This is a genomic window from Glycomyces sp. YM15, from assembly GCF_016918015.1.
In the GTDB taxonomy this organism is placed as follows: domain Bacteria; phylum Actinomycetota; class Actinomycetes; order Mycobacteriales; family Micromonosporaceae; genus Glycomyces.
Window position 1 is genome coordinate 55246 of record NZ_JAERMK010000005.1, and the last position, 49505, is coordinate 104750.

Annotated in this window: 44 protein-coding genes and 1 tRNA gene (1 of these 45 running past the window's edge); 19 read left to right on the forward strand and 26 right to left on the reverse strand. The window is 70.3% G+C overall.

Translation table 11 applies throughout. From position 1 onward, the window contains the following. The 3 genes from JHY01_RS07245 to JHY01_RS07255 form a co-directional block, all read left to right on the forward strand. Positions 1 to 636, forward strand: the 3' portion of a protein-coding gene (locus JHY01_RS07245; RefSeq protein WP_205324948.1) for a carbohydrate ABC transporter permease. It extends 243 nt beyond the left edge of the window; only the last 636 of its 879 coding nucleotides appear in the window; its start codon lies beyond the left edge, outside the window; its stop codon occupies positions 634 to 636. Further along, complete coding sequence (locus JHY01_RS07250; protein ID WP_205324949.1) at positions 617 to 2308, forward strand: hypothetical protein; 1692 nt, start codon at positions 617 to 619, stop codon at positions 2306 to 2308. Before JHY01_RS07245 ends, JHY01_RS07250 begins: the two co-directional genes overlap by 20 nt. Before the next feature lie 320 nt (positions 2309 to 2628). Next, a complete protein-coding gene (locus JHY01_RS07255; RefSeq protein WP_205324950.1) occupies positions 2629 to 3423 on the forward strand; it encodes a carboxymuconolactone decarboxylase family protein in 795 nt (264 codons plus the stop codon). A gap of 46 nt (positions 3424 to 3469) precedes the next feature. Here JHY01_RS07255 and JHY01_RS07260 read toward each other — a convergent pair whose 3' ends face one another. Further along, positions 3470 to 3847: a DUF4267 domain-containing protein gene (locus JHY01_RS07260; RefSeq protein WP_205324951.1), complete on the reverse strand. Its 378-nt coding sequence runs from the start codon at positions 3845 to 3847 to the stop codon at positions 3470 to 3472. Positions 3848 to 3955: 108 nt separating this feature from the next. Between JHY01_RS07260 and JHY01_RS07265 the strand changes: the two genes are divergently transcribed. The 3 genes from JHY01_RS07265 (at position 3956) to JHY01_RS07275 (ending at position 7400) form a co-directional block, all read left to right on the forward strand. Beyond that, positions 3956 to 4528: a TetR/AcrR family transcriptional regulator gene (locus tag JHY01_RS07265; protein WP_205324952.1), complete on the forward strand. Its 573-nt coding sequence runs from the start codon at positions 3956 to 3958 to the stop codon at positions 4526 to 4528. Between the two features lie 43 nt (positions 4529 to 4571). Then, positions 4572 to 4955, forward strand: a complete 384-nt coding sequence (locus tag JHY01_RS07270; protein WP_205324953.1) for a VOC family protein — start codon at positions 4572 to 4574, stop codon at positions 4953 to 4955. Positions 4956 to 6911: 1956 nt separating this feature from the next. Next, a complete protein-coding gene (locus tag JHY01_RS07275) occupies positions 6912 to 7400 on the forward strand; it encodes a GNAT family N-acetyltransferase (RefSeq protein ID WP_205324954.1) in 489 nt (162 codons plus the stop codon). Positions 7401 to 7404: 4 nt separating this feature from the next. Here JHY01_RS07275 and JHY01_RS07280 read toward each other — a convergent pair whose 3' ends face one another. The 8 genes from JHY01_RS07280 to tig form a co-directional block, all read right to left on the reverse strand. Next, on the reverse strand, positions 7405 to 8235 hold the full coding sequence (locus JHY01_RS07280; RefSeq protein WP_205324955.1) for an NAD(P)H-binding protein: 831 nt from the start codon (positions 8233 to 8235) through the stop codon (positions 7405 to 7407). Between the two features lie 36 nt (positions 8236 to 8271). Continuing rightward, positions 8272 to 8979 (reverse strand): ABC transporter ATP-binding protein, encoded by a 708-nt coding sequence (locus tag JHY01_RS07285; protein WP_240192505.1) that lies wholly within the window; start codon positions 8977 to 8979, stop codon positions 8272 to 8274. Next, the gene (locus JHY01_RS07290) at positions 8966 to 9799 is read right to left on the reverse strand and encodes an ABC transporter ATP-binding protein (protein WP_205324956.1); all 834 of its coding nucleotides are present in this window, start codon (positions 9797 to 9799) and stop codon (positions 8966 to 8968) included. Before JHY01_RS07290 ends, JHY01_RS07285 begins: the two co-directional genes overlap by 14 nt. Then, a complete protein-coding gene (locus tag JHY01_RS07295) occupies positions 9796 to 10827 on the reverse strand; it encodes a branched-chain amino acid ABC transporter permease (protein ID WP_205324957.1) in 1032 nt (343 codons plus the stop codon). The genes JHY01_RS07290 and JHY01_RS07295 overlap by 4 nt, the downstream gene beginning before the upstream one ends. Then, entirely contained in the window at positions 10828 to 11697 is an 870-nt protein-coding gene (locus JHY01_RS07300) for a branched-chain amino acid ABC transporter permease (protein WP_205324958.1), read from the reverse strand. It lies immediately after the preceding gene. Positions 11698 to 11700: 3 nt separating this feature from the next. Next, positions 11701 to 13101: an ABC transporter substrate-binding protein gene (locus tag JHY01_RS07305; protein ID WP_205324959.1), complete on the reverse strand. Its 1401-nt coding sequence runs from the start codon at positions 13099 to 13101 to the stop codon at positions 11701 to 11703. Beyond that, entirely contained in the window at positions 13098 to 14276 is a 1179-nt protein-coding gene (locus JHY01_RS07310) for a hypothetical protein (protein ID WP_205324960.1), read from the reverse strand. Before JHY01_RS07310 ends, JHY01_RS07305 begins: the two co-directional genes overlap by 4 nt. 266 nt (positions 14277 to 14542) lie before the next feature. Beyond that, a complete protein-coding gene (tig, locus tag JHY01_RS07315; RefSeq protein WP_205324961.1) occupies positions 14543 to 15937 on the reverse strand; it encodes a trigger factor in 1395 nt (464 codons plus the stop codon). 321 nt (positions 15938 to 16258) lie between these two features. Between tig and JHY01_RS07320 the strand changes: the two genes are divergently transcribed. The 6 genes from JHY01_RS07320 to JHY01_RS07345 all read left to right on the forward strand — a co-directional run bounded on the left by JHY01_RS07320 (position 16259) and on the right by JHY01_RS07345 (position 21467). Next, the gene (locus tag JHY01_RS07320) at positions 16259 to 16927 is read left to right on the forward strand and encodes a ThuA domain-containing protein (protein WP_205324962.1); all 669 of its coding nucleotides are present in this window, start codon (positions 16259 to 16261) and stop codon (positions 16925 to 16927) included. A 44-nt stretch (positions 16928 to 16971) separates the two neighbouring features. Further along, the gene (locus JHY01_RS07325) at positions 16972 to 17580 is read left to right on the forward strand and encodes a hypothetical protein (protein ID WP_205324963.1); all 609 of its coding nucleotides are present in this window, start codon (positions 16972 to 16974) and stop codon (positions 17578 to 17580) included. A 43-nt stretch (positions 17581 to 17623) separates the two neighbouring features. Beyond that, positions 17624 to 17694: transfer RNA gene (locus JHY01_RS07330), tRNA-Gly, on the forward strand. Between the two features lie 183 nt (positions 17695 to 17877). Beyond that, on the forward strand, positions 17878 to 19086 hold the full coding sequence (locus JHY01_RS07335; RefSeq protein WP_205324964.1) for an MFS transporter: 1209 nt from the start codon (positions 17878 to 17880) through the stop codon (positions 19084 to 19086). A gap of 107 nt (positions 19087 to 19193) precedes the next feature. Further along, on the forward strand, positions 19194 to 19841 hold the full coding sequence (locus JHY01_RS07340; RefSeq protein ID WP_205324965.1) for a TetR family transcriptional regulator: 648 nt from the start codon (positions 19194 to 19196) through the stop codon (positions 19839 to 19841). Between the two features lie 210 nt (positions 19842 to 20051). Beyond that, a complete protein-coding gene (locus tag JHY01_RS07345) occupies positions 20052 to 21467 on the forward strand; it encodes an FAD-dependent monooxygenase (RefSeq protein ID WP_205324966.1) in 1416 nt (471 codons plus the stop codon). Positions 21468 to 21533: 66 nt separating this feature from the next. Here JHY01_RS07345 and JHY01_RS07350 read toward each other — a convergent pair whose 3' ends face one another. Next, a complete protein-coding gene (locus JHY01_RS07350; RefSeq protein WP_205324967.1) occupies positions 21534 to 22733 on the reverse strand; it encodes an ROK family protein in 1200 nt (399 codons plus the stop codon). A gap of 59 nt (positions 22734 to 22792) precedes the next feature. Between JHY01_RS07350 and JHY01_RS07355 the strand changes: the two genes are divergently transcribed. After that, positions 22793 to 23452 carry an HAD-IA family hydrolase gene (locus tag JHY01_RS07355; protein WP_205324968.1) on the forward strand — a complete coding sequence of 220 codons (660 nt, stop codon included), beginning with the start codon at positions 22793 to 22795 and terminating at the stop codon, positions 23450 to 23452. Then, positions 23442 to 24560, forward strand: a complete 1119-nt coding sequence (locus JHY01_RS07360) for a sugar MFS transporter (protein ID WP_205324969.1) — start codon at positions 23442 to 23444, stop codon at positions 24558 to 24560. The genes JHY01_RS07355 and JHY01_RS07360 overlap by 11 nt, the downstream gene beginning before the upstream one ends. A gap of 44 nt (positions 24561 to 24604) precedes the next feature. Here JHY01_RS07360 and JHY01_RS07365 read toward each other — a convergent pair whose 3' ends face one another. From JHY01_RS07365 to JHY01_RS07395, 7 genes are all read right to left on the reverse strand, one after another. After that, on the reverse strand, positions 24605 to 25609 hold the full coding sequence (locus JHY01_RS07365; protein WP_205324970.1) for a TerC family protein: 1005 nt from the start codon (positions 25607 to 25609) through the stop codon (positions 24605 to 24607). Positions 25610 to 25676: 67 nt separating this feature from the next. Next, positions 25677 to 26348, reverse strand: a complete 672-nt coding sequence (locus tag JHY01_RS07370; RefSeq protein ID WP_205324971.1) for a hypothetical protein — start codon at positions 26346 to 26348, stop codon at positions 25677 to 25679. A gap of 15 nt (positions 26349 to 26363) precedes the next feature. Further along, positions 26364 to 26531, reverse strand: coding sequence for a hypothetical protein (locus JHY01_RS07375; protein WP_205324972.1), 168 nt, complete (start codon positions 26529 to 26531; stop codon positions 26364 to 26366). A gap of 3 nt (positions 26532 to 26534) precedes the next feature. After that, entirely contained in the window at positions 26535 to 27092 is a 558-nt protein-coding gene (locus JHY01_RS07380) for a TetR/AcrR family transcriptional regulator (RefSeq protein WP_205324973.1), read from the reverse strand. A gap of 94 nt (positions 27093 to 27186) precedes the next feature. Continuing rightward, entirely contained in the window at positions 27187 to 27591 is a 405-nt protein-coding gene (locus JHY01_RS07385) for a YchJ family protein (RefSeq protein ID WP_205324974.1), read from the reverse strand. Positions 27592 to 27644: 53 nt separating this feature from the next. Next, entirely contained in the window at positions 27645 to 28466 is an 822-nt protein-coding gene (locus tag JHY01_RS07390; RefSeq protein WP_205324975.1) for an SGNH/GDSL hydrolase family protein, read from the reverse strand. A gap of 173 nt (positions 28467 to 28639) precedes the next feature. Next, complete coding sequence (locus JHY01_RS07395) at positions 28640 to 29461, reverse strand: SGNH/GDSL hydrolase family protein (RefSeq protein WP_205324976.1); 822 nt, start codon at positions 29459 to 29461, stop codon at positions 28640 to 28642. A gap of 255 nt (positions 29462 to 29716) precedes the next feature. On the opposite strand from JHY01_RS07395, the gene JHY01_RS07400 reads away from it, so the two are divergent. Next, on the forward strand, positions 29717 to 30748 hold the full coding sequence (locus JHY01_RS07400; protein ID WP_205324977.1) for a LacI family DNA-binding transcriptional regulator: 1032 nt from the start codon (positions 29717 to 29719) through the stop codon (positions 30746 to 30748). An 83-nt stretch (positions 30749 to 30831) separates the two neighbouring features. After that, positions 30832 to 32244 (forward strand): ATP-binding protein, encoded by a 1413-nt coding sequence (locus JHY01_RS27650; protein WP_205324978.1) that lies wholly within the window; start codon positions 30832 to 30834, stop codon positions 32242 to 32244. 7 nt (positions 32245 to 32251) lie between these two features. Here the strand turns inward: JHY01_RS27650 and JHY01_RS07410 are convergent, their stop codons facing one another. Then, the gene (locus JHY01_RS07410; RefSeq protein WP_205324979.1) at positions 32252 to 32413 is read right to left on the reverse strand and encodes a hypothetical protein; all 162 of its coding nucleotides are present in this window, start codon (positions 32411 to 32413) and stop codon (positions 32252 to 32254) included. A gap of 102 nt (positions 32414 to 32515) precedes the next feature. Further along, a complete protein-coding gene (locus JHY01_RS07415; protein ID WP_205324980.1) occupies positions 32516 to 33676 on the reverse strand; it encodes an MFS transporter in 1161 nt (386 codons plus the stop codon). Between the two features lie 76 nt (positions 33677 to 33752). On the opposite strand from JHY01_RS07415, the gene JHY01_RS07420 reads away from it, so the two are divergent. After that, a complete protein-coding gene (locus JHY01_RS07420) occupies positions 33753 to 34523 on the forward strand; it encodes a helix-turn-helix transcriptional regulator (protein ID WP_205324981.1) in 771 nt (256 codons plus the stop codon). A 241-nt stretch (positions 34524 to 34764) separates the two neighbouring features. Further along, on the forward strand, positions 34765 to 37005 hold the full coding sequence (locus JHY01_RS07425; RefSeq protein WP_205324982.1) for a carbohydrate-binding protein: 2241 nt from the start codon (positions 34765 to 34767) through the stop codon (positions 37003 to 37005). Positions 37006 to 37067: 62 nt separating this feature from the next. Here JHY01_RS07425 and JHY01_RS07430 read toward each other — a convergent pair whose 3' ends face one another. Then, on the reverse strand, positions 37068 to 37787 hold the full coding sequence (locus JHY01_RS07430) for a hypothetical protein (RefSeq protein WP_205324983.1): 720 nt from the start codon (positions 37785 to 37787) through the stop codon (positions 37068 to 37070). Between the two features lie 147 nt (positions 37788 to 37934). Here JHY01_RS07430 and JHY01_RS07435 point away from each other — a divergent pair, with 147 nt between their 5' ends. Beyond that, positions 37935 to 38510, forward strand: a complete 576-nt coding sequence (locus tag JHY01_RS07435) for a TIGR03086 family metal-binding protein (protein ID WP_205324984.1) — start codon at positions 37935 to 37937, stop codon at positions 38508 to 38510. Positions 38511 to 38580: 70 nt separating this feature from the next. On the opposite strand, the gene JHY01_RS07440 is transcribed toward JHY01_RS07435, so the two are convergent. The 6 genes from JHY01_RS07440 to JHY01_RS07465 all read right to left on the reverse strand — a co-directional run bounded on the left by JHY01_RS07440 (position 38581) and on the right by JHY01_RS07465 (position 49364). Then, positions 38581 to 40335, reverse strand: coding sequence for a DUF262 domain-containing protein (locus JHY01_RS07440; protein WP_205324985.1), 1755 nt, complete (start codon positions 40333 to 40335; stop codon positions 38581 to 38583). A gap of 25 nt (positions 40336 to 40360) precedes the next feature. Beyond that, the gene (locus JHY01_RS07445; protein WP_205324986.1) at positions 40361 to 42517 is read right to left on the reverse strand and encodes a UvrD-helicase domain-containing protein; all 2157 of its coding nucleotides are present in this window, start codon (positions 42515 to 42517) and stop codon (positions 40361 to 40363) included. 127 nt (positions 42518 to 42644) lie between these two features. Then, positions 42645 to 43391 (reverse strand): DISARM system phospholipase D-like protein DrmC, encoded by a 747-nt coding sequence (drmC, locus tag JHY01_RS07450; RefSeq protein ID WP_205324987.1) that lies wholly within the window; start codon positions 43389 to 43391, stop codon positions 42645 to 42647. Continuing rightward, positions 43388 to 45250, reverse strand: a complete 1863-nt coding sequence (gene drmB / locus JHY01_RS07455) for a DUF1998 domain-containing protein (RefSeq protein WP_205324988.1) — start codon at positions 45248 to 45250, stop codon at positions 43388 to 43390. Before drmB ends, drmC begins: the two co-directional genes overlap by 4 nt. Further along, a complete protein-coding gene (drmA, locus tag JHY01_RS07460; RefSeq protein WP_205324989.1) occupies positions 45247 to 48957 on the reverse strand; it encodes a DISARM system helicase DrmA in 3711 nt (1236 codons plus the stop codon). Before drmA ends, drmB begins: the two co-directional genes overlap by 4 nt. A gap of 116 nt (positions 48958 to 49073) precedes the next feature. Beyond that, positions 49074 to 49364 carry a DUF4190 domain-containing protein gene (locus JHY01_RS07465; RefSeq protein WP_205324990.1) on the reverse strand — a complete coding sequence of 97 codons (291 nt, stop codon included), beginning with the start codon at positions 49362 to 49364 and terminating at the stop codon, positions 49074 to 49076. Between the last annotated feature and the right edge of the window lie 141 nt (positions 49365 to 49505).

Here is a 49505-nt window from a genome sequence, read left to right on the forward strand (position 1 = left end):
GACTTCATGCTGTACTTCTCGAACACGCTCGCCGTGGCGCTCACGACCACCGTGCTGACGGTGTTCGCCAGCGCGATGACCGGGTACGCGCTCGCGAAGTACCAGGACAAGGCGTGGATCCGGATCTTCTTCGTGTGCCTCCTGGCCACGACGATGCTGCCGACCGAGGTCATCCTCTCGCCCACGTTCCTGGTCATCCGCGACCTCGGCATGTACGACTCGATGGCGGGCCTGGTGGTCCCGTCGATCCTCACGGCCACCGGCGTGTTCATGTTCCGGCAGTACTTCGTGTCCATTCCCGACGACATCATCGAGGCGGCCCGGATCGACGGGGCGCGCGAGACGGGGATCTTCTTCCGGATCATGCTGCCGATGTCGCGGCCGATCATCATGACGCTGGCGATCTTCTCATTCCAGTGGCGTTGGAACGACTACATCTGGCCGCTGATCGTGGTGGGCGACGAGCGGAAGTTCACGCTCCAGATCGCGCTGCGGTCCATTGTGGGGGCCGAGAACATCGACTGGCCGCTGCTGCTGGCGGCCTCGGTCATGTCGATCCTGCCGCTGGTGCTCATCTTCATCGTGTTCCAGAAGTACGTCATGAACGAGGACATCAATGCGGGACTCAAGGACTGACCGGGACTTCGTGGACGCGGTCACCGCGGCGGCCGACGAGCGGGCGCGGGAGGTGCTCGCGGGGTTCGACGACCTGCTCGCGGGCGCGCCGCACCACCGGGCGGTCATGTCCGCCGTGAAGGCGCTCGTCGCCTGCGGGGTACATCGGTCTTCGGCGTACTTCGGCTCGGCGGAGGCGGCTCGCACGGCCGAGCGGCTGGTGGCGTTCCTGGCCGGGATGCAGGGCGAGAACGGCCTGTTCGACGCCGAGAACCTCGCCTCGCCGCCGGACACGGCGTTCACGATCAACGACCTGTGCGACACGTACGCGCTGCTGCGGGACGCACCGGCGCCGTTGCGGCCCTTGGCCGGAGCGCTGGAGACGATCGCGCTGAAGGCGGCCGCGCCGCTGCGGCTCGGCGGCGTCCACACGCCGAACCACCGGTGGGAGCTGAGCGCGGCCCTGGCGCGGCTCAACGCGCACTGGCCCGACGAGCGCCTGGTGGCGCGGGTCGACGAGTGGCTGGCCGAGGGCATCGACATCGCGCCGGACGGCATGTACTCGGAGCGGAGCGCGAACTACTCGCTGCACGTCTCGAATCCGTCGTTGACGGCGATCGCGAGGTTGCTCGACCGGCCGGCCCTGCTCGACGCGGTGTGCCGGAACCTCGAGGCGATCGCGGCCACCGCGCTGCCCGACGGCACCGTGGAGACCGTGCATTCGCGGCGGCAGGACCAGCGCGGCTCGATGCCCTTGGCGCCGTTCATGATGCAGTTCCGGCGGTTCGCGATCGAGCGGGGGCGCGGGGACTTCGCGGCGATCGTGCGGGAGATCCTCACCGCGCCGGCGGGGGTGCCGATCGCGTATCCGAGCGATGCGCTGGCCGAGATGCTGCTGGAGCCGGCGCTGGCCGGGCCGCTGCCCGAGCCCGAGGCGGCGAAGCCGGTGAACGCGGTGTTCGATTCGGCCGGCTTGGCGGTGGTGCGGGACGGCGGTTTCGCGGTCACGGTGTTCGGCGGCACGGATTACGCCGAGCACGGCTGGATCCGTTCGGGGCTGTCGAGCAATCCGACGTTCCTGCGGGTGTTCGCGGGCGGGGCCGTGCTGGATTCGGTGCGGCTCTCGCGGGACTTCTTCGGCATGGGGCCCTTCAGGGCCGATGATTTCGAATCGGAGGGCGGCGCGTTCGTCCTGACCGAGCGGGTCGCGGCGGCCTACTACCAGCCGCTGCCGGCCGGGTTCCGACGCGCCGACGGCGAATACGACCTCGGCGACGACGGCCGCTTCTCGGCCTCGATGGACTTCGCGAACCGGCCCAGGGACGTGGTCGCGCTCGAGACGGAGGTCCGGGTTCGGATCGGCGAAGGCGAAGTGCGGCTAGAGGTCGCGGCGGATCCGGGCCGGGTGCGGCAGGTCTTGGAGCTGGCGTTCCGCGAGGGCGGTGAGCTGGTGGGCGTGCGGCCCTCGGCATCCGCCGGGTTCGAGCCGGTCGGCGGCGAGTTCGCCTACCGGGTGGGCGGGGACCGGATCTCGATCAGTGTGGACGGTTCGCGGCCGATGCCCGCCGGGCCGGGATACCACCCCGGGGAGGACTACACGCATCTGTCGGGTACCGATGCGGCCCAAGGCCTCCGGGTGTACGTGCCGCTCCCCGTGAGCGGCCGGGCCGAGGTGGCTTTCAGGGTATCCTGATGTTGGCGCTTGGCGACCGAGCTTTGAGACCAGAAGTATTACTGCACACCTCCGAGCATCAGCCCCGCGGGGATCACCCGTTCGGGTCAGGAACGGGCATTCTTGTCGCACACGTGACAGTTGTCGTGGGCAAGCAGGTCGTGCGGGTGAAGTTGCTGCCGACGCTCACCGCGACCACGCACGAGGTCACGGGGCCGTTGGACAAGATCACCGCGGTGGTCCAGGAGGTCCCGCAGGCGCGAGGCCCGGATCATGGCCGCGAATCCGGACTTTCCCGAGCTCGGTCGCCGTCGCCGACCAATCTGAAGGGACTGTACCTAATGGACAATCAAGCTGAAGTCGGTCGCTACGACCGGGGCCTGGAGATCCTGCGGCGCCTGGCGGGTGAGGACGAGCCCGCCGTGACGCGGGACTTCAACGACGTCGCGCCCGATTTGGGCCGCCTCACCGTGGAGTTCCCGTACGGGGACGTGTACCACCGCTCCGAGCTGGACCTGCGCGAGCGCCAGCTGGCGACGATCGGCGGCCTGACTGCACTCGGGTACGCGTTGCCGCAGTTGCGGTTCCACATCGCCGGGGCGCTCAACATCGGCTGCAGCAGGCGCGAGATCGTGGAGGCGATCATGCACCTGGCGTCCTACACGGGGTTCCCGGCGGTGCTCAACGCGATCACCGTCGCGAAGGAGGTCTTCGCGGCGCGGGACGACGACGAGCCGGGCTACGCCGACGCGGAGCCCGAGCCGGAGGGTTCGCGCTACGAGCGCGGATGGAAGGCCCTCTCGGAGATCGACGGGCACGCGGGCGAGGCGGTGATCGAGAACCTGAAGTCGATCGCGCCGGACCTGGGGCGGTACATCATCGAGTTCGCGTTCGGCGATCTCTACGTGCGCGGCGGCCTGGATCTGCGTTCGCGCGAGATCGTGACGATCGCCGCGTGCACGGCGCTCGGCAGTGCCCTGCCGCAGTTGAAGGTGCACATCCACGGTCTGCTCAATGTGGGCGGCAGTCGGGAGGAGGTCGTGGAGACGATCCTCCAGATGGCGGTGTACGCGGGGTTCCCGGCGGCGCTGAACGCCATGAACGCCGCGAAGGAGGTCTTCGCCGACCGCGACTGACCGCATGGCGAAGGCCGGTCCGCACGGGGACCGGCCTTCGCCGTGCTCAGGCCAGGAGCAGGAGCACGGCGATGACGGCCATGGTCGCGGCGGTGGCGAAGTGCACGCCGAAGGCCGTTGCGCGGGGTCCTTTGGCGCGCAGGACGATCAGGCCGTCGAAGAGTGGCATGACGGCGGCGGCGAGCATGGCCCAGCCGGCGAGCGAGGCGGTGCCGAGCAGGGTCACGACCAGGATCATGAGGCCGGTGCCGACGTCGCGTCCGCCTTTCACCGTGAGCCAGTGGTTGAGGACGGGGTCGTCGGCCGGGGTGCCGGGGATGCCGAAGGTGATGAAGAACTGGGGCTTGAGCATGCCGGTGGCGCCCATGGCGACGACGGCGAGGCCGATGAGTCCTGCGAGGGCGGTGGCGATGAGGTCGAGCATGGGGGTGGTTCCCTTCGGAAGTCGTGCCAAGAACTCTAGCAGTGCTAGATTCATGTTCAAGGATAGACTGATCCTCGACCGGAAATCTAGCAATGCTATACTTTTGTGGTGACTGCCACTGAACGCCGTGAACGGCAACGCGCCGAACGACACCAGCTGATCATCACCGCCGCGCGCGAACTCGCCGAGGCCGAAGGCTGGGAGGCCGTGACCACCCGCAAGCTCGCCGACAGAGTCGAGTACAGCCAACCGGTCCTCTACGGCCACTTCGCGAACATGGAGGCCATCCGCGACGCCGTCGCGATCGAGGGCATCGGCGAGATGGCCGCGCGCATGCGCGACGCCCGACTCGCCGCCCCCGAGGCGGAGGCCATCCGTTCGATCTGCACTTCGTACCTGGAGTTCGCGGCCGCGCATCCGGCCGCGTATCAGGCGATGTTCTCGCTTCCGACGCAAGTGAAGTGGGCCAGCGACGAGACCCCGGCTCCGCTGCGGGCCGCGTTCAACGAGATCGTGAGCGCTTTCGGGCCGTTCAACGACCGGAACGCGGCCCTCGCCGAACTCATCTGGGGCTCACTGCACGGCATGGCGGTCCTGCTGCGCAGCGGGCGGATTCCGCAGGAGGCGCAGGGACAGCGGCTCGACCTGCTGGTCGCGCTGTTCGCGAACGCCCCCGCGTAGCGATCGTCCCGCCGAGTGCCGTGCCGTTCGTATACTCGCGGGCATGGCATCCCGCATCAGCGAACTCGTCCTCAATTGCGAGGATCCCGAGCGTCTGGCCGCGTTCTGGAACGCGGTCCTCGATTACGTCGTACTCGACCGCGAGGACGACGGCAGCATCGAGATCGGCCCGGCCGACGTCGGCTTCGGCGGCCTCCAGCCGACGCTGATCCTCAGCCCCAGCACCGATCCGAAGCCCTCGAAGGTCCCGCTCCACATCGACGTCAACGCCGTCGACCGCGACCAGGACGCCGAGCTGGAGCGCCTGCTCGCCTTGGGCGCCAGACCCGCCGACGTCGGCCAGACCGGCGACGAGGACTGGCACGTGCTGCAGGACCCCGAAGGCAACGTGTTCTGCCTCCTCCACCGGAGGCTGGGGCCCGTCTAGGAGGTTCCGGCGCTGGTGGTCCAGAGTAGAACAACGTGGGCGGCTCGTACGCGATGGCGGCGCCCGCTCCCTGCCGGGCACCGCAGGACCTGCTACCTCGGCAACGAGGTCGGTCGTTCCACTTCGGATGAACGAATCGGGGACTTCCGCCGTGCTTCGACGACCACGGCGTGACACCCACATTGCCATCCGCGACTCGGTCGCTCCCCCGCGCCGCGCCTTACAGGTTGCCGGTGCTCCAGGTCAAACCGGGCAGCGACGGAGGAGTGGGTGGCGGGGCCGGCGGGGTGGCGCGCCTCGGGTCGGATTCGGTTGGGACGCAGTCGATCAGGCCGGGTGTGGCGTGTAGGAACGTGAATGGTTTCGCATCGTGTGGGTGATGACAGTCGGGGGCTGTATGGGGGACAATTGAGGTACGTACAGGGACAGGAAACTTGTACAGGTGTCGGGGTAGGTGTAAGCAGACTACGACAAGCCTCTGGCCGATCCGACAAACCGACTTGTTTCGAGGCGACGACCCCGCAAGCTGGGGTGCTCCTCCTCCGCTGGAGGCGTCCGATCTCACCCCCGTGCCATCGCCCGCAGCTGTCCGCGCCCCCGACGGGCCGTGACTGGGTGGACGATCCTAGTTGGGATCACCCCAACCAGAAGGCAGTGCCCCACACGGGGGCACCTGCGACACCAGCACGACCCGCCAGCGTCAGCGGTGAGGCCACACCGAGCGAATAGAGGACTCGGTACGGCGACACCGCAAGCACGTCCATGGCGAGCACCACCTCCGCCCCGGCAGCGCCGCGCCCGCAAGCCCACGCGCCTGCAGGACGGATCCCAGGAACGGCAAGCGATCCTCGGGAGGCGAACCCGCCACCGGCATCCACCGGGAGGCCGCACCACTGCCTCAGGGACGGTAGGCACCAGGACGCGTCCCCGGCAGGAACGGCGCGCGGCCAGGTGAAAGCTGAAGGGCCGGAACCGGAAGCCGAAGCAAGGTCAGCAGGGCCAGCAGGGCCAGCGAGGGAAGCAAGTAGAGCAGCGGGAAGGAGGCGACACAGGCGCATGAGGACCACGACCATGCACATGAACACGAGCACGAGCACGACCATGCTCACGAGCACGATCATGTCCGGGCCGATCCCGTCGACTGCCGGCTCCCGCGTCGCCGACCACCCGGTCACAGCGGCATCGGGCCGGATCCACCCGGCACGGCCAGCAGCGACCACCGGCCCCGCTTCGGCGACACACCGCCGGAGCCTCGCCCACCCTTCCCTCGCTGCCGGTTTGCGCCTCGCTCCAAAGACGACCCCGGCCCCGGAGACGGAGCCTTAGGTGCTACCCCGCGTTTCCGTCGCTGCCAGTTCGAACCCCGACCGAACCTCCGCCCGACCCCGAACACGGGGCCTCAAGTGATACCCCGCGTTCCTTTTGTCGCTGGATTGAACCCGGGCCGAATCTCCGCCAGGCCCCGGACACGCAGCCCGGCCCCAACCCCACCCAGCCCGACCGGAACCGACCACCGGCCCCACCCCGGCGGCACACCGCCGGAGCCTCGCCCGCCCTTTCCTCGCTGCCGGTTTGAGGCAGGGCCGAATCGCCGCCCGACCCCGGACACCGAGCGTCCGGCGCCACCCCGCACTCCCGTCGCCGCCAGCTGACCGCTCCCGGATCGCCGCCCCCGCTGTCCCGCCATCCAGATCGCGGCACCAACCGAGGCGCGCTGTACTCGACGATCCGCACGCGCGTGCCCCCGAATTCGCGGGTTCGCCGGGTCGCGACCCCTGCCTCGCCGGAGTGCTCGGTAGGGGCGAGCAGTTCCAGTCGGTGGTCCCTAAAGGCAGGTCGACCGGGTTCATCGCCTGAACGTAAGCGCTAAGGCTGGGAGCGGCATGCGTTTCCCACTGGTTGAATCCGTCTCGGCCCGCCGCCGTCTGCTGACGGCCGCACGGGAGCATGGGTGGCATGGAGACTGGTCAAGACGGCACGGTTACGGACGGCGAGGTCGAGATCCGCATCGCCCGGTCCGAGGAGTTCACCGCCGTCGCCGGTTTGCGGTGGCAGTGGGAGCTGGAAGTCGGCGTGACCCCGACCGTGGCGCGCGAGACCTTCGAGAAGGGCTTTGCCGAATGGGCGCGGCGGCATACCGATTCGCACCGCTGCATCGTGGCGTGCCGCAACGGGATCGTCATCGGCATGGCCTGGCTGGCGGTCATCGAGCGGGTGCCGACTCCTGACAGCATGGCGCGCGCGACCGGCGACCTGCAGTCCGTCTACCTGGTCCCCGAGGCACGCAACGGCGGTCTCGGCGGTCGGCTCATCGCCGCGGCGCTCGATGAGGCGCGGGCACTGGGGCTGCCGAAGGTCACCGTGCAGTCGACCACCCGGGCCGTGCCCGTCTACTCCCGCAACGGCTTCGCCGCCACGCCGAAAGTGCTGCAGGCCGAGCTCTAGGAGCTCAGCGGAAGTCGTCGGCGTGGGCTTCGGCCCACTGCTCGAACGTGCGCGCCGGGCGGCCGAGGACCTCCTCGACCGTGTGGAGCACCAGGGACTCGTCGAGCGAGCCGTCCACGTAGAAGTCCCAGAAGGCGTGCACGTACTTCTCGGGCATGGTCGCTTCGAGTTGCGCCCGGGTCTCCTCCAATGTCAGGCCTTCGAAGCGGAGCGGGCGGTCGAGGACGCGGCCGATGATGTCGAGCTGCTCGGCGGGGAGCATCGCGCGGGGGCCGGTGAGCCGGTGGACGGCTCCGTCGTGGGCGTCGTCGGTCATCGCGGCGACCGCCACCGCGGCGATGTCGGCCGCGTCGATGCAGGCGACCGGGAGGTCGCCCCAAGGCGCGCGGACCAGGTCGCCGGTTCGGAGTTCGGGCAGCCAGCGGAGGGTGTTCGACATGAACGCACTGGGGCGCAGGACGGTCCACGCGATGCCCGATTCGCGTGCGGCGGCCTCGGAGCCCTCCATCATCGCCGTGACCGCGTTCGACGTGTCGCCGGTCCCGGCCGAGCCGCCCGAGAGCTGGACGGCGCGCTTCACGCCCGCATCCCGGAGCCGCTCGTAGAGCGCGGGCATGTCGGGGTAGCCGGGCAGCATGAATGCCGCTTCGACCCCATCGAGCCAGGGCCCAAGGGAATCCGGGTCGTCGAGGTCGGCCACGGCGGCCGTGGCGCCGTCGGGCAGCTGCGCGCGGCTAGCGTCGCGGACCAGTGCCCGCACGGGCAGGCCCTGTTCCGTCAAGGCCTCGACGACTGCTCCACCGACGTTTCCGGTCGCTCCCGCAACGAAGTACATGGCGCGATCCTAGCGCGGGAGCCGTTGCGGCCCAACTCAAACGCCGAGGTAGGCGGCGCGGACCACGTCGTCCGCGAGGGTCTCGCTGCCCGAACCGGTGATGGTGACGCGGCCCTGCTGCATCACGAAGGCGGTGTCGGCCTGGGCGAGGACGCCCGCGTTCTGCTCGACCATGAGGACGGTGACGCCGCGCTCGTTGATGAGCTGCACCGCCGCGAAGACCTGCTCGGTGAGCTTGGGCGACAGGCCGAGTGAGGCCTCATCGATGAGGAGCAGCCGCGGGGAGCTCATCATGCCGCGGCCGATGGCGAGCATCTGCTGCTCGCCGCCCGAGAGGGTGCCAGCCGTCTGGTCGGCGCGCTCCTGGAGGCGCGGGAAGATCTGGTAGACCTCCAGCAGGTTGCGGTGCGCCCGGCGGGCGTCGCGGCGGATCGTCCACGCGCCCAGGCGCAGGTTCTGCTTCACGGTGAGGGCCGGGAACACATGGCGCCCTTCGGGAACCAGGACGATGCCGGCCCGGACCCGCGCACCCGGCGAGCCCGTGAGCGGCTTGCCGTCGTAGCGGATCTCGCCGCTCGTGGCCGGAAGCAGTCCGGCGAGGGTCATGAGTGTGGTGCTCTTCCCGGCCCCGTTGAGCCCCAGCAGGACCGCGTTGGCGCCCTCGTCGACGCTGAGGCTCACGCCGTGGAGGACGGGCACGGACCCGTACCCAGCGCGCAGGTTCTCGACCTCAAGCAGTGCCATTGGGGGCTCCTTCGGGCTGCAGCGGCCACTCGGGCGGTTCGGTCGGCTCCGCCGCGCCGCCGAGGTAGGCGGCGATGACCTCGGGGTGGCGTTGGATCGCGGCGGGCTCGCCCTCGGTGAGGAGTTCGCCGAAGTTGAGCACGTAGACGTAGTCGCAGACCTCGGCGACGAGCGGCACGTGGTGCTCGATCATGAGGATGGTGAGCTTCAGGCGGTCGCGCAGTTCCCGGAGCGTGCCGGCGAGACCGAGGGCCTCCTCCGGGCTGAGGCCCGACGCGGGCTCGTCGAGCAGGAGCATCTTCGGGTCGGAGGCGAGGGCCATCGCCATGTCGCAGGTCTTGCGGACCCCGTAGGGCAATGCGCCGGTGCGCTCGTCCGCGACCTCTTCGAGCCCGAAGTACTCGATGATCTCGGCGGCGTCGCGCCGCAGTTCGCGCTCGCGGTGCCAGGTCCCGGCGAGGCCGAGCATCCCGGCGAGCGCCGAGTACCCGGCCCGCTGGTGCTGGGCGAGCATGACGTTCTCGGTGACGGTGAGCGCGTCGATCACGCCGAGGTTCTGCCAGGTGCGGGCCATGCCGAGGCGCGCGCGGCGGTGGGTCGGCAGGTGCGAGACGTCCCGCCCGTCGAAGAAGACCCGGCCGCCCTGGGGCTGGTAGATCCCGGTGAGGCAGTTGAAGCACGAGGTCTTGCCGGCGCCGTTGGGTCCGATGAGGCCGACGATCTGGCCTTCCCGGACCGAGAGCGAGAGGTCGTTCAGGACCTGGAGGCCGCCGAAGCGGAGCATCAGGCCCTCGACCTTGAGGAGCTGGCGGCGCTTCACGATTGCCTCTTTCCGGAGAGCCAGGCCGTCGCCGGGCGGAGCAGTTGGCCGAAGCCGCCCGGGAAGCACCGCAGCACGATCAGGAGCATCACGACCACGATGAACGGCGGTAGTACGTGATAAACCGCCTCGTTGAGGAACGGCGGCTGCCACGGCAGGCTCGACAGGAAGTTGGGGAGCGTCAAGGGCAGCAGCGCGAAGAAGGCGGAGGCGAGGATGACGCCGAGGCGGGAGCGGAGGCCGCCGACGACGGTCATCAGCACCCACACGAGCGCCACCTGGAACTCGAAGTCCATGGCCTGCACGATCTGGTTCCAGTGGGCGAACAGGCCGCCCGCGAGCCCGGCGATCAGGCCGGAGAGGCTGAACGCGGCGAGCTTGTAGCCGGTGACGTTGACGCCCAAAGTGGAGGCGATGCGCTCGTCGTTGCGCACGGCAGCGAGCGCCCGCCCGGTCTTGGTCGAGACGATCCGCCAGTCGAGGTACAGGACGAGCCCGAGCACCCCGAGGCACAGCGGCGCGAACGCGTGGTCCGAGGCGAGGACCGCGGGCCGGGGCGCGAACGCGCCCGCTCCCCCGCCGGTGAATTCGCGCCAGTTGAAGATCGTGGTCTCGGCGGTGAGCCCGAACGCGAGCGTCACCAGCGCGAGGTAGAGGCCGGTGACGCGCAGCGCGACCAGGCCGATGACGACGGCGGTGAACGCCCCGGCCACGCCCGCGGCGGCGAGGCCGAAGCCGAGCGGCGCGCCGAGGCGGGAGGCCATGAACGCGGCCGCGAACGCCCCGATGCCGACGAACGCCTGGTGGCCCAGGGAGATCTGGCCGGCGTGTCCGGTGAGCGTGTTGATCGAGAGGCCGATGACGGCGTAGATCGCGGCGCGGCTGATCCGCTGCGCCCACACGTCGCCGCCCAGCAGCAGCGGGAGCGCGGCGAGCGCGAGCAGGGCGATGACGACGGTGACGCGGAGGGCGAGGCCGAAGCGGCGCTGGACTTTCACTCGGGTCAGGACCATGGTCGCAGTGGCCATCTACGCCTCCTTCCCCAGTAGTCCTTGGGGTCTGATGAGGAGCACCAGCATCAGGAGGGCGAAGACGCCGAGTTCGGCGGCTCCCGGGACTTTCAGCTGCTGTCCCAGGTAGTAGATGCCGAGGTTCTGGACGACGCCGATCGCGAGGCCGCCGATGAACGCGCCGGGCAGGCTCGTCATGCCGCCGAGCACGGCCGCCGCGAAGGCGGGCACGAGCATCGTGAGGGTCATGAATCCGGGGGTGAAGATCCCGACGGGCGCGTACAGCAGCCCGGCGATGCCGCCGAGGAGTGCGGCCATGCCCCACACGAGCCGGGAGACGGCCACCGGGCTGATGCCCACGACCTGCGCGGCGCGTGTGTCCTGTGAGGACGCGAGAACCGCGAGTCCCATGTCGGTCTTGAAGAACCATGCCATCGCCGCCGCGAGGACCGCGAGCACCGCCATCAGGATCAGCTGCTGCGGCAGGATGCCGGCGCCGAGGATGTTCACGCCGCCTCCCGCGATGAGCGGCGGCATCACCCGCGGGATCGGCTGGCCCAGCAGGACGATGATCGCGATCGTGAAGAGCGCGACGCCGACCAGGGCGACGAGCATGATCGTCCGCGAGGAGGATTCCAGGGGCCGGACGATGACGCGTTCGACGATGAGGCCCATGGCCACCGCCGCGGCGAGGCCGCCGACGACGCCGACCCAGTAGGGCAGGCCGGCACCGACGACGATCGCGAAGGCCGTGAACGCGGCGACGCCGCCGAATTCGCCCTGGGCGAAGTTGAAGACGCGTTTGGCCTTGTAGACCAGGACGATGCCGACGGCCAGGAGGCCGTAGACCGCTCCTTGGAAGAGACCCAGTGCGAGAAAGGCGCCCATGCGTCAGAACCCGCTCACGAAGGCGAAGTCGGTCTCGTAGTGGCCGCCGCCGGAGCAGACGTTGCGGAGCACGCTCACCTGCGTGGCGCCGAACGGGCCGTTCGCGTAGTTCAGATCGGGGAAGACCCCGGTCGAGAACTTCTGTCCCGCGACGGCGTCCATGAACGCGCCCCGGTCAAGGCCCTCGCCCGCCCGTTCCAGCATCTGATGGAGCACTTTGGACTGTCCCCACATCATCCAGGTGACGTCGTCGGCTTCGATCCCGGCCGCGTCGACCGCCGCGAGGAAGTCCGGGTCGTACTCGCCCGCGTCGGCGAACGCCGGGGTCGGGTTGAAGAACCGCGCGCCCTCGGTCGAGCTCGCGGCGCTGCAGCCGGTGCTGGCGACCTGGTCGAGGCCCATGCTCACGCCCACCCCCGCGAACTGGGGGCGGCAGCCGGAGGCGGCGGCCATCTCCAGGTAGAAGGTGGGGCTGGTGAGCACGAAGACCACGTCGTAGTTCTTCACGGTGCCCGTGCAGAGGTTCCCGGCGGCGGAGGAGCCGCGCTCGTTCTTGTCGGGCCGGAAGACGTCCACGCCGTCGAACGCGCCGGTGAAGCCCTCGACCGCGTCGTCGAAGTTCGGCGTGTTCGTCACGACCGCGGCCACTTTGGACGCGTCGGTGACGCCGAGCTCGTTCTTGATGTAGGCGGCGAGCATCGGGGCCTGCTGCCTGTAGGTCATCGAGGCCGCGAAGTAGGTGTCGAGCGAGCCCATGCCGGTCTCGGTGACCCCTGTGGACAGATAGGGGACGTCTTCGCTCGCGGCGTACTGGGCGCAGGCCTGGATCTGGTCCGTGCCGCCGGCGCCGATGAGCGCGAACGCCTGCTGTTCCTCGGCCATCGTCTGGCAGACCTGCCGGGCGGTGGAGGGCCGGTACTGGTCGTCGGCGAACACCGTCTCGACGGTGCGGCCGTGGATCTGGACCGGCTTGCCGCCGTTCCCGTACTGCCAGTAGAGGTCTTTGCCCGTGGCGAAGGACTCCTGCTTGAGCGGGGCCGCGCCCGTGAGGGGCGCGTGGATGCCGATGGTGATGGTGTCGGCGGTGACGCCGGTGGTGTCGCCGTTCCCGGCGTTCCCGTTGTCGTTGCCGCCGCCTCCCCCGCCGCCACCGCCGCCGGAGGCGTCGTCGCTCCCGCCGCCGTCGCCGGAGGATTCGGTGCCGTCGCCTCCCGTGGCGCCGCCGTCGGCGCTGCCGCCTTCGGAGCCGCCGAGTCCCTCGTTCTCGCCGCCTTGGGCCACGAAGTCGTCGTGCACGCCTTCGAACTGGCCGCACGCGGGCAGCACGAGCAGCGCGCCCGCCAAGAGCGCCAGGACGGTCCGGCTGCGCTTCGAAAGACTGCGGCGAGGAGGACCGAGCCTCATGAGCGGCCCCCGCGTCCGGTGAGCCGCTGCCACAGGCCGGCCGGAACCGGCAGGGCCCAGCCGCGCTTGTCGAGGTTGTGGGCGCGGATGCGGTCGATCGCCCCGCCGCCGCCCGCCGCGGCGCCGGAGGCGCCCATCACGGAGTGCAGGAGGTAGGCGCCGACGATCCCGGCCGGGATGAGCGTCCACACGTACCAGGGCGCCTTGGGTTCGAGGGGTTCGTACGCGGCCGGGGCCATCGCCGCTTCCGAGGCGGACTCCTCGGGGGCGGGCTCGTCGGAGCCGCCGCCGGAGCCACCGCCGCCGCCCGAACCGCCGCCGCTCCCTCCGGAGCCGCCGCCCCCGATCACGTCGCCGCCCGGGTCGGTCGCGCCGTCCTCGGGCGTCTCGCCGGGCGTGTACGCGAAGGTCGCGGCGAGCCGGTACGCGGTGGCGTCGTACTCGTTCACGGGCGTCTGGGGGTCGTCGCGAAGCGGCAGTTTGAGGTTCACCTGCCAGGTGTCGACAGGGGTGGCCTCGTCCATCACGGGCATGAACATGACGCCGTGGTTCGCGAACGGGTCCCGGCCCCAGTCCTTCGCGAGCTCGGTGAGGTCGAACGTCCAGGTGGGCAGCGGGACTTCGACGACCGGGGCCTCCTCGCCGCCGCCCTCGACCGCTTCCTGCGCGGAGGCGAGCAGCGCCTCGGCGTCGGCGACCTCCTGCGGGTCGGGCTCGGAGCGCTCGCCGACCACGCAGCCGTCGCCGACGGGCGGCTGGACGTCCCACATCTCGGCCTCACCGCCGGACCATGCCTCGGTGATCGGGCAGGCCTGGACGAGCTTGCCCGTGGGGTTGAAGGTGGGCGAGTCGCCCGCGTCGTCGCCCTCGGCCACGGTGAGCTTGAAGTCGGTGATGGTGGAGCCCTCGGTGACACCGCGTTCGGCGAGGTTGAAGGAGAGTGCCGCGACCTTCGTGTTCTCGCCGAGCTCGACGGCGACGGGCATCGTCGTCGCCGACTGCGGGTTGGGCCATTCGACCTGCTGCGAAACCGAGCCGAGCTCGAGGGTCTCGTCGATCTGACGGCTCCAGTACCAGGAGACGCCGTCGACGCCGTAATCGAAGTTCAGTTCCTCGCCTCCGGCATCGTCCTGCGCGGCGGCCGGGGAGGGCCAAGAGAGGACGGCGACAACCATTGCAGCACTGGCATAAAGCGGCATCGAACGCTTGGAGCGGTGTCGGGGGATCATAGGGGGCACTCCCGAGACGGTGTCTTGCAGACCTCGGCCTGCGTCATGTCATTGATGGGTTTAGATACACACCATAGGTCAAAGTGACGGTCGTCTCTACCCGTGAGTAGCAAGAATTTCGGGAGCAGCCGGGGCAAAGCGCTCCCATTCCGGCGACGCGAAAAGGGGCCCACCGCAGCTGCGGTGGGCCCCTTGAAGAACCGTTCGAGGATTTACTCCTCGGTCTGCTCCTCTTCGGCTTCCTCGGCCTCGGCCTCGGCGGCCTTGCGGCCCGGGAAGAGGTCTTCCTCGGTCAGCTCGGTGCCGGAGGCGTCGGAGATCGAGGCCTCCTTGACGACCTCTTCGAGGGCGAGCTGCTGACGCAGCGAAGCGGCGATCTGCTGGAGGCCGCCGTTCGTGCGCAGCTCGTCGACGAACTTCTGGAACTGGTCCTGCGGGACGCCGCGCTGCTGGGCCTGGCGGACGACCTCAGCGGTCATGAGCTCGCCGGAGACCTCGAGCTCGCGCTCGCGGGCGATCTTGCCGAGGATGATCGACTGGCGGAGGCGGGCCTCCGAGTCGGCGACCATGTCGGCCTTGAACTCGTCCTCGGACTTGCCCATCATCTCGAGGTACTGCTCGAACTGCGCGAGCGCCTCGGCGGTCTCGCCGTCGTGGCCGCCCTTCATGTGCATGATCTCGTGCTCGACGTCCTCGGCGACGACCTTCTCCGGCAGCGGCAGCTCGACGGCCTCGACGAGGGCCTCGAGGGTCTTCTGACGGGCCTCGTTGGCCTTGCCGGTGCGGGCCTGGTTCTCCAGGCGCTCGCGGGTCGAGTCGCGCAGCTCGGCGAGGGTGTCGAACTGGCTGGCCATCTCGGCGAAGTCGTCGTCCAGCTCGGGGAGCTCGCGCTCCTTGACCTGGGTGACCTTGACCTCGACGTCGGCGGTCTCGCCCTCCTGCTCACCCGCGAGGGTGGACTGGATGGTCTTCTCGTCGCCCGCGGACATGCCGATGAGGGCCTCGTCCAGGCCGTCGAGCAGGTTGCCCGAGCCGACCTCGTGGCTCATGCCGGTGACGGAGCCGCCCTCGACCTCTTCGCCGTTCTGGGTGGCGCGCAGGTCGATGACGACGAAGTCGCCCTCGGCCGCGGCGCGCTCGACGGTCTTCAGCGACGAGAAGCGCAGACGCTGGGACTCGAGGTCCTTGTCGACGTCCTCTTCACTGATGCCCTCGGCCTCGACCGTGACCTTCAGCGAGGCGAAGTCGGGGAGCTCGAACGCGGGGGTCACGTCGGTCTCGACCACGAACTCGAACGGCTTGCCCTCCTCGATCGGCTTGACCTCGGTCAGCTCGGGGCGGCCGAGCGCGTTCACGTCGTTCTCGGTGACGGCCTTGTTGAGGTTCGCCTGCACGGCCGGGTCCATCGCCTGCGCGTAGACCGACTCGCGGCCGATGCGCTGGTCGATGACCTGGCGGGGCGCCTTGCCGGGACGGAACCCGGGGACGCGGACCTGCTGCCCGACCGTCTTGTACGCCTCGTTGATGAACGGCGCCAGCTCCTCGAACGGCACCTCGACCGACAGCCGCACCCTGGTCGGGCTCAGGGTCTCGACAGTGCTCTTCACAGACGTACTCCTAGATCATTTCGCTCAATTGCCTTGCGACATTGACTTGCGTCGGGGCGAGGGGTTGCCATGGCCGCATCGGTCCGCCGGCAGCGCAGCATCGACCCCCGCTCCGATCGAGTCTAGGCCGCCGCACCGTCGCGGCCCCGGCGGGTGTGGTCGATATCGCCGCTCGTCACCTGTTGAGGGGACGGCGGCCGGGCCGACCGGTCGACGCCGAGATCGCCTAGACTACGCCCTGCAATCGTTCTCAGGACGAGTCGGACGGCCCGGCATCCGGCGCGATCGCACGACACCCCGCCCCGAACAGGAGTGAACGCCGTGGTTTCACCCGCAATCCTCGTCTTCACCAAGACGACCGGCTTCCGGCACGACTCGATCCCGGCCGGCGTCGCAGCGGTCGAGCGGATCGCGGCCGAACTGGGCTTCGCGACCGAGCACACCGAGGACGCGGGCGTGCACAACCCGCTCGACCTCGCCCGCTTCGCCGCCGTCGTCTGGCTCTCCCCCTCCGGCGACGTCCTCGACGAGCTCGAACGCGCCGCCCTGGCCGACTTCGTGACCGGCGGCGGCGGCTGGTGCGGCGTCCACGCCGCCTCCACCGCCGAACGCTCCTGGCCGTTCTTCCGCGAACTCGTGGGCGCCCGCTTCATCGGCCACCCGCCGGGGTGCACCCCCGGCGTGATCGACGTCGTCGACCAGTCGCACCCTTCCACCGAGCACCTGCCGAAGCGCTGGTCCTGGACCGACGAGTGGTACAGCTTCGACGAGCGGCCGAAGGGTTTCGAGATCCTCCTCGAGGCCGACGAGGACACGTACGACACCGCCGACCTCGCCATGGGCGATCCCCACCCGATCGCGTGGCACCGCCGCTTGGAACTGGGCCGGTGCTTCTACACCGCGCTGGGCCACGCCGACGAGGCCTACGCGGACGAGACCTTCCTGGCCCACCTCGGAGGCGGCCTCCGCAGCGTCCTCCCGCCCGCCTGAACCGCGGCTCGTATGCTGTCTGTCCGACACCCGGGAGGCAGCTCATGGGCACCGCGCGCGTCCTCGTCACCGACATCGGCTCGGTCCTGTTCGACTTCGACCCCGAACACCGGCTCGACCTCCTCGCCGCACGGACCGGGCACCCGCGGGACGAGCTCCACCGCGACCTGTTCGCGTCGGGGTTCGAGACCCGATGCGAGGCGGGCGAGTTCACGGCGGAGGAGATCCGCGCCGAGGTGGCCGAGCGCACCGGCTTCGACGGGGGCCTCGAGGAGCTCAGCGAGCTGTGGACTTCGGCGTTCACGCTGAACCGCGACGTCCTGGAGCGATTGGTCGCGACCGGCCTGCCGCTGGCGATCTTCTCGAACAACGGCCCGCTCTTCGCCGATTTCTTCGACGCGCGCCACCCCGAGGCGGCCCGCTGGTTCCGCCACCGCTACTTCGCCTGCCGGCTCAAGGCCCGAAAACCCGATGACGCCGCCTTCGCGGCCGTCGAACGCGGCTTGAAAGCGGCCCTCGACGCGGATCCGCACGACCTGCTCTTCATCGACGACAAGCGCGAGAACACCGCCAAAGGCGCCGCCCGCGGCTGGCAGGTCCACACCTACGCGAACCCGGACGCCCTGGAAGCGGCCATCGCGGCGGGAACCTGACACCATGCGCTACACTCGTCTGCGTCCGCTTCGGCGGGCCAGTGCGGGTGTAGCTCAATGGTAGAGTCTCAGTCTTCCAAACTGATTGCGCGGGTTCGATTCCCGTCACCCGCTCAGAGTGCGAGAGCCCCGGCCGGTCGGCCGGGGCTCTCGGCGTTCACGGACCGATCGCGGCCGGGCCGGCACCCGCGGCGGGAGCCCTGGAGGGCCGGGGCGCGGCGGCGTCCCGACCCGAACGCGTCACAGGTCGCCGCCTTGAACTGAACGATCATCGCGGCCGCTTGATACGTTCCCGAAGTGTCCCAGCCCGTGCCTTCCGTCCGCCTGAGGCGGCTGGCCCTGCCGATCTACGGGCCCACGATCCTCATCTCGGTCGGCATGGGCGCGGTGATGCCGCTCGTGGCGCTCTCCGCACTCGATCTCGGCGCCAGCGTCACGCAGGCTGCGATCATCGTGGGGCTCATCGGGTTCGGGCAGCTCATGGGCGACCTTCCGGCGGGGTCGCTGGCGCAGCGGTTCGGCGAGAAGCGGGTGCTGCTGGCCGCGTGCGTGGTCGAGGCCGCCGCGCTGATCACGGCCTCGCGCACCGGGTCGCTCCTGGTGCTCTCGGCCGCGGTGTTCGTGATCGGGACGTCGTCGGCGGTGTTCGGGTTGGCCCGGCACGCGTACCTGTCCGAGGCGGTGGCGGTGGGCTTCCGGGCGCGCGCCATGTCGACGCTCGGGGGGACCTTCCGGATCGGCGGGTTCATCGGCCCGTTCGTGGGCGCGTTCCTGATCGAGCAGTACTCGTTCGACGCGACGTACGCGTTCGCGGCCGCGACGAGCCTCGCGGGCGGGCTCCTCAGTCTCGCGCTGCCCGATCTGCCCGTGTCGCGGACGGCCGTCGTGCCGGAGAAGCGCGGCATGTGGTCGGTGCTGGCCGAGCACCGCAAGGTGCTCGCGACGCTCGGCGTCGGGGTCCTGCTCATCATGATCGCCCGCGCCTCGCGGCAGGCGATCATCCCGCTGTGGGCCGCGTATCAGGGGCTCGACGCGACGGCGACGAGCCTCATCTTCGGTATCGCGGCCGGGGTGGACATGCTGCTGTTCTACCCCGGCGGTGCGATCATGGACCGCTTCGGGCGCATGTGGGTCGCGCTCCCGGCGATGCTCGTGATGGGCGCGGGCTTCCTGCTGCTCCCCCTGTCGGGGACGGCGGTCGCGATCGGTCTCGTCGCGTGTTTCATGGGTCTGGGCAACGGGATCTCCTCCGGCATCGTCCTCACCCTCGGGGCCGACGTCGCTCCTGACGAGGGCCGTCGCCAGTTCCTCGGCGGTTGGCGGTTGTGCGGCGATCTCGGTGGCGTGGCCGGCCCGGGCCTCATCAGTCTCGTGTCGCTCGCGTTCCCGCTCGGTGCGGCGGCGATCGCCCTCGGGCTCATCACCTGGTTCGGCGCGGCGTGGCTCGCCAAATGGGTCCCCGCCTATGATCCGGCCCGCCGCGAACGAGAGCAGGCGGCGGTCTAGCCCCGTTCTCCCGCGTCCGGACCGGTCGGGGCGAATCGCCGTCGGCGGCTCGCCTCTCCAGAATAGGCAGTGACTGCCATCTGGCAGTCACTGCCTATAATGAGCGCATGGATTCCGGTTCCCTTGCGCCGCAAACGGCCGCCGACCCCGCCGCACCGGGGCTGCAGGCTCGCAAGAAGCTCGCCGCGATGCACCGCATCCAGGCGGTCGCCTTGGACCTGTTCGAGGAGCGCGGCTTCGACCAGGTCGCCATCGAGGCGGTGGCCGCGGGCGCCGACGTCTCGCCGCGGACCGTCTACCGCTACTTCGGGACCAAGGAGATGCTGGTCATCTGGGACGAGGCGGACGAGCACCCGAGCAGCCCGCTCGCCGCCTGTTTCTCGAGCGCTGACCCGATCGGCGCGCTCCGCGCGGCCCTGGGGGCCGGGTTCGCGGCGATGAGCGAGTCCGAACTGCGGACGATCCGCCGCCGCCTGTCACTCGTGTTCTCGCACCAGGCGATCGAGGCCGCGCTGGTCCTGCACTCCTACGAGAAGTCCGGCGCGATCGTCGGCACGCTCGCGCCGAACCGAGAAGAGGGACCCGAGCGGCAGATCTTCGTGCACGCCTTCATAGGCGCGTCGATCGGCGCCATGCGCCACTGGTGGCGCTCCGGTTTCGCCGGGCCCCCGTTCGCCTTCGTCGACCGCGCGCTGGCACTGCTCGAGCACGGGTTCACCGCGAGCACGCTCGACGCATCGGAGGCCGATGCGTGAGCGCGCGGCCGACCGGGAAGACAGCACGCCGATGCCTTCGCGGAACGCTTCGGCAAGCGCGGCGACCGCTTCGGCGAACCCCGCAACCAAGCGCTGTCTTGTTGTCCTCCATCACAATGCGCCCGAAAGGCTTCCCTCCGGACGCACACTGCATTACCTTTAATTCACCGGGTGATGAATTAAGAGCCCTTACCCCACAAGGAGTGCGCCATGTCAACGCAAGCCGAAGTCATCATCGTCGGAGCCGGGCCCACCGGTCTGCTCCTCGCGGGCGATCTCGCCGAAGCCGGTGTCGACGTCCTCGTCCTCGAGGGTCGCGGCGAGCACCTCTCGAACCTCTCGCGAGCCTTCGGCGTGCACGCGCGCACCCTCGAAGAGCTCGACGCCCGCGGCATGGCCGATGAGCTCCTCGCCCGCGGCGGCGCGCAGCTGCCGGGCATCCGCCTGTTCAACCGCGTGACCCTCAACCTCGCCGACCTGGAGACCCGCTTCCCCTACCTCCTCATGACCCCGCAGTACACCGTCGAAGACGTCCTGCGCCGCCGGGCACTCGAAGCCGGTGCCTCGTTCCTCTACGACCACAAGGTGACCGGGGTCGAGCAGGCCGACGGCAAGGTCACCGTCAGCACCGTCCGGGGCGACTTCACGGCGACCTACGCCGTCGGCGCCGACGGCGTCAAGTCCGCCGTCCGAGGCGCCATCGGCATGCCCTACCCGGGCGAGGCCGTCCTGAAGTCGATCATGCTCGCCGACGTCAAGCTCGCCGAGCCGCCCGCCGAGAGCCCCGCGATCCACGGCATCAACGGCGCGTTCTGCTTCATCGCCTCCTTCGGCGACGACTACTGGCGGATCTTCGCCTGGAACTCCGCCGACGTGAAGTCCGACGACGATCCGATCGACCTCGAGGAGATCAAGGAGGCCACCCGCCTGGTCTTCGGCTCCGACTTCGGGATGCACGACGCGCGCTGGATCTCCAGGTTCCACTCCGACGAGCGCCAGGTCCCCGAGTACCGCGACGGCAACGTGTTCCTCGCCGGGGACGCGGCGCACTGCCACTCCCCCGCGGGCGGCCAGGGCATGAACACCGGGCTCCAGGACGCGGCGAACCTCGCGTGGAAGCTCGCCGCCGTCCTCAGAGGAGCGGACGCGGCCCTGCTCGACACCTACCACTCCGAGCGCCACCCCGTCGGCAAGATGGTGCTGCGCTCCAGCGGGACGATGATCCGCCTCGCGGCCGAACGCTCGAAGATCAAGGCCGCCATCGGCGGCCTCGCCTTCGGCGCGGCCATGCACATCAAGCCGATCGAGGCCAGGGCCATGGGCGTCATCTCGGGAGTCGGGTTCCACTACGGACACGAGAAGGACGAGGACGCCCTCGTCGGCCACCGCGCCAACGACATCGCCCTCGCCGACGGCACCCGCCTCTACGAGGCCCTGCGCGGCGGCAGGTTCGTGGTCCTCGACAGCGCCGAGTCGTACGCGGCCCGCTTCGTGGCCGACGCGGCCTCGGCCGCCCCCGACGGCACCACGAAGATCATCCGGCCCGACGCCTACATCGGCTGGGCAGGCCACGACGACCCGGCCGCGATCCGCTCCTACCTGGAGACCCACGCCGGAAAGGGCTGAACTCCGAACACCACTGCGGCGGCGGGCCTCGGCCCGCCGCCGTTCGCCGCGATCCCCCCTGCAGCATTACTCGAAGCGCTGCTCGGTCCAGGCGGCGATCCCGGCCTCGGTGAGGATCATGTCCCAGGCGGCTTCGGCCGCGCCGAGGATCGGGGCGTCGGGGCCGAGCACGGAGGGCTCCACGCGCGGGGGGTCGTCGCGGCGGAAGCCCATGAGGCCCGCGCCGAACGCGGTCGCGAACGGCTCGGCCGCGGCGCGGCGCAGTTCCGGGGCGAGACCGCCGAGGCAGACGATCTCCGGGTCGAGGATGTTCACCAGCCCCGCAGTGCCGCGCCCCAGCACCCGGGAGCATTCCTCAACGGCCGCACGGGCATCGGCATCGACGAGCGCTTCGATGAGGTACGCGCGCGGATCCTCCGGCTCGTCCTGCCCCCGCAGGCGCGCCACCGCCCGGCCGTCGACCGCCACGTCCCAGCAGCCGTACGCGCCGCACGGGCACGGCACGGCCGGATCGCCCAACGGCGCGTGCCCGAACTCGCCGCCGGCGCCCGTGGCGCCCGTGACGGCGTGGCCCTCGTCGACGAAGATCCCGCCGATCCCGACCTCGATCGTCAGGTACAGAACGCTCCTGCCGGGGTGGGAGCGACGGGCCTCGGCCAGCCCGGCCAACGTGGCGTCGTTGCCGAGGGCTTGTGGCACACCGGGAAGCAGCGGCTCGATCTCGAGGTCGCGCCAACCGAGCACACTCGACTGCACGATCGCGTGGCGGCGCACCGTGCCCGTCGCGGAGATCGAGACGGCCCGCACCCGCCCGTCGTAGCGGCCCGCGAGTTCGCCCACGGCAGCGCGGATGTCGGCGAAGACGCGTTCGGGTCGCTTGGAGGCGTGGCGGCCGGTTGTCGTATCGACCAGGGTCCCTTCGAGATCGGCGATGGCGACGACCCAATCGGCGAAGCGCAAGTCCACGACCGCGGCGAGCGGCCCCTCGGGGTGGGCATGGAGGGTGGTGGTGGGTCGGCCGCGACCGGTGGGCGGGGCCGGGGCTTCGGCGATGAGATCGAGCGCGCGAAGGCGGGCGGAGATCTCGGTGGCGGTACCGCTGCCGACGTGCATTTCCCTGGCGGCCTCGGCGCGGGTGACGCCGGGGCGGGCGCGCACGAGTCTCAGCAGGTCGAGCGCGCCACTCCAGCGGGCGGCCTCGGCACGGCCGACCCTCGCGGGCTCGGCGCTCGAGTCGTCGGCGGGAGTAGGGGTTCTGGCTTGCACTCGGGGACCTCCACGAATTATCCTCGCGTTACGAGTTTATTTCTACCCCGGAGGGCTTCATGCGAAGCTACAGCAACCCTGAGGCCGTCCTGCTCGACATGGACGGCACACTGGTCGATTCCGACGGCGCGGTCGAGCGCGCCCCCTCGGCGACGCTTGCGAGCCGTAAATTGGCACAGTCGTCATGGGCCGTCGAGTACGGCGTCGACCCGGCGCTCGCGCTGGCGAACGCGCACGGCAGCCCCGCGTCGGTCACCGCCTCCCGACTGCGGCCCGATCTCGATGCGGCGCAATTGCACACGGCCGCCGCACGGCAGCTCGAGCTGCAGTACGACGACCTGGCCGACGTCGTCCCCACCGAGGGCGCCGAGCGGCTGCTCGCCGAACTCGACCGGATCGCGCTCCCCTGGGCCGTCGTCACCAGCGCCGACGACCGGCTCGCGAAGGCCCGCCTAGCCGCCGCGGGCATCCGGCCGCCGCTGCTGTTCACGTTCGAGGACGTGCGGCGCGGCAAACCCGACCCGGAGGGATACCTGTTGGCCGCCAAGGCACTCGGCGTCGACCCGGCCGCGTGCCTCGTGGTCGAGGACTCCGAGCCGGGCCTGGCCGCGGGCCGGGCGGCGGGCGCGATGACCGCGTCGCTGCGCGGACTCGACGCCGACGTGCGGCTGCGGGACCTCGGGCACCTCGCGGAGCTGCTGGTGCCCGATGGCCGTTGACGTTCAGACCCGAGCGGCGCGGGCGGCCTCGCGCGACCTGAGCCGCGTGGTCGCGTTCGCGCAGATCGGGCTCGGCCTGCTGGTGAGCTCGTACGGGCCGTACCTGGCGGGGATCGCCGCCGAACTCGACCGGCCCCGCGGCGAACTCGTCTGGCTGACCATGACGTTCGGCGCGGGCCTGGTGCTCGCCGCCGCGGCCGGCCCGGCCGTGCTCCGCGCGGGCGCGGGCCTGGTGATGCGGCTGGCGTGCGCGGTCATCGCGGTGGGCGCGGTGGTCATGGCCGCATCACCGCAGCTCCCCCTCGCGGGCACGGGCTCCGTCCTTGTCGGGTTCGGTTGCGCCGCAGTGGCTCTGGCGACGCCGTCGCTGCTGCGCGGCCCGGGGGCGGCGAAGCGGATCACGATCATGGTCGGACTCGCCAGCGCCGCCGGCGTCTGCGCGCCGCTGGCGTTCGGGGCATTGGAATCGGTCGGCGTGCCCGGCCGCTGGGCGCTGCTGAGCGCTGTCCCGGTGCTGCTCGCGGGGGCCGCGCACCGGACGGTGGCGGGTCCGCCGGATGACGCGGTCGCCGCCGGCGGCCGTGTGCCGGTCGGCCCGGCCTCGCTCGCGTGGGGGCGCATCGTCCTCTGTGTAGGGATCGAGTTCTGCTTCTCGATCTGGAGCGTCGCCCGTCTGGTCGACACCGGGGTCTCGCTCGGCACCGCCTCGGCGCTCGGCGCGGGCTTCGGGATCGGGATGGCGGTGGGCCGACTGGTGGGGCCGCGGTTCGTGGACCGGCCGTGGGCGGTCCACGCCGCGCTGGTGACGATCGCGGTCGGCACCGTCGTGGTCTACCTGGGGCGTGACCCGGTCACCGTCACCGCCGGTGTCGCGGTCGCGAGCCTGGGCGTCGCGCCGCTGTACCCGATCATGCTGGGCCGCTTGGTCGGCATTCCGGGGTTGAGCGGGCGGCACTCGGCGTCGATCGGGTCGCTCGCGTCGGGGACGGCGATCCTGTCGGCTCCGGCGGCGCTGGGCTGGCTGGACGGGCAGATCGGGTTGCGCGAGGCGTTCCTGCTGCCGATCCCGCTGCTGGTGATCCTGCTGATCCTCTCAAGACGGGCATAGTGAAAGCGGCCCCGGACCGCGAGGGTCCGGGGCCGCTTCGCGCGCTACTGCGCCTCGTCCTCCTGCTTCTTGCCGGCGGAGAGCGAACCGGCGTGGGCCTTCTCCTCGGGGCTCATGCGGGTCTTGATGAGGCTCGCGATGACCACGACGATGAGGATGCCGATGACCACGCCGAGGCTGAGCGGCGTCGGGACCTCGGGGACCGAGGGGTCGATGTCGACGTGGGCCCAGTGCAGGATCAGCTTCACGCCGATGAACAGCAGGATGATCGCCAGGCCGGTCGAGAGGTAGACGAGGCGGTCGAGCAGGCCCTTGACGAGGAAGAAGAGGGCGCGCAGGCCCAGCAGCGCGAAGGCGTTCGCGGTGAAGACGACGTACGCCTCCTGCGTGACGCCGAAGACGGCCGGGATGGAGTCGAGCGCGAAGAGCAGGTCCACGCTGCCGATCGCGATGAGGACGATGAACAGCGGGGTGAAGAGCCGCTTGCCGTCGACTTTGGTGACGAGTTTGCCGTTGACGTAGTCGGGGGTGACGGGCAGGAAGCGGCGGGCGCCGCGCACCATCACGTTCGACTCGACGTCGGGGTCTTGGTCGCGGTGGCGGAAGAGCTGGACCGCGGTGTAGACCAGCAGCAGCCCGAACACCAGGAACATGAACGAGAACGTGTTGATGAGGGCCGCGCCGAGCGCGATGAAGATGGCCCGCATGACGAGGGCGAGCACGATGCCGAAGGTGAGGACCTTGTGCTGGTGGTAGTCGGGTACCGCGAAGGTGCTCATGATGATCACGAACACGAACAGGTTGTCGACCGAGAGGCTCTTCTCGATGATGTAACCCGCGAAGTACTCGGTGCCGGCGGCGTTCCCGTACACCGCGCCGAACCAGATGCCGAAGGCGATCGCGACGGCGATGTAGAAGACCGACCAGGCCGTGGCCTCTTTGAATCCGACGTGGTGGGGGCGCAGTGCCGCGAGGATCAGGTCCACCGCCAGCAGTACGACGATGAGACCGATGGTTCCGGCCCAAGTGAGTGGGCTGATTTCGAGCAACGCTTCCTCCGTCAGATTGCCATCATCACGACTGCAGGATTGACATCATCCCTCAGGTGCCCGCATCCTAACGGCCGCTTGCCCCGTTTGTCACGACCCCCTGAGGGCCTTGTGACCTCGACTGGAGCACGATCGGGGTCACATCGCGGCCGATTCGGGTCCGGGAGGCCGGATCCGCGGCGCCGGGGGCATCGGCACCTAACGTGGCGGGCGCCGAACTGAAGCCTTCGAGGGCGGCGGTCTGGGTCGGGGTGAGTTTGAAGGCGGGGTTGGCGGGGCGGGGGTAGACCTCGGCGGCGTGCCAGAGTTCGGGGCGGACGCTGGTGGCGACGCCGATGCGGCGCATGTGGGCGCGCAGCGACTGCGTGAGTTCGAAGGCGTCGAAGACGTAGACGTGGTCGATGCCCCAGGGCCGGTGCACCCCCGGCCGGGCGGCGCGCGGGCCGGTCATGACCAGGTAGTACTCGAGCTCGTCGGAGTCGGTGAGGTCGAGCAGGCCCTCTGCGCGGGTGTAGTGCTTGATGTTGACCGTGCGCCCGGCGAGCGGGCCGCTGCGGAACCAGCCGTCGACGGCGTGGCCCGCGGCCGCTTCGAGTTCGATGTCGAAGATCTGGGCGGCGATCCAGTCCGAGAGGTGCCCGTGGACGAGCGGGCGGCCGACGATGTCGGCGATCCGCGCCTCGATCTCGCCCCGCGCCTGGAGCAGCATGGCGATCGACTTGAGTCCGTCTTCGTCCATCGGCGCTCCTCGGCTCTACCCCTGCACCTCATCGTACCGATCGGCAAGCCGCGGACGAGGAACGCGCTTCGGGATGACGACCTGGAGGATCGGGCCGGCCCGCCCGCCCGCGAGCTGCGACTTCATCGAGCCCTCGATGTTGGTGACGGTCGGCCCGGGCGCGGCCGACAAGGCCGTCGTCATCGTTCAAGGCCGTGGGAGTCCGGTCGTGAGGAGGCGGCCGATCGACTGGAGGCGGTCGGCCATGCTCTCGGGGTCGAGGGGGTCCTCGCCCGAGGTGAGCCACGCGCTCATGAGGGCCGCGCCGCCGCCGGCGACGAACACGGCCAGGTCGTCGGCGATCCCCGGCGGGATCGCCGTCTCGCCGAAGCGGGCCAGGAGCGCTTCGCGCCGCAGCGGCGCGAGCAGGCCGCACACGACCTGGTTGAGCGCGAACGCGCTCGCGGTGGCGAACATCGCGCGGTAGAAGCCCTGGTGGGCGGCGAAGTGGCGGGCGATCGCGAGGGCGCGGTCGCGTCCGACGGCCTCGCCGGGAGCGTCCTCCCATGGTTCGGTGAGCTCGCGGCGGGCCAGGTCGAGCGCCGCTTCCAGGAGCAGGTTGTCGCGGTCGCCGTAGTGCAGGTAGACGAGCTGGCGGCTCACTCCCGCGGCATCGGCGATGTCGGATACCGGAATATTGGCGGTGCCGCGCGCGCTGACCAGCGCCGTCGCGGCGCCCAAGAGGGCGGCGCGGGTTCGTCGCACCCGGCGGTCTTTGGCGGGTGGCGGAGTCGGGAGGCTCACCCGACGAGGTTAGGCACGTGTCGATGCTTCGACAAGTCGTTCGACGGCCCCGGCGTCAACTGAAACTGATCGCGTCGACGTAGGTCCAGTCGCCGCCGATGCGCTCGAATGCGCTGTTCTCGGTCTGGGAGCCGGGGCCTTCGGCGTCGGTGTAGTCGGCGCGGAAGCGGACGGTGCCCTGCGTGTGGAGCGGGGAGCCGCCGGTGGTCTCGAGGATCGCGAGGCCGGTGAAGCGGCGGCCGTCGTCTGCGAGGTCGAGCCGTTCAGGGCGGGTCGAGGGGTGCCAGGTTCGCAGCAGGTAGGCGGCGTCGCCGAGGGCGAAGGCGCTGTAGCGCGAGCGCATGAGGGCTTCGGCGGTGGCGGCCTTCGCGGTCCCGGCGTGCAGCGGCCCGCAGCAGGCGGTGTACGCGGTGCCCGAGCCGCACGGGCACGGGCGGGACTGGCGGTTGCGTCTGGGCATTCCAGGATTGTGCCGCAGCGCCGCACCGGCCCGGGGGCCGGTGCGGCGTTCGGTCAGCAGTTCTCGAGGTAGGGCGTGACGACCTCGGCGTAGGCGGCCTGACCGGCGGCGTTCGCGTGGAACGACTCGATCGTGCCGGTGTAGCCGAGGATCCACGGATCGGCGGAGCAGATCTCGTGGCCCGCGAAGGCGTCCCGGACGTCGGCGAAGTCGAAGCCGTGGTCGGCCGCGGCCGAGGCGGTGGTCTCGGCGAGGAGATCGGCCGTCTCGTTCAGCAGCGCCTGCTCGTCGGGCGTGATCGCCAGGGTGCCGGAGCAGCTGGTGCCGTTGAAGAGCCGAGGGTTGCCCACGATCGTGACGTCGGCGAACGGCGAGCGGTCTTCGACCTGGGTGTAGAGGTCGTCGAGCTCGGCCGGGAGCGAGCCGGTGATGACGGCCTGCGCGTTCGCGACCGCGCCCTGGCACAGGGCCGTGTCGGTCCCGGCGCACGCGCCGAGCACCGATGAGAACCCGGCGTCGTTGCCGCCCACGCCGATCGACACCTCGCGTGTGCGCCAGGTGAGGTTGCCGAGCTGTTCGGCGACGACGTCTTCGACGCGTGCGCCGGAGCAGGCGTCGAAGGAGAGCCGCGCGCCGGTCGCCTCGGCGACGAGCTGCGGGTAGGCGTTGGCGGAGCGGTAGCAGTCGGTGCCGTCCTCGGCGTAATCGCCTGCGCCCACACCGGACACGTACGAGTCGCCGAGGGCGGCGTACTGGGGCGACCATCCGTGGTCGGCCGAGGCCGGGGCGGCGAACGAGGCGGCGGTGATGCCTGCGACCGCCGCGGCCGCGAGGGTGCGGGCGATCATGCCGCGCTTGCTGGAGGTTCGGGACATGGGTCTCCTTCTCGTTGTGGGTCGGGCCCGGGAGGCCCGTCCTCTGAGGGTCCTGGCGTCGTATGCGGCAGTCCGAAATGCTTCGGAACGCGCGGTGCACGACACCGGCCCCATGGGAAGACTCCCGTGGGGCCGGTTCTGGTTGCGCAAGGGGTGCTTGAACACCCCGTGAATCAGTAGTCGAGCAGCGGGAGGACGGCGTCGGTGTACGCGTCCTGTCCGGCGGCGGTCGGGTGGAAGGACTCGAGGGTCCCGGTGTAGCCGAGGATCCACGGGTCGGCTGAGCAGACGCCGTGGCCTTCAAAGTCGTCGCGGACGTCGGCGAAGTCGAAGCCGTGGTCGGCCGCGACCGAGGCGGTGGTCTCGGCGAGCAGGTCGGCGGCGTCGTTCAGCAGCGCCTGCTCCTCCGGTGTGATCGCGAGCGCGCCGGAGCAGGCGGTCTCGTTGAACAGGCGCGGGTTGCCGACGACGACGATCTCGGCGGCGAAGGCCCGGTTCCTGACCTGGGTGTAGAGGTCGTCCAGTTCGGCCGGTAGGGAGTCGGTGATGACGGTGCGCGCGTTGGTGATCGCGGTCTTGCACAGGGCGGTGTCGGTGCCCGCGCACGCGGTCAGCACGGAGGAGAACCCGGCGTCGTTGCCGCCGACGCCGATCGTGACGTGCTCGGTGTTGACCCGGTAGAGGTGATCGAGCTGGTTCGCGACCACGTCTTCGATGCGCGCGCCGGAGCAGGCCTCGAACCAGAGGCGTTCGCCGAGTTCGACGGCGGCCTGCTGCGCGTAGGCGTGGGCGGAGCGGTAGCAGTCGGTGCCGTCCTCGGCGTAGTCGCCCGCGCCGACGCCCGAGGCGAACGAGTCGCCGAGCGCGACGTACTGCTGGATGGTGACGTCGGCCGAGGCGGGGCCGGCGAGGCCGGCGGCGCCGAGGCCCGCGGCCGCCGCGACGGCGGCCAGGCGGGTGAGGACGCGGCGCGACTTGCCTTCCTTGAAGGACACAGGGTCTCCTTGTTGTCGACAGGGTCGGCGGACGGTCCCGGTGGGGTCCCCCGCCGGAGGACGGCGTCATTATAGGCAAGGAAATCCATTGTGTCGCAATAGGAACGGTGTGTGACGCTGCGTCACTCCAGAGTGGCCTCCGAGGCAATGGCGCCACCGAATCAAAAACAGTTTCAGAATGTTTCCATATAATGTTGGAAACTGTTTCCGGTTGCGGCTAGAATGGCCGCACACTTGGCGAAGGAGTGACAGCAGATGGGCAATCGCTCGCGGGCGACGCTGACCGAGGTGGCCGAACGCGCGGGCGTCTCCAAGGCCACGGCCTCGAAGGTACTCAACGGCCGCCCGGGCGTGGCCGAGGAGACCCGCAGGGCCGTGCGCGAGGCCATCGCCGAGCTCGAGTACGTGCCGACCACGGGTCCGCGCGAATCGCCTGCGCCCCAGACGATCCACGTCGTGTTCGACACGCTCCTCAACATGTACGCGGTGTACGTGCTCGACGGGATCGTCAGCGGCGGCCGGGAACTCGGCGTCGAGGTGGTCACGAGTTCCCTGGAGGCCGAGACCCCGGGCGACAACGATCCGATCGGCGCCGACCGGATCAAGGAGATCGCCGCGCAGGGGGCGGCGGGCCTGGTCCTGGTGACCGCGCAGCTCACCACCGCCGAGATGGACGCGTGCGAGCAGCTGGGCCTGCCGCTGGTCGTGATCGACCCGGCGAACCCGCTCGACGAGCGCGTGACGAGTCTCGGCGCCACGAACTGGGCCGGGGGCGTGCAGGCCACCCGCCACCTGCTCGATTTGGGGCACACCAGGATCGGCTTCGCTGGAGGCCCGCCCGGGTCGCTGCCCGCGCGCGAGCGCCTGCACGGCTACCGGGAGGCGCTCGAATCCGCCGGGATCGAAGTGGACCCGGCCCTCACGGGCGCGGGCAGGTTCTACGCCGAGACCGGTGCGGCCCTTGCCGATCAGATGCTCGACCTCGACGACCCACCGACCGCGATCTTCGCCGCGAGCGACAGCATCGCCGTGGGCGTCATCCGGACCGCCCGCAAACGCGGCCTCGAGGTCCCCGGCGACCTCAGCGTGGTCGGGTTCGACGACACGTACAACGCGATGTGGGTCGAACCGCCGCTCACGACGGTGAAGCAGCCGCTGCGGCAGATGGGCCGCGTCGCCGCGCGCACCGTGCTCGACCTCGCCGCGGGCAAGGTCCCGGACTCGCACCACGTGCAGCTCGCGACGAGCCTGGTCGTGCGCGAGTCGACCGCGCCGCCGCATCAATAGAGTATATAATCTGGTACTCTCTTTCAAGAGCGCATCGAATGTGTGAGTACCAGTAGCTATACTCTTCTCGAATCGAGGTGGCCGTGGACTTCTTCGGTCGGCAGCATGAGCTCGCCCAGCTGCGCCGCTGGTACGCGGCCGCTGCGGCCGGGGAGGGGCAGTGCCTCATCATCCGGGGTCGCCGCCGGGTCGGGAAGTCGCGGCTCATCGAGGAGTTCGTGCGCCGGCTCGAGGCGCCCTCGGTCTTCTTCACCGCCTCCAACCTCTCCGCGGCCCAGGAGCTCCACAACTTCACCGAAGCGGTCCTGGGATCCGACCTGCCCGAGGCCGAAGCGTTCGGCGACGCCCCGGCCTCGTGGGACGGCGCGATCCGCATGCTCGCGCAGCTGCTCCCCTCCGACCGCCCCAGCGTGGTCGTGCTCGACGAACTCCCCTACCTGACCCGGCATGTCGAAGGCTTCGAAGGCACGCTGCAGACCGTGTGGGACAGGATCATGTCCCGCAAGCCCGTGCTGCTGCTGCTCGTCGGCTCGGACCTGTCGATCATGCAGGCGCTCAACAGCTACGAGCACCCGTTCTACCAGCGCGGCAACCCGGTCCTCATCGAGCCGCTCACGGTCGCCGACGTGCAGGAGATGACCGGTCTGTCCGCCGCCCAGGCGATCGACGCCCGGCTCGTGACCGGCGGCATGCCCCGCCTGTGCGTCCAGTGGCCGCGCGGCGAGGGCCTCGAGCGGTTTCTGGAGCGGTCGCTCGCCGACCCGGCAGACCCGTTCCTCACCGCCGGGGAGCTCGCCGTCGCCGGGGAGTTCCCGGCGGACACGTTCGCGCCGCAGGTGCTCTCCGCGATCGCGTCCGGTGAGCGCACGTTCACCTCGACGCTGTCCGATCTCGACATCAGCCGCATGACGCTCTCGCGCGCGCTGACCAAGCTCGCGGAGAAGGGCGTCGTCGCGGCCGAGACGCCGTTGTCGGTCAAGCCGTCCAAGGAGACCCGCTACCGCATCACCGATTCGTACCTGCGTTTCTGGCTGCATCTCGTGCAGCCGGTGCTCGGCATGGTGCAGCGCGGCCGGGGCGACCGCGCCGCCCGCAGGGTGCTGGCGAGTTGGCCCGCGTGGCGGGGGCGGGCGGTGGAACCGCTGGTGCGGGAGTCGCTGGCGCGCAGGGTGTCCGATGAGGATGCCCAGTGGACCGATCCTGACGCGACCGTGGCGGTCGGCGGGTTCTGGACGCGCAGCAACGATGTCGAGATCGATCTGGTCGGGGCCGATCGCGCGCCGATCGCGAAGCGCATCGGGTATCTCGGATCGGTGAAGTGGCATGAGACGGCGCCGCTCGCGAGGAAGGACTTCACCGCGCTCGCCGCCGTCGCCGGTCGCGTGCCGGGCGTGTCGGAGGAGACGCCGCTCATCGGGGTGTCGAGGGCCCGTAGCGAACTCGGCCCTTGGTCGGCCGTCTACTCGGCGGAGGACTTGGTGGACGCCTGGCGGTAGCCCGCCGTCAACCGTCCGCGGACCGGAGGGCGATGTCCTCCAGGTCGCCCCCGGTGATCGCGGTGACGTCGAGCAGGGTGACGAGGTCCATGTCGTCGCCGGGATCGATGAGGGCGAGGACGAAGACGCGGCGATTCCGGCGACGATCGGGGCCGATGCCAAGGGGCACCGGAACTTCATGGGCTGTTTCCTAGGGTCCGCTGTGGAGTGGTGCGGCCGATACCGATCGGGGCGGGCCCGCGGGGTCCCGCCTCGATCGGCGTTGCGGTGTTCATGGCCGTTTGAGCAGCATCCCGAGGACGACGGCGGCCAGTGGTATGCCGCATAGCACTGTGAAGACCCCTTCGGGGCCGTGGTGTTCGGCGATGAGGCCGAACGCCGGGGCGAAGAGGCCGCCGACGCTCATGGCCAGGCCGAGCGTGACGCCCGCGGCGGTGCCGGGGCGGGTCGGCAGGTAGTCCTGGGCGAGTTTGACGAGCACGGCGAACGGGATGTTGATCGCGATGCCGACGGCGAGGGCGACCGCGAGGGCCGCGTACTCGTCGGGGAGGAAGCGCAGCAGGACGAGCAGCGGGATGATGAGGACGCCGCCGATGCGGGTGGTGCGGACCGCGCCGAAGCGGTCGGCGAGGCGTCCACCGAGGAGGGTCCCGGCGACGCTGCCGAACATGAAGCCCGCCAAGGCGATCCCCGCGACGGCGTGGCTCGCGCCGAGGTGGCGGATCCAGTACAGCTCGATGAAGGTGATGATCCCGACCCACAGGATCGAGCGGACCACCTCGATCGCGGTGAGGACCGCGAACGGGCCCCAGCGGTCGGTGCCGGTGCGCGCCTTCGCGGGCCCGGCGGCGGTGCGGGTGTGCTTGCGGAGCATGACGAAGGCGATGAGGACGGCGGGCGGGATGAACAGGGCCGTCGCGCCCAGGCCCATCGCGATGAGCGCGGGCGTGGCGAGCACGGGGGCGAGGAAGAAGCCGACGGAGCCGCCCGCGGCGAAGATGCTCATGCCCGCCGCGCTGTCGCCCGCCGCTTCGCGCGCGCCCTTGCCCGCGGCCGGGTGGAACATCGCGACGCCCAGCCCGGAGAGGAACAGGAGCGCGAGCACCAGCGGATACGGCCCGGCGAGGCCCGCGAGGCCGAGGCCGAGCCCGGCGAGGGCGACCCCTGCGGGCGCGAACCAGTCGAGGCGGCGGCGGTCGACGAGGAGGCCGAAGAACGGCTGCGGGATCGACGCGCCGAGCGCGGCGGCGAGGGTGAGGCCGGTGGCGGCGACGTAGCCGTAGCCGCGGTCGAGCACGAAGTAGGGCACGACGGCGGGGACGAGCCCCTGGTAGAGGTCGTCGACGGCGTGGGCGGTGCCCCACAGCCACATGCGCCGCAGCGGTGATGGGGCGGTCTCCCGGGCCTCGGGCGGGGCGGCGGTCTGGGTCATTGTCGGTGCTCCTTGTCCGTATGGCCCAAGGATTCCGACTCGCCATGACCTCCGGCTAACGGTATTCTGCCGAGCTATGTCGATTGACGGCCACATTGACGGGCACAGCATTCCGAGTTCGCCGATCCGGATGCTCTCGCACCTGGAGCGGATCGACCGGCACCGCCACGACGGCCACCAGTTGATCTACCCCAGGCGCGGGGTGCTGCGGGTGTTCACGGCCTCGGGAGTGTGGGTCGTGCCGCCTTCGCAGGGCGTGTGGATCCCGGCGGGGATCGACCACGCCCATCGCGCGTGCGGGACGACCGAGATGCGCGCGATCCTGTTCGCGACCGACGGCCCCGGGCCGTTCCTCGAGCACCCGACGGTGCTGGCGTTCACGCCGCTGCTGCGCGAGGCCGTCACCTGCCTGACCGACGACGCCGCGCTCGAAGCGGGCACCCGGGGGCACCTCGAACGGGTCGTCCTCGACCTCCTACGGGGTGTCGAAGCACCGCAGCGGTTCCTGCCCGCGCTCCCCGATCCGCGCCTGCGCGAGGTGGTGGCGATCCTCGAGGACGATCCGGGCGACCGGCGGACCCTCGCCGCGCTCGGCGCCGCCGTCGGCGCGTCGGAGCGGACGCTCAGCCGCCTGTTCCGCGAGCACGCGGGGATGACGTTCGCGCAGTGGCGCGGGCAGTTCCGGCTGCACCACGCGCTCGTGCTGCTCGCGGAGGGGCACCAGGTCACGCGGATCGCGGGGGCGTGCGGGTACGCGAGCCCGAGCGCGTTCATCGGGGCGTTCCGGGAGGCGTTCGGCGTCACCCCGGGCGAGTACCTGCGGCGCGAGCCGGACCTTCGCCTGTAGACGGAGGCCCTCGGGCCCGTTGCGGCACGGCCATTGCCTTGAAGGCGCGCTCCGGCTATCCTAGGACCATTATATCGATTCAATTCGATATATCGATTCCTTTGAAGCCAGTCGGCCGCGGTAACCCGGCACGCCGCGCCGCCTGCCACCTCCCCCTGTGCCACGACGCGCCCTCGCGCGGCCTCCCGGCGTGCAGTGCCGACAGGCCGCGTTCGGACCCCCATCAGATACGGAGTGACACATGAACAGCTCTCGACGGGCGAGACGCCTGCGAGCCCCGGCAGCGGCCTTCATCGGCCTGGTCGCCGCCGCGGCGGCGACACTGGCGGCGACGACCGGCGCGGACGCCGCCACCGTCCGCTACGAGGCCGAGAACGCCCCCGCCGTCTGCGACGGCACGATCGACTCGAACCACAGCGGGTACTCCGGCAGCGGATTCTGCAACACCAGCAACGCGAGCGGCGCCGCAGCCCAGTTCACCGTCAACGCCGCGAGCGCGGGAACGGCCACCGTGGCGATCCGGTACGCCCACGGCGCCACCGACTCCCGCCCGGCGAACATCCTCGTCAACGGCAACACCGTCGAATCGGCCAGCGCGTTCAGCGCGACCGGCGCATGGAACACCTGGTCGACGAAGACCGTCACCGTCCCGGTGAACGCCGGCAGCAACACGGTCCGGCTTGTGGCCTCCGCCGCCGCCGGCCTGCCGAACATCGACTACGTCGAAGTCACCGACGGGAGCACGGCCCAGACCGGGCCCATCATGGAGGACCTCGGGCGCGGCGTCACCGTCGTCCCCTCCGGCGGCGGCAACCTCGTCAGCTGGCGACTCCTCGGCACCGACGCGGCCAACACCGCGTTCAACGTGTACCGCAACGGGACCCTGCTCAACGGCTCCCCGATCACCGGCGCCACCAACTACCTCGACACCGGCGGCAGCGGGACGTACACCGTCGCCGCGGTCAACAGCGGGACCGTCGGCAGCCAGTCGGGCGCCGAAGCGGTCTTCAACTCCAGCGGCTACAAGGACATCCCGATCCAGCGTCCCGCTGGCGGCACCACCCCCTCGGGGGAGGCGTACACCTACAGCGCCAACGACATGAGCGTCGGCGACCTCGACGGCGACGGCCAGTACGAGTACCTCGTCAAATGGGACCCCAGCAACGCCCACGACAACTCGCACTCCGGCTATACCGGGAACGTCTACATCGACGCGTACGAGCTCAGCGGCCAGCGACTGTGGCGTATCGACCTGGGCCGCAACATCAGGGCCGGGGCGCACTACACCCAGTTCCAGGTGTACGACTACGACTCCGACGGCGACGCCGAGATCGCCATGAAGACCGCCGACGCGACCGTCTCCGGCACCGGGCAGGTCATCGGCAGCGCCAGCGCGGACCACCGCAACAGCAGCGGCTACATCCTGACCGGGCCCGAGTACCTGACGATCTTCAACGGCGCCGACGGCGCGGCCCTGGACACCATCAACTACCAGCCCGCGCGCGGCAACGTGAGCGACTGGGGCGACAACTACGGCAACCGAGTCGACCGGTTCCTCGCCGGAACGGCCTATCTGGACGGTCAACGTCCGAGCATGGTGTTCGCGCGCGGCTACTACACCCGCAGTGTCATCTGGACGGTCGACTTCAACGGCACGGACCTGGTGTCCCGCTGGGTGTTCGACTCGAACAGCGCCGGCAGCCAGTACACCGGTCAAGGGGCGCACAGCCTCTCGGTCGCCGACATGAACGGCGACGGCCGCCAGGACATCGTGTACGGGGCCATGGCGGTCGACTCGAACGGCCAAGCGCTGTGGAACACCCGGTTCGGCCACGGCGACGCGCTCCACGTGAGCGACTTCGTGCCGAGTCGCGCCGGTCAAGAGGTGTTCATGCCGCACGAGAGCGGCAGCCAGCCCTCGTCGAGTCTGAACGGCAGCAACGGCGCGATCCTCTTCCAGACGCCCGCGAGCGGGGACAACGGCCGCGGCGTCGCGGCGAACGTCCTCGCCAGCAACCCGGGCGCCGAATACTGGTCGCTGAACGTGAACGGCCTGCTCAACGCCTCCGGCGCCAACATCGGCGCGAAGCCCGCCTCGACCAACTTCCTGTCCTGGTGGGACGGCGACGGCGAGCGCGAACTGCTCGACGGCACCGCGATCACCAACTACCCGTCCGGGACGCTCCTGTCGGGCTCGGGGGTCGCGTCGAACAACGGCACCAAGGCCACGCCGGGGCTCTCCGCGGACCTGTTCGGCGACTGGCGCGAAGAGGTCATCTGGCGCACCAGCGACAACAGCGCCTTGCGGATCTACGCCACCCCGTCCACCACCAGCCTGCGCATCGCCACGCTCATGCACGACCCGCAGTACCGGGTGGCGATCGCGTGGCAGAACACCGCGTACAACCAGCCGCCGCACCCGAGCTTCTACATCGGCAGCGACGTCACGAGCTACCCGTTCCCGTCCATCACCACGCCCTGACCTTCTCTGCAGCACTGGGGCCCGCGACGAGTGTCGCGGGTCCCGGCCCGTGGAGGGATCGGTCAGTCTCCGGGATCGAAATCGATGAGTTCGATGCGTTCGTCGCTGCCTTTCACGCCGTTCTCGAGGACCAGCCCGATGCCTGGCGCGTAGAACTTGTGCTCGACGACGGAGGTGTCGAGCGGGTTGACGTCTTCGGTGCGCAGGCACTCGTCGTAGCTGCCGAACGGCACGTCGACGTCTTCGTCGAGCGCGAGGACTTCGCCGGTGTCGACGGCGTGGCCCTCGTAGAACTCCTGGTAGTAGTAGTCGCCGACCTGGGGGTCGGCCTCCATCGCGATGCCGGGGAGGGCGCCGTCGACGCCGGCCTCCCAGGATCCTTCGGTGCTGGTGGTCTCGCCGTCGGTGATCTCCCTGGAGTCTTCGCCGAAGTACCAGACGTTGCCGTCGGCGTCTTGGGCGTACCAGTCGTACGTGTCCTCGACGACCTCGCCGTTCTCGCTCACGGTGTCGTGGACGACCACGGTGGTGACGCCCATGACCTCGCGAGTCTCGTCGGTGACCTCGACGACGATCCGTTCGGCGCCGCCTTCGTAGGTGTAGACCGCGCCCGGCGTCCACGGCATGAACGGGTTGTCGATGGCGGTGGTGAACGCGGAGGGGCCGGGCATGTCCGCGAGGGTCGGGGCGCCTGTCGCGGTATCGCTCGGCGCGGAATCGTCGCCGCAGCCGACCGTGGCTGCGACCAGCAGGAGAACGGCGGTCAAGTGCGGCAGGCGCATGGCTCCTCCGGGCCGGCGAGGCCCTCGGTTCAACCCTACGCCCGTGCCGGTGCGCACGGGTCCAAAGCTTGCACGCGCACCGATGATTCCACGCGGCTCGTGTCGTCTCAACGCGAAAGGACCGTCTTCCTCCAGGAGCGATTGCGCATGAACGACTTCAAGCCCGTCACCGATCTCGTCGCGGGCCTGCTCGACGGCGTCACCGACGCGCGGCTCTCCGGTCCGACGCCGTGCGGGCATTACACGCAGGCGCAGCTGCTCAACCACCTGCTCGGCCTCTGCCTCGCCTTCACCGCCGTCGCCCGCGGCGAGACCGGCCCCCACAACGAGGCGCCTCCCGGCGAGCCCGCCGCGACGCTCGACCCGGGCTGGCGCGTCGAACTCGAGCAGCGCCTCGCGACCCTCGCCGACGTGTGGTCCGAAGCGTCGGCCTGGGAGGGCGACGCGCTCGCGGGCGGCGTCACGCTCCCCGCCTCCGTCATGGGTCTCGTGGCGCTCAACGAGGTCGCGATCCACGGCTGGGACCTCGCGCGCGCCACCGGCCAGCCCTACGCCCTCGACCCGGCCACCATCGAGACCCTCACCGCGTTCACCGGCCAGGACGCCGACGACCAGGCCGCCCGCGAAGGCGTCTACGGCCCGGTCGTCAAGATCCCCGCGGACGCACCGCCGCAGGACCACCTCGTAGCCCTCACCGGTCGCGACCCCGCCTGGCGCCCATAGCGAGCCCGCAACATGACCGGTGGGGCAGGCCGAGCTCGGTCTGCCCCACCGGTCATGACGTCACTCTCGTTCAGATGACCTCGGTGATCGAGACCTCCTGGACTGGGCCCTCCCAATCACCGTGCGCGGACGCCAGGGGCCGGTCGGCGTATTCGATATCGTTCTCGATGCGGAGGAGCGCCTTCTCCCACTCGTCTTTGGATCCCGAGACGTCCATGGGGTCTCCGGCGTCGCCGCCGCGCACCAGCCATTGGGGACGGAGCCGGTCGAGGATGGCGTTCATCGCCTCGGCCAGCAGCTCCCGTCGGCGAGCGAGGAAGGCCGGGTACCGGTCCTCCTCCCACAACGAGCGGTCGCCCGGAATCGAGTGCGCGAGCAGTTCCGCGTCGGAGAGGCCCATGGCCGCAAGGTATTCGCCGGGTCGCTTCGCGCCGATCCCCCGGTTCGCACGGCCCGCGATGAAGACGAGATTCGCGAGGTCGTTGATCTCGGTCCTGCTGTACTCGCCGCCGCGGCGCAGCAGCGCCTGCGGGAAGACATGGTGGTATTCGAGCTTGTGGCCGCCCTCTGCGGCGACCGAAACGGCGGCGCCGGACCACCAGTCGTGTGCGCCTTGCGATTTCGCGGCAAGGAAGCTCATCATGAAGTACGGGCTGCCGGTGCTGCGGTCGACCAGGTCCCGCGGGGTCACCTCGAGTCGGCCCTCGGGCAGCCCCAAGCGGTCGAGGAGGCGGTTGACGCCGTCGGGCTTGCGGGCGTCGGGGATGTCCTGGCCGAGCTTCGTGTCGGTCGAACCGCTGAAGCGGTTGCGGAGCGTCGCGGCCAGGAACCAGTACAGGATCGCGTCGGCGGTCTCCGCCTCCATCGGTTCATCGGACCGTTCACCGAGGAGCACCACCAAGGGCAGCAGCACCACGACCGACTTGAGCAGGCTGCTGTGCGTGACGCCGAGGTTCTCCTTCAGCAGCGGGACGAGGTGCCGCAGGCCGCGCTGCACGGTCTGCCATCCGGCGTCGAGCTCCTCGTCGGACTTGCCGAGCAGCTGGTTGTTGGAGGCGGGGGTCAGGCCTCTGCCGAGGACGGCGGCGGTGAGGGCACGCGCCAGGAACGTCAGGTCCAGGTCGCCCCACCCGCGCTCAGCCCAGTGGGCGGCTTCGGTCTCCAGTTGCGCAAGGGTGCCCGGGCGACGCGCCGAAAGGGTCGCCAGCGCCAGGTCCATGCGTTTGAGGGGGCGTCCGCTGTTGACGCGGATGAAGATCTCGGAGACCTCCTCGTATTCGAATTCGCCGAGGATCTCCAGGTAGACGGTGCGCTCTTTGATCTTCTCGAGCCGGGCGAGGCGCTTGTGGATGTCGTTGCGGTCGAGTCCGGGCAGGCGCTCGGAGAGTGCGAACGTGAGCTCGAACAGGTCGATGCGCCCGTCGACGATGTCGAACACCTTGACCCAGCGGGCGTCCTTCACGGTGGAGGAGCTCTGGTTCTGGAACCGCTCGGTCTCGACGTTGAACACGATCTGCGCCTGTTCGTGGTCGTTGAAGACCCGGTGCAGTGAAGTGAGCCGCTGCTGGCCGTCGAGGAGGTAGAGGGGGGCGCCGCTCTCGCCCGGGACGGCGTCGATGTCGGCTTCTCTGGTGAGCGGCCGGACGTCGGAGCGCCAGAACAGGAGCGACCCGATCGGGTAGCCGCGGTACAGCGAGTCGACGAACGCGGCCACCTGTATCGGCTTCCATACGTATCCGCGCTGGACTTCGGGCAGTTTGACCGCTCCGTTCGAGATCTGCGAGACCAGCTGCGAGAGCTGCCAGTTGGTCGATTCGAGTCGCACTGGGACTCATCCTTTCCGGAGGGGGTTATCGGTCGCGGCGGAGCAGCGGGCTCGGGGTGCCGGACCAGGTGAAGACGGCTTCGTCGCGGGCGCGCGTGGCGGCCACGAAGAGCAGGTTGCGGGCTTTGGCGGTCTCCAGCTCATGCCGGTGCGGGTCGGTGTCGGCGAGCTTGCGGAGATACGGGAACGGGAAGTGCTCCGCCCCGAGTCGACCGATGAGGACGCACCGGTATTCGAGGCCCTTGAGGCGGTGCATGGTGCCGACGTGGACGGCCTGCGGGTCGGGTTCGCGGTCGGTCGAGAGCGGGAACACCGGTATGCCCGCCGAGCGCAGTGCGCCGATGACGTTGTCCACCTGGAACTTCTGCGGGACGGCGATCGCGACGCTGCCGGGCGGCTGTTCAGCGGTCCAGGCCCGCACCTGGTCGACGATGGCGGCGAGCTCGGCCGTTTCTCCGTCGTACCCGGCGAATCGGGGTGCGGCGCCGGTCATGACCGAGCGGTATCCGGCGAGGCTGTCGAGGTCGCCGTCGAGGTCGTCCGCTCGGGCGTCGGCTTCGATCGCCAGTGCCGCCCGGAGGATTTCCTTGGTGGTGCGGTAGTTGAGGGTGAGTCGTTTGGAGCGGCCGCGGATGTCGACGCCGAGGCGGCTCAGCGTCACCGGTTGCCCGTAGATGCGCTGGAACGTGTCGCCCGTGATGAACAGGTCGTCCGCTTCGCGCGGCGCCATCGCGCGCAGCAGGCGCCAGTGCGCGGGCGTGAGGTCCTGGGCTTCGTCGATGACGACGTGCCGGTATCGGTAGGGGCCTTTGAGCCGGTGTTCTTCGGCGAGGGCGACGGTGGCCCGCAGTTGGGGCCAGCACCATGCGCCGTTCGCGGTGCGCCGCTGCTCGAACCGTTCGACGAGGTCCCATACGCGGGCGCGCTGGAGGCGGTTGAGCTTTCTGGGGCGGCCGACTCGGCGGGCCTGGAAGTACTCGGACCGGCCGGTGATGAGCTGGGCGCAGATGACTTCGCTCCATTCGCTGTGGAGGAAGTCGGCGTCGAATTCGGTCTCGTCGGCCTGCTGGGCGAGCTCGGCCCACCAGGCGGTCATGGTGCGGTCGTCGAGGAGGGTGCCGGGGCGGGGTCCGATCTCGGAGGCGAGGCGGTGGACGACGCTGTCGAGGTGCTCGACGTCGATGCGGCGCATGGTCTCCTCGTCGAGGAGCAGGGCGAGTTTGCGTTTGAGGTCGGCGGCGAGGTTGCGGGTGTAGGTGGTGACGAGGAGGCGTTCGCCGGCGGCGCTGTCCGCTGCGGCGCTGTCGAGTTCGCGGGCGAGGCGGGCGGCGCGGTGGAGGGCGACGACGGTCTTGCCGGTCCCCGGGCCGCCGCTGATGCGGGCGGGGCCTTTGTGCCGCTGCTCGATGAGCTTCTTCTGGTTCGGATGCGGCCAGAGCCGCCAGGCCTCGAACCCGTCTTCGAGCATGGCGGCCACGGCCCGGTCGGAGCTGGTGACCATGCTGGAGCCGCGTCCGATCGCGGTCGCGTAGTCGGCGGTGTCGACTTCGCCCGGGGCTTTGACCGGGGCGGTGATGAGCTCTTCCACTTCTGCCAGTGGGAATCCGGCGTCGAGGGCGCGGAGGACCTCGGCGGTGTGGTGGGGTGCGACCGCGCAGAACGCGTCGAGCTGGGCGTCCTGTTCGATCTTGCGGATGGACGGCAGGAGCGGTTCGGCGACGCCGAGTTCGAGGAGTTCGGCGTCGGTGAACGGGTCGAACAGTCCGGGACCGGTTTCGGGTCGCGGCGCGGCCGGAGCCGGTGCGGTGTCGTGTCGGGTCTCGATGGCGCTGTTCAGGTCGTCGTGGTCGACGACTTCGAAGGCGCCGGTGACGCGGTTGACGGAGGCGTCGTAGCGGTCGTCGAGCCGGTCGTAGGACTGGCCGCGGTGTTCGACGGCGATGAGGGCGAAGAGGGCGTCGCCGACCTTGCACATGACGGCCCGGTAGTCGTCGGTGACGCGGGCGGACCACAGGCCCTTGCCGCTCTTCAGCGGTTTGAGGCGCAAGCCCGGCTGGTGCATGTTCGCGCAGAATTTGGACTGGAAGTCGACGAAGCGGTTGCGGACGGCGCGGTCGAGCTTGTCCAGGTGCCGGGCGGCGTTGCGCTCGATGATCAGCGACGCGTTCTGACGTTCGGCCATGAGGCTCCCGTCGGGGGTAGAGCGGCGGCTGGATTCTCGCGGAATCGTTTCGGGGCGGACAGCTTACCGTGTGTAGTCCTCACGGCCGCAGCGGTATCGACCCCCCACCGCCCGGGAGCGCGGTTGGTCAGATTCGCGCGAGATGCCCGCTTCGGACGAGTGCGCCGAGGTGCTCGGCGGTGCGCTTGGGCGCCGAACCGCCCTTGACCAGGAGGCCGGCCTCGAGGTTGCGCTCCATTCCTGAGGTGGTGAAGTTCGCGCTGGTCACGAGCAAGGTGGTGGCGTCGGCGAGGGCGAGTTTGGCGTGGAGCTTCGCGTCGGCGGGGCGGGCGGCCACGGGCCAGGTGTAGAGCTTCGCTCCTTTGAGGAGGGCGAAGGCGGCGGCGGGTTCGGAACCGGAGATCGCCGATCCCGCGCCGGCGAGGATCTCGATCGCGATGGCGACGGTGACGCCGCGCCGCAGGGCCCGCTCGATCGCTCCGAGCAGGGGCGCATGGGGTTTCGCGGAGTAGGTCGAGAGCCACAGCTCCCGTTTGCTGCCTTCGACCAGGTTGAGCAGCGCCAGCTGGGTGGAGCGGACGGGTACGCCGTGGACGGTGGGGCCGGTCCACACCGTCTCGATGTCCTGCGGCCGCATGGCGTGGCCGTCGGCGAGCCCTTCGAGATAGGCCTCGGCCCGGTCGGGCCCCCAGGCGCGGGCGGCCTCGGCGAGCGCCGCGATGACCGGTGCCGCGTCCGGCCTGCCGAGCCGCTCGGCGACGATCGAAGGCGGCGTGCCGCCGGTGATCGCCCCGGCCTGGGCGGCCAGGGCGACCGGGCCGACGAGTTCGAGGAGCTCGGCGGCCCTGGCCCGCAACGCTTGCCGTGCGCTCATCGCCACGGCTCGAGGAAGCTCAGGCCGTCGCCGAGGTCGGTGACGAAGCGGCGGTCGAGGAAGCGGTTCCCGCGTTCGCAGGTGGTCTCCGAGACGAACAGGCACGCGTGGCAGGCGGCGCCGTGGAGCGAGTCCGCCGGGTCGGCCGGCAGGTGATCGGCGCACACGGGGTCGCTGGAGCAGCGACCGGCCTCGGTCAGCGCCTTGCCGACGATGCGCGTCAGCGATCCCGCCTCGGCGAGGCTCACCAGACCGCCCAGGGTGCCTTCCGCGTCGGGCACGGCGGTGTAGATGAGCAGGCCGGCCCGGTCGTCCCCGTTGTAGTAGATCCGCTCGGAGAGGCTGGCCGAGTTGTAGCCGCAGTCAAGCGCGATCGCCCGGATGAGCAGGTGCGAGAGGGTGTGCAGCACGACGTATCCGATGCCCGGCCAGCCCGCCATGGGGTCGAACTCGCCGCCGCGTCGGCGCGAGCGCCTGCGACGGCGGAAGTTGCGCCATGCGGCCTGGAGCCGCTCCACGGCCTCCTCGTCGGCGACCCGGGTCTCCCAGGCGCGCAACGCATCGGGGTCGATGCGCAGGAAGATGCCCTCGCCGAACACTTCGCTGGCAGGGGCCCAGGTCGGTTCGCCGCGGCTGATCCGCGCGACCGGGACCAGGTCGGGGTCCTCGGGATCGGGGGCGTCAAGTCTGGTGAAGCCGTGGAAGGCGCGCACTTCGCGCAGCCGCTCGGCTTGTACGACGTCGGTGAAGTAGGGCTTGAGCGGTTCGGGGACGCCGTCGGCGTCGCGGACGACGGTGAAGTACTCGTTCGACGGCGGACGCTCGGCGGTGAACGCCTTCCATTCCGGGGCGAGGAGATCGGTGGTCTCCTGCTCGGCGGAGGCCGGGACGTGCGCGTCCATCGCCGCCCGCAGCTGCTCCGGTTCGAAGTCCAGGAACGGCTTCAGCGGCGGCAGGTGCCGCATGAGCGGCGCGAGGTTCTCGGCGCTCAGCGCCCACACCGTCTCCCGCAGGATCTCCTCGTGCTCGGCGACGAGCCCCCGCAGCCGGTCCTCGTCGTCGGGAGGGACGGAGAGCACCGAGACCGTCTGCGGAAACCAGAGGTTGGACGCACCGACGACGATGGTCTGCAGCGGCGCCCGGCATTCGCCGAACTCGTGGAGGTGCGGGTGGCGGCCCCGGCAGTTCGGCAGCTCGCCGCGACCGGTGTCGCCCATGGCGTCCTTGAGGTTGCGCGCCGCGCCGCAGGACTTGCAGGTGAGGCGCACGTCCACTTGGCGGTTCCCGGCCCGGTCGAGCATCTCCAGGATCGGGTACTCCGCTTTCGGGCAGGTACTGCCGTGGTGCGTGAACGGCTCGTATGGGAACTCGTCGAGGTGCCCGTCGTCGCAGACGACGACGAACCGGGCCGGGACGGCCTTCGCGTCCAGGCCGCGGCGTCCGCCGCAGTTCTGGTGCTGGAACACGGCCAGATCGGGGCGGCTGCGCTTGTAGTTGACGTACGTGAAGTCCTCGCGCCAGATCGGAGCGAGCAGGTTGCACCTGGTGCAGCGCAGCCAGGACGGGAAGGGCCGCACCGGCACCCCGACGAGCGCGCGGTCGTCGTCGTCGGACAGCGGGATGAGCCGCAGCTCCCGCACCGATTGAGAGAGGCGCTTCCGGGTGAGTTCCAGCAGCCGCTTCTCGTGCACGATCCGCAGGTCGCTGTTGCGGTAGAAGGGCTCCCAGTCGTCGAGCCCGCCGACGAGCGCGGCGAAGTTCGGGAGGTCGACGATCCCGCCGATGCCGCCGGTGAACATGAGGTGGCTGGGCCGGGCCGAGCCGACCTGCCGGAACTGCTGTCGCGCGGCCATCGTCATGCACCGTCCTCGGTGTCGGAACGCGTGCCGTACGACCACTGCGTGCCGCTCGGCTCGGGCATCTTCATCTCGTGGTCCGGGGGGAAGATCAGTTTCGCCTCGCCCTCGGTCTCCCGCATGGAGTTCGCCACCGTGAGCGTGGTCCATTCGGTGCCGTCCGCGGGCCGCAGGAGCCCGGCTCGGTTGGCCTTGCCGGTCCCGGCCCGGTAGACGAGTCCGCCGCGGAGCTTCTCCCGCTCCCAGTCGTCGAACAGGTTCTCGGCACGTTCACGCAGGTACTCGGCCGCCGCAGGGTTCTTCACCTCCTGGGCGCGTTCGATCAAGGTCTCGACCACGTCGTCGACCGCCGCCGCGTTCCGGTCGAACCGGGCGGCGGCCGCGTTCGGCGAGGCGTCGAGGTTCCCTTGGCGGATCGCGGCCACGAGCGCGCCGGTCGCGCCGCGGTCGAGCGCGCGCCGCGTGAACGGCGTGACGGACAGCGCCTCGACCTGCCGGTAGTAGGAGTCGTGGTAGTGGTAGAAGTCCTCGTAATGGTCGAGGTCGCGGGGCCGGGTCCAGTTGTAGAGGGTGACGACGAGCCCGGGCCGGTTCGCGTCGCGGCCGACGCGCGAGGACGCCTGAATGTACTCCGCGGTGTTCTTCGGCTGACCGGTGACGACCATGAGCCCGAACCGGGAGACGTCCACGCCGACCTGCAGCATCGAGGTCGCCAGCACCGCGTCGGTGCGGGAGCCGCGCTCGCGCAGCTCCACCGCGAGCGGGTCCGGTTCGCGCTTCTCCTTTCGGGCCAGGAACATCTCGCGGCCGATGGCGCTCCGCCGCGCGGCGGTGTCCCGCTCGGGATCGAAGCCCTGCTCCAGTTCGGACAGTGTGGCGGAGATGTCGCTGGAGGCGATGCGCGAGGTCAACTCGGTGATCCGCAGCGTGTTCGCGGAGCCGAGTCGCGCCGAGAAGCCGTCGCGGGTGCGCCGCACGCGGATCGACACGTCATCGTCCAGGTACCGCCGCATCCCGGCCAGTTCCCGCGTGGCGTTGAAGTACCCCACCGGGGTCATGTACGGGTCCGCCGGAGCCCCGTAGCGGTCGAACAGGGTCTGACCGGCGATCAGCAAGGTGTCCCACAACCGGATCTCGGCCTGCTTCAAGCGAACCCCGTGCGCGCACAGCCCGAGGTAGCGGCGGCCGGGCGTCTGCTCGGTGATCGGGTCCTGCTTGGAGAAGAACGTGTCCTCCACGTCGAGCACCGGCGGCGGGAAGATCGCGACCCGCCGGTTGTAGATGCCCTTCACCTGCGCGGCCGCCCGCTTCGTGGTCGCGGTGGACGCCACGATCTTCGGACCGACGACGCCCTCCTCGGTCTCCCACTGCAGCAGATAGTCCACTGCGGACTCGAACAGGGCGACGCTGGTGCCGAGCGCCCCCGAGATCAGGTGCAGCTCGTCCTGGATGATCAGATCCCAAGGCCGGGGCCGGATCACCGGCTCGCTGACGACCGCCGGAAGCCTGCCCTTGGGCACATGCCGTCCCCCGCAGCCGATCCGCTCGTCCAGGTCGGGATGACGGTAGCCGTGACGCGGGCACTTCGACCGGGCCTGCCCGAACAGCAGCCCCGCCTCGCCCTTCCACGGCAACTGCGCCAGCTTGTCCACTGTGGCGATCATGAACGCCGGAAGCAGCCGATAGATCTCCTCGTCGACGCTCACCACCGGGATGCCCTCACCGGGCGACGAGCGGCGCGAGAACGGGCAGCGGCCCTCCCCGGCCGAACGCGGGCAGAACAACAGGACCCGGCGGCGCCCCTCATCGGTCTCGATCGCGTTGGCCTCGAACCGCTCCCCGCACCACGGGCACGCCTGCAACTGCAGCGTCTTCGACTCGCCGACCTTCCCGCGGACCTTCATGTCCGCGATGTCCTCCGCCGCATCCTCATACGTGTTGGGGGTGACCTTCAAGCCCACCCACAACCCGATGCGGAACGGCTCGTCGCCGTAGACCTCCGGCGCTTCCCGGCGCAGCAGCTCGGCCGCGCACACCAGCGCCGACGCCCGCTGGAACTGCTGCGAAGTGAGCAGCCGCAGCGTGTACCGCATGAACACCGCCACCCCGGCGGCGGCGTCGCGGGCCTCCTCGCCGGAGCCCGTGACGCCCTGGAGGCGGCGGATCGCCATCGTGAACGCCGCCAGACCCAGATACGCCTCGGTCTTGCCGCCGCCCGTAGGGAAGAACAGCAGATCGACCAGGCCCTTCCGGCCGATCCTCCGGTCGGGGTGCCCGGGGTCGGCCAGGCTCGCGAGGTTCAAGAGGAGGAACGCGAGCTGGAACGGACGCCACGAAGCGGCGGCCGGACCCTTCGCCTCGATCGCCGCCAGCGCGGTCGCGTAGTCCGAGCCGTTCGCGGCCCGGTGAGCGGCGATCTGGGTGTGCAGCCGCTGGTCGGCCATGGCGCGCTGCGCGAACCGGAAGGCCCGCAAGGCGATCGCGTGATGCTCGTGGCCGGGCTCGGTGAGGAGCCGCACGCCCTCGCCGATGCGGTCGGCGATCGTGCGGGCCTCGCCGAGCGCTTCGCGCGCGTAGGCGCGCAGCTGCTCGGGCAGGCCGGCGATCCGGGCCTCCTGCTCGTCGAGCCAGACGCGGTAGCCGTCGGCGAGCGGGGCGAGCCCGGCCCGCAGCGTCTCGGTGTCGGCTCCGGCGAGGGCGGTCATGGAGAGTTCGAGGCCTGCGAGGAGCGCTGATTCCTCGGGTGTGGGCGCGGACGTGCCGGGCACGTCGGTGACGGGCATCCATTCGGTCCGCAGTTCGCGGGCACGGCGCTCGCCGGGCACTTCGTCGGCATGCACGGCGACATTGCGGCCCCTCGTGTACTGGAGCCGGTTGCGGTACAGCAGCCGCAGCCGCATGTCCTCGGCGTCCAGGTAGGCGCTCTCGCGGGCGTCCTCGCGCATCGGGTCGTCCATCGGGAGGAACACTGCCGACTCGCCGTCGAAGGCGCGCACGGTGAGCTGGGGTTGGAACAGCCAGGCCTCGTCGGCGTTGTGCTGCGGTTCCCGCTGGCCGTTGACGAGGCCGAGTTCGACGACCAGGCTGTCGTCGCGCCGCCTGGTCTCGACGGTGAGGAGCACGCCGCGCTCGTCGCCGGGATCGCCGGTGAGCACGATGCGCTGGCGGGGTTCATGGAGGTCGATCTCACGGCCGTGTTCTTCTCCGGCGGGGACTCGCCGCCAGCCGGACACGGGTTTGCCGTCTTCGTCGGTGAACGAGGTCTTGAGGTAGTGGCCCCAGGTGGCGCGGACGTGGATCTTCCGGGTGTCGGCGGGCACGCGGAAGGAGAGCCCCATGCTGGAGGCTTCGAGGCGGCCGACGTCGGCGGTCTTGGCGGCGAGTTCGGCGTCTTCGGTGCCGGCGTTGAGGTTCTCGCCGTCGTCGAGGTTGTCGGGGTCGTTCGCGGTGTCGTCGGCATCGCGCTCGGTGCCGGGCGGGAGGAGTTCCTTGGGGCCGAGCTGGCCGACGAGGTAGCGGGAGCGGGGGCTGTCCTTGCCCACGATGTCCTCATTGGGGCCGCCCCATGGGCCGAGGAGGTCGCGGGTGAGGTAGCCGAGCAGGTCTTCACGGACGCCGAACGAGGTGGCGTCCTCGAACAGCTGCGGGCGGCGCAGCAGTTCGGCGGGGTTCGGCGCCTGGTCTTTGTCGGTCTTGCCTCGGGTGGCCATGGCCCTCCGTTCGCCTCCGGCGCGGCCGTGCGGCCGCGAATGGTCCATTCTGCCGGACGGGGCCGACGTTCGAGGGCCGAGCCTGTCCCCGTACAAGGAAGGTCCGGTCGTCCGGGTCAGCCGCCGGACAACGACATCAGCCACATGACGGTCGGCACGATCGAGATGCAGCCGAGTACGATTCCCGCGGTGGCCATGCCCTCCCCGGACTGTCCCGTGACCTCGATCTGCTTCTTGGCGATCATGCCGAACACGAGGCCGAGCAACCCGAGGAAGCAGCAGACTCCGACGATCCCGAGCACGAGCGCGGCGACCGCGAACCCGTTGACTCCCGGCCCGCGAGGCGGTGGCTGCGGGTAGTAGTACGGGTAGTAGTAGTGATAGTGGTGCTGCTCGGAGTCGGACATGGGCGAAATGCCTTTCCGTGGGGGTGCGTGCATTCCTCGCGCTACGTGCGACCGCCGGACGCGGCGCAGTGGCGGGGGGGCGGGCGGGGGGGGGGGGCCCCGCCCCCCCCCCCCACCACCCCAAAAGAGGGACGGCCCAGC

Coding starts and splice junctions, on each gene's coding strand:
- JHY01_RS07250 (WP_205324949.1), top strand. CDS start 617: ATGCGGGACTCAAGGACTGACCGGGACTTCGTGGACGCGGTCACCGCG.
- JHY01_RS07400 (WP_205324977.1), top strand. CDS start 29,717: ATGGGCAATCGCTCGCGGGCGACGCTGACCGAGGTGGCCGAACGCGCG.
- JHY01_RS07280 (WP_205324955.1), bottom strand. CDS start 8,235: ATGTACTTCGTTGCGGGAGCGACCGGAAACGTCGGTGGAGCAGTCGTC.
- drmC (WP_205324987.1), bottom strand. CDS start 43,391: ATGAGCGCACGGCAAGCGTTGCGGGCCAGGGCCGCCGAGCTCCTCGAA.
- JHY01_RS07310 (WP_205324960.1), bottom strand. CDS start 14,276: ATGGTTGTCGCCGTCCTCTCTTGGCCCTCCCCGGCCGCCGCGCAGGAC.
- JHY01_RS07375 (WP_205324972.1), bottom strand. CDS start 26,531: ATGACGACGGCCTTGTCGGCCGCGCCCGGGCCGACCGTCACCAACATC.
- JHY01_RS07340 (WP_205324965.1), top strand. CDS start 19,194: ATGGATTCCGGTTCCCTTGCGCCGCAAACGGCCGCCGACCCCGCCGCA.
- JHY01_RS07465 (WP_205324990.1), bottom strand. CDS start 49,364: ATGTCCGACTCCGAGCAGCACCACTATCACTACTACTACCCGTACTAC.
- JHY01_RS07255 (WP_205324950.1), top strand. CDS start 2,629: ATGGACAATCAAGCTGAAGTCGGTCGCTACGACCGGGGCCTGGAGATC.
- JHY01_RS07390 (WP_205324975.1), bottom strand. CDS start 28,466: ATGTCCCGAACCTCCAGCAAGCGCGGCATGATCGCCCGCACCCTCGCG.
- JHY01_RS07275 (WP_205324954.1), top strand. CDS start 6,912: ATGGAGACTGGTCAAGACGGCACGGTTACGGACGGCGAGGTCGAGATC.
- JHY01_RS07295 (WP_205324957.1), bottom strand. CDS start 10,827: ATGGCCACTGCGACCATGGTCCTGACCCGAGTGAAAGTCCAGCGCCGC.
- JHY01_RS07345 (WP_205324966.1), top strand. CDS start 20,052: ATGTCAACGCAAGCCGAAGTCATCATCGTCGGAGCCGGGCCCACCGGT.
- JHY01_RS07325 (WP_205324963.1), top strand. CDS start 16,972: ATGGGCACCGCGCGCGTCCTCGTCACCGACATCGGCTCGGTCCTGTTC.
- JHY01_RS07445 (WP_205324986.1), bottom strand. CDS start 42,517: ATGGCCGAACGTCAGAACGCGTCGCTGATCATCGAGCGCAACGCCGCC.
- JHY01_RS07285 (WP_240192505.1), bottom strand. CDS start 8,979: ATGGCACTGCTTGAGGTCGAGAACCTGCGCGCTGGGTACGGGTCCGTG.
- drmA (WP_205324989.1), bottom strand. CDS start 48,957: ATGGCCACCCGAGGCAAGACCGACAAAGACCAGGCGCCGAACCCCGCC.
- JHY01_RS07420 (WP_205324981.1), top strand. CDS start 33,753: ATGTCGATTGACGGCCACATTGACGGGCACAGCATTCCGAGTTCGCCG.
- JHY01_RS07360 (WP_205324969.1), top strand. CDS start 23,442: ATGGCCGTTGACGTTCAGACCCGAGCGGCGCGGGCGGCCTCGCGCGAC.
- JHY01_RS07430 (WP_205324983.1), bottom strand. CDS start 37,787: ATGCGCCTGCCGCACTTGACCGCCGTTCTCCTGCTGGTCGCAGCCACG.
- JHY01_RS07305 (WP_205324959.1), bottom strand. CDS start 13,101: ATGAGGCTCGGTCCTCCTCGCCGCAGTCTTTCGAAGCGCAGCCGGACC.
- JHY01_RS07425 (WP_205324982.1), top strand. CDS start 34,765: ATGAACAGCTCTCGACGGGCGAGACGCCTGCGAGCCCCGGCAGCGGCC.
- JHY01_RS07260 (WP_205324951.1), bottom strand. CDS start 3,847: ATGCTCGACCTCATCGCCACCGCCCTCGCAGGACTCATCGGCCTCGCC.
- JHY01_RS07355 (WP_205324968.1), top strand. CDS start 22,793: ATGCGAAGCTACAGCAACCCTGAGGCCGTCCTGCTCGACATGGACGGC.
- JHY01_RS07415 (WP_205324980.1), bottom strand. CDS start 33,676: ATGACCCAGACCGCCGCCCCGCCCGAGGCCCGGGAGACCGCCCCATCA.
- JHY01_RS07435 (WP_205324984.1), top strand. CDS start 37,935: ATGAACGACTTCAAGCCCGTCACCGATCTCGTCGCGGGCCTGCTCGAC.
- JHY01_RS07300 (WP_205324958.1), bottom strand. CDS start 11,697: ATGGGCGCCTTTCTCGCACTGGGTCTCTTCCAAGGAGCGGTCTACGGC.
- drmB (WP_205324988.1), bottom strand. CDS start 45,250: ATGACGATGGCCGCGCGACAGCAGTTCCGGCAGGTCGGCTCGGCCCGG.
- JHY01_RS07385 (WP_205324974.1), bottom strand. CDS start 27,591: ATGCCCAGACGCAACCGCCAGTCCCGCCCGTGCCCGTGCGGCTCGGGC.
- JHY01_RS07370 (WP_205324971.1), bottom strand. CDS start 26,348: ATGGACGAAGACGGACTCAAGTCGATCGCCATGCTGCTCCAGGCGCGG.
- JHY01_RS07270 (WP_205324953.1), top strand. CDS start 4,572: ATGGCATCCCGCATCAGCGAACTCGTCCTCAATTGCGAGGATCCCGAG.